At 37.4% G+C, this 57,671-nt stretch carries 62 protein-coding genes (2 of these 62 running past the window's edge); 42 read left to right on the top strand and 20 right to left on the bottom strand.

Annotated features, from left to right (window positions below; translation table 11 throughout):
* The 11 genes in view from hisG to hisIE are tightly spaced (at most 5 nt apart) and all read left to right on the top strand, a layout consistent with a single transcriptional unit that may run on beyond the window.
* On the top strand, positions 1-301 hold the final stretch of the coding sequence (hisG, locus tag AAY42_RS04080; protein WP_055392717.1) for an ATP phosphoribosyltransferase. It extends 557 nt beyond the left edge of the window; only the last 301 of its 858 coding nucleotides appear in the window; the start codon falls outside the window, past its left edge; it ends in the stop codon at positions 299-301.
* 1 nt (position 302) lies between these two features.
* Positions 303-722 (top strand): GNAT family N-acetyltransferase, encoded by a 420-nt coding sequence (locus AAY42_RS04075; protein ID WP_055392716.1) that lies wholly within the window; start codon positions 303-305, stop codon positions 720-722.
* Between the two features lie 5 nt (positions 723-727).
* Positions 728-2,011: a histidinol dehydrogenase gene (gene hisD / locus AAY42_RS04070; RefSeq protein WP_055392715.1), complete on the top strand. Its 1,284-nt coding sequence runs from the start codon at positions 728-730 to the stop codon at positions 2,009-2,011.
* Entirely contained in the window at positions 2,008-3,057 is a 1,050-nt protein-coding gene (gene hisC, locus AAY42_RS04065; RefSeq protein WP_055392714.1) for a histidinol-phosphate transaminase, read from the top strand. Before hisD ends, hisC begins: the two co-directional genes overlap by 4 nt.
* Positions 3,057-4,193, top strand: coding sequence for a bifunctional histidinol-phosphatase/imidazoleglycerol-phosphate dehydratase HisB (hisB, locus tag AAY42_RS04060; protein ID WP_055392713.1), 1,137 nt, complete (start codon positions 3,057-3,059; stop codon positions 4,191-4,193). Before hisC ends, hisB begins: the two co-directional genes overlap by 1 nt.
* Positions 4,194-4,775, top strand: a complete 582-nt coding sequence (hisH, locus tag AAY42_RS04055; protein WP_055392712.1) for an imidazole glycerol phosphate synthase subunit HisH — start codon at positions 4,194-4,196, stop codon at positions 4,773-4,775.
* Positions 4,775-5,197 carry a GNAT family N-acetyltransferase gene (locus AAY42_RS04050; RefSeq protein WP_055392711.1) on the top strand — a complete coding sequence of 141 codons (423 nt, stop codon included), beginning with the start codon at positions 4,775-4,777 and terminating at the stop codon, positions 5,195-5,197. Before hisH ends, AAY42_RS04050 begins: the two co-directional genes overlap by 1 nt.
* A 4-nt stretch (positions 5,198-5,201) precedes the next feature.
* The gene (gene hisA, locus AAY42_RS04045) at positions 5,202-5,987 is read left to right on the top strand and encodes a 1-(5-phosphoribosyl)-5-[(5-phosphoribosylamino)methylideneamino]imidazole-4-carboxamide isomerase (RefSeq protein ID WP_055392710.1); all 786 of its coding nucleotides are present in this window, start codon (positions 5,202-5,204) and stop codon (positions 5,985-5,987) included.
* Complete coding sequence (locus AAY42_RS04040; RefSeq protein ID WP_055392709.1) at positions 5,974-6,492, top strand: DinB family protein; 519 nt, start codon at positions 5,974-5,976, stop codon at positions 6,490-6,492. The genes hisA and AAY42_RS04040 overlap by 14 nt, the downstream gene beginning before the upstream one ends.
* Positions 6,493-7,248 (top strand): imidazole glycerol phosphate synthase subunit HisF, encoded by a 756-nt coding sequence (gene hisF / locus AAY42_RS04035; RefSeq protein ID WP_055392708.1) that lies wholly within the window; start codon positions 6,493-6,495, stop codon positions 7,246-7,248. It abuts the gene before it with no gap.
* A gap of 2 nt (positions 7,249-7,250) precedes the next feature.
* Entirely contained in the window at positions 7,251-7,850 is a 600-nt protein-coding gene (gene hisIE, locus AAY42_RS04030) for a bifunctional phosphoribosyl-AMP cyclohydrolase/phosphoribosyl-ATP diphosphatase HisIE (RefSeq protein ID WP_055392707.1), read from the top strand.
* A gap of 14 nt (positions 7,851-7,864) precedes the next feature.
* Here hisIE and AAY42_RS04025 read toward each other — a convergent pair whose 3' ends face one another.
* Positions 7,865-8,545 (bottom strand): hypothetical protein, encoded by a 681-nt coding sequence (locus AAY42_RS04025; RefSeq protein ID WP_055392706.1) that lies wholly within the window; start codon positions 8,543-8,545, stop codon positions 7,865-7,867.
* A 121-nt stretch (positions 8,546-8,666) separates the two neighbouring features.
* Complete coding sequence (locus AAY42_RS04020) at positions 8,667-9,476, bottom strand: DUF1853 family protein (protein ID WP_175288723.1); 810 nt, start codon at positions 9,474-9,476, stop codon at positions 8,667-8,669.
* Positions 9,477-9,553: 77 nt separating this feature from the next.
* Between AAY42_RS04020 and AAY42_RS04015 the strand changes: the two genes are divergently transcribed.
* Both AAY42_RS04015 and AAY42_RS04010 read left to right on the top strand, forming a co-directional pair.
* On the top strand, positions 9,554-10,705 hold the full coding sequence (locus AAY42_RS04015; protein WP_055392704.1) for a vWA domain-containing protein: 1,152 nt from the start codon (positions 9,554-9,556) through the stop codon (positions 10,703-10,705).
* 12 nt (positions 10,706-10,717) lie between these two features.
* Positions 10,718-12,187 (top strand): hypothetical protein, encoded by a 1,470-nt coding sequence (locus AAY42_RS04010; RefSeq protein WP_055392703.1) that lies wholly within the window; start codon positions 10,718-10,720, stop codon positions 12,185-12,187.
* Positions 12,188-12,193: 6 nt separating this feature from the next.
* On the opposite strand, the gene AAY42_RS04005 is transcribed toward AAY42_RS04010, so the two are convergent.
* Complete coding sequence (locus tag AAY42_RS04005; RefSeq protein ID WP_055392702.1) at positions 12,194-12,676, bottom strand: hypothetical protein; 483 nt, start codon at positions 12,674-12,676, stop codon at positions 12,194-12,196.
* 199 nt (positions 12,677-12,875) lie between these two features.
* On the opposite strand from AAY42_RS04005, the gene AAY42_RS04000 reads away from it, so the two are divergent.
* Together AAY42_RS04000 and AAY42_RS03995 are read left to right on the top strand one after the other, a co-directional pair.
* Entirely contained in the window at positions 12,876-13,751 is an 876-nt protein-coding gene (locus AAY42_RS04000) for an alpha/beta hydrolase (RefSeq protein ID WP_055392701.1), read from the top strand.
* Positions 13,738-14,535, top strand: coding sequence for an alpha/beta hydrolase (locus AAY42_RS03995; protein WP_055392700.1), 798 nt, complete (start codon positions 13,738-13,740; stop codon positions 14,533-14,535). Before AAY42_RS04000 ends, AAY42_RS03995 begins: the two co-directional genes overlap by 14 nt.
* A 1-nt stretch (position 14,536) precedes the next feature.
* On the opposite strand, the gene cysM is transcribed toward AAY42_RS03995, so the two are convergent.
* Both cysM and epsC read right to left on the bottom strand, forming a co-directional pair.
* Positions 14,537-15,421: a cysteine synthase CysM gene (cysM, locus tag AAY42_RS03990; protein WP_055392699.1), complete on the bottom strand. Its 885-nt coding sequence runs from the start codon at positions 15,419-15,421 to the stop codon at positions 14,537-14,539.
* Positions 15,414-16,205, bottom strand: a complete 792-nt coding sequence (gene epsC, locus AAY42_RS03985) for a serine O-acetyltransferase EpsC (RefSeq protein ID WP_055392698.1) — start codon at positions 16,203-16,205, stop codon at positions 15,414-15,416. Before epsC ends, cysM begins: the two co-directional genes overlap by 8 nt.
* A 96-nt stretch (positions 16,206-16,301) precedes the next feature.
* On the opposite strand from epsC, the gene AAY42_RS03980 reads away from it, so the two are divergent.
* Positions 16,302-16,982, top strand: coding sequence for a DUF2461 domain-containing protein (locus AAY42_RS03980; RefSeq protein WP_055397718.1), 681 nt, complete (start codon positions 16,302-16,304; stop codon positions 16,980-16,982).
* On the opposite strand, the gene AAY42_RS03975 is transcribed toward AAY42_RS03980, so the two are convergent.
* Entirely contained in the window at positions 16,974-17,381 is a 408-nt protein-coding gene (locus AAY42_RS03975; protein WP_055392697.1) for a hypothetical protein, read from the bottom strand. The genes AAY42_RS03980 and AAY42_RS03975 overlap by 9 nt on opposite strands.
* Before the next feature lie 125 nt (positions 17,382-17,506).
* Between AAY42_RS03975 and AAY42_RS03970 the strand changes: the two genes are divergently transcribed.
* A complete protein-coding gene (locus AAY42_RS03970) occupies positions 17,507-18,406 on the top strand; it encodes a DUF72 domain-containing protein (protein ID WP_055392696.1) in 900 nt (299 codons plus the stop codon).
* 197 nt (positions 18,407-18,603) lie between these two features.
* Complete coding sequence (locus AAY42_RS03965; RefSeq protein ID WP_055392695.1) at positions 18,604-19,011, top strand: acyl-CoA thioesterase; 408 nt, start codon at positions 18,604-18,606, stop codon at positions 19,009-19,011.
* Here the strand turns inward: AAY42_RS03965 and AAY42_RS03960 are convergent.
* A complete protein-coding gene (locus tag AAY42_RS03960; protein WP_055397717.1) occupies positions 19,008-20,291 on the bottom strand; it encodes a dipeptidase in 1,284 nt (427 codons plus the stop codon). The genes AAY42_RS03965 and AAY42_RS03960 overlap by 4 nt on opposite strands.
* A 126-nt stretch (positions 20,292-20,417) precedes the next feature.
* Between AAY42_RS03960 and AAY42_RS03955 the strand changes: the two genes are divergently transcribed.
* A complete protein-coding gene (locus AAY42_RS03955; protein WP_055392694.1) occupies positions 20,418-21,200 on the top strand; it encodes a hypothetical protein in 783 nt (260 codons plus the stop codon).
* 18 nt (positions 21,201-21,218) lie between these two features.
* Positions 21,219-21,581, top strand: a complete 363-nt coding sequence (locus AAY42_RS03950) for a hypothetical protein (RefSeq protein ID WP_055392693.1) — start codon at positions 21,219-21,221, stop codon at positions 21,579-21,581.
* Positions 21,582-22,037: 456 nt separating this feature from the next.
* Here AAY42_RS03950 and AAY42_RS03945 read toward each other — a convergent pair whose 3' ends face one another.
* On the bottom strand, positions 22,038-22,901 hold the full coding sequence (locus AAY42_RS03945) for a sigma-70 family RNA polymerase sigma factor (RefSeq protein ID WP_055392692.1): 864 nt from the start codon (positions 22,899-22,901) through the stop codon (positions 22,038-22,040).
* A 236-nt stretch (positions 22,902-23,137) separates the two neighbouring features.
* Between AAY42_RS03945 and AAY42_RS03940 the strand changes: the two genes are divergently transcribed.
* The gene (locus tag AAY42_RS03940) at positions 23,138-24,649 is read left to right on the top strand and encodes a DEAD/DEAH box helicase (RefSeq protein ID WP_055392691.1); all 1,512 of its coding nucleotides are present in this window, start codon (positions 23,138-23,140) and stop codon (positions 24,647-24,649) included.
* Between the two features lie 5 nt (positions 24,650-24,654).
* Positions 24,655-25,896 carry a glycosyltransferase gene (locus tag AAY42_RS03935; RefSeq protein WP_055392690.1) on the top strand — a complete coding sequence of 414 codons (1,242 nt, stop codon included), beginning with the start codon at positions 24,655-24,657 and terminating at the stop codon, positions 25,894-25,896.
* Between the two features lie 9 nt (positions 25,897-25,905).
* Here the strand turns inward: AAY42_RS03935 and bla are convergent, their stop codons facing one another.
* The 7 genes from bla to AAY42_RS03900 all read right to left on the bottom strand — a co-directional run bounded on the left by bla (position 25,906) and on the right by AAY42_RS03900 (position 33,661).
* A complete protein-coding gene (gene bla / locus AAY42_RS03930) occupies positions 25,906-26,805 on the bottom strand; it encodes a class A beta-lactamase, subclass A2 (protein WP_055392689.1) in 900 nt (299 codons plus the stop codon).
* 81 nt (positions 26,806-26,886) lie between these two features.
* Entirely contained in the window at positions 26,887-28,167 is a 1,281-nt protein-coding gene (locus AAY42_RS03925) for a serine hydrolase domain-containing protein (protein WP_222836831.1), read from the bottom strand.
* Between the two features lies 1 nt (position 28,168).
* Positions 28,169-29,620, bottom strand: coding sequence for a sialate O-acetylesterase (locus AAY42_RS03920; RefSeq protein ID WP_055392688.1), 1,452 nt, complete (start codon positions 29,618-29,620; stop codon positions 28,169-28,171).
* A 144-nt stretch (positions 29,621-29,764) separates the two neighbouring features.
* Positions 29,765-31,192, bottom strand: a complete 1,428-nt coding sequence (locus AAY42_RS03915; RefSeq protein ID WP_055392687.1) for an SDR family oxidoreductase — start codon at positions 31,190-31,192, stop codon at positions 29,765-29,767.
* A 182-nt stretch (positions 31,193-31,374) separates the two neighbouring features.
* On the bottom strand, positions 31,375-32,001 hold the full coding sequence (locus AAY42_RS03910) for a toxin-antitoxin system YwqK family antitoxin (protein WP_055392686.1): 627 nt from the start codon (positions 31,999-32,001) through the stop codon (positions 31,375-31,377).
* 100 nt (positions 32,002-32,101) lie between these two features.
* Positions 32,102-32,896, bottom strand: a complete 795-nt coding sequence (locus AAY42_RS03905) for a YHYH protein (RefSeq protein WP_055392685.1) — start codon at positions 32,894-32,896, stop codon at positions 32,102-32,104.
* 180 nt (positions 32,897-33,076) lie between these two features.
* Positions 33,077-33,661 carry a helix-turn-helix domain-containing protein gene (locus AAY42_RS03900; protein ID WP_082433318.1) on the bottom strand — a complete coding sequence of 195 codons (585 nt, stop codon included), beginning with the start codon at positions 33,659-33,661 and terminating at the stop codon, positions 33,077-33,079.
* 312 nt (positions 33,662-33,973) lie between these two features.
* On the opposite strand from AAY42_RS03900, the gene AAY42_RS03895 reads away from it, so the two are divergent.
* A complete protein-coding gene (locus AAY42_RS03895; RefSeq protein ID WP_055392684.1) occupies positions 33,974-34,816 on the top strand; it encodes a 1,4-dihydroxy-2-naphthoyl-CoA synthase in 843 nt (280 codons plus the stop codon).
* A gap of 215 nt (positions 34,817-35,031) precedes the next feature.
* Here the strand turns inward: AAY42_RS03895 and AAY42_RS03890 are convergent, their stop codons facing one another.
* Positions 35,032-36,366 (bottom strand): serine hydrolase domain-containing protein, encoded by a 1,335-nt coding sequence (locus tag AAY42_RS03890; RefSeq protein WP_055392683.1) that lies wholly within the window; start codon positions 36,364-36,366, stop codon positions 35,032-35,034.
* Between the two features lie 50 nt (positions 36,367-36,416).
* Here AAY42_RS03890 and AAY42_RS03885 point away from each other — a divergent pair, with 50 nt between their 5' ends.
* From AAY42_RS03885 to AAY42_RS03870, 4 genes are read left to right on the top strand one after another with little or no spacing between them, the layout of a single operon-like run.
* Positions 36,417-37,289, top strand: a complete 873-nt coding sequence (locus AAY42_RS03885; protein ID WP_055392682.1) for a pirin family protein — start codon at positions 36,417-36,419, stop codon at positions 37,287-37,289.
* A 48-nt stretch (positions 37,290-37,337) separates the two neighbouring features.
* The gene (locus AAY42_RS03880; RefSeq protein WP_101956436.1) at positions 37,338-37,760 is read left to right on the top strand and encodes a 3D domain-containing protein; all 423 of its coding nucleotides are present in this window, start codon (positions 37,338-37,340) and stop codon (positions 37,758-37,760) included.
* A 6-nt stretch (positions 37,761-37,766) separates the two neighbouring features.
* Positions 37,767-38,426, top strand: a complete 660-nt coding sequence (locus AAY42_RS03875; RefSeq protein ID WP_055392681.1) for a peptidoglycan recognition protein family protein — start codon at positions 37,767-37,769, stop codon at positions 38,424-38,426.
* 4 nt (positions 38,427-38,430) lie between these two features.
* The gene (locus tag AAY42_RS03870; protein WP_055392680.1) at positions 38,431-39,876 is read left to right on the top strand and encodes a M14 family zinc carboxypeptidase; all 1,446 of its coding nucleotides are present in this window, start codon (positions 38,431-38,433) and stop codon (positions 39,874-39,876) included.
* Here the strand turns inward: AAY42_RS03870 and AAY42_RS18230 are convergent.
* Both AAY42_RS18230 and AAY42_RS03865 read right to left on the bottom strand, forming a co-directional pair.
* Entirely contained in the window at positions 39,873-40,040 is a 168-nt protein-coding gene (locus AAY42_RS18230) for a hypothetical protein (RefSeq protein WP_175288722.1), read from the bottom strand. The two genes, AAY42_RS03870 and AAY42_RS18230, sit on opposite strands and share 4 nt — an antisense overlap.
* 140 nt (positions 40,041-40,180) lie before the next feature.
* Positions 40,181-41,269, bottom strand: coding sequence for a vWA domain-containing protein (locus AAY42_RS03865; protein WP_055392679.1), 1,089 nt, complete (start codon positions 41,267-41,269; stop codon positions 40,181-40,183).
* Between the two features lie 181 nt (positions 41,270-41,450).
* Between AAY42_RS03865 and AAY42_RS03860 the strand changes: the two genes are divergently transcribed.
* The 11 genes from AAY42_RS03860 to AAY42_RS03810 are packed head-to-tail and all read left to right on the top strand — an operon-like array spanning position 41,451 to position 51,851.
* Positions 41,451-41,912, top strand: coding sequence for a (2Fe-2S)-binding protein (locus tag AAY42_RS03860; protein ID WP_055392678.1), 462 nt, complete (start codon positions 41,451-41,453; stop codon positions 41,910-41,912).
* 40 nt (positions 41,913-41,952) lie between these two features.
* Positions 41,953-44,187, top strand: coding sequence for a xanthine dehydrogenase family protein molybdopterin-binding subunit (locus AAY42_RS03855; RefSeq protein ID WP_055392677.1), 2,235 nt, complete (start codon positions 41,953-41,955; stop codon positions 44,185-44,187).
* A gap of 4 nt (positions 44,188-44,191) precedes the next feature.
* Entirely contained in the window at positions 44,192-44,446 is a 255-nt protein-coding gene (locus tag AAY42_RS03850) for a MoaD/ThiS family protein (RefSeq protein WP_055392676.1), read from the top strand.
* Positions 44,447-44,491: 45 nt separating this feature from the next.
* Positions 44,492-45,478 (top strand): GTP 3',8-cyclase MoaA, encoded by a 987-nt coding sequence (gene moaA / locus AAY42_RS03845; protein ID WP_082433317.1) that lies wholly within the window; start codon positions 44,492-44,494, stop codon positions 45,476-45,478.
* Positions 45,479-45,501: 23 nt separating this feature from the next.
* The gene (locus AAY42_RS03840; RefSeq protein WP_101956435.1) at positions 45,502-46,122 is read left to right on the top strand and encodes an NTP transferase domain-containing protein; all 621 of its coding nucleotides are present in this window, start codon (positions 45,502-45,504) and stop codon (positions 46,120-46,122) included.
* Positions 46,112-47,179: a HesA/MoeB/ThiF family protein gene (locus tag AAY42_RS03835; protein WP_055392674.1), complete on the top strand. Its 1,068-nt coding sequence runs from the start codon at positions 46,112-46,114 to the stop codon at positions 47,177-47,179. The genes AAY42_RS03840 and AAY42_RS03835 overlap by 11 nt, the downstream gene beginning before the upstream one ends.
* Complete coding sequence (locus tag AAY42_RS03830; RefSeq protein ID WP_055392673.1) at positions 47,170-47,952, top strand: sulfite exporter TauE/SafE family protein; 783 nt, start codon at positions 47,170-47,172, stop codon at positions 47,950-47,952. Before AAY42_RS03835 ends, AAY42_RS03830 begins: the two co-directional genes overlap by 10 nt.
* Entirely contained in the window at positions 47,949-49,148 is a 1,200-nt protein-coding gene (locus AAY42_RS03825; protein WP_055392672.1) for a molybdopterin molybdotransferase MoeA, read from the top strand. The genes AAY42_RS03830 and AAY42_RS03825 overlap by 4 nt, the downstream gene beginning before the upstream one ends.
* Position 49,149: 1 nt before the next feature.
* Positions 49,150-50,163, top strand: a complete 1,014-nt coding sequence (locus AAY42_RS03820; RefSeq protein WP_055392671.1) for an XdhC family protein — start codon at positions 49,150-49,152, stop codon at positions 50,161-50,163.
* A gap of 3 nt (positions 50,164-50,166) precedes the next feature.
* Positions 50,167-50,766 carry a nucleotidyltransferase family protein gene (locus AAY42_RS03815; RefSeq protein WP_055392670.1) on the top strand — a complete coding sequence of 200 codons (600 nt, stop codon included), beginning with the start codon at positions 50,167-50,169 and terminating at the stop codon, positions 50,764-50,766.
* A gap of 2 nt (positions 50,767-50,768) precedes the next feature.
* Complete coding sequence (locus AAY42_RS03810; protein ID WP_055392669.1) at positions 50,769-51,851, top strand: amidohydrolase family protein; 1,083 nt, start codon at positions 50,769-50,771, stop codon at positions 51,849-51,851.
* Here AAY42_RS03810 and AAY42_RS18225 read toward each other — a convergent pair.
* Positions 51,848-52,006, bottom strand: coding sequence for a hypothetical protein (locus tag AAY42_RS18225; protein WP_175288721.1), 159 nt, complete (start codon positions 52,004-52,006; stop codon positions 51,848-51,850). The genes AAY42_RS03810 and AAY42_RS18225 overlap by 4 nt on opposite strands.
* Before the next feature lie 66 nt (positions 52,007-52,072).
* Positions 52,073-52,702: a GntR family transcriptional regulator gene (locus AAY42_RS03805; protein ID WP_055392668.1), complete on the bottom strand. Its 630-nt coding sequence runs from the start codon at positions 52,700-52,702 to the stop codon at positions 52,073-52,075.
* Between the two features lie 88 nt (positions 52,703-52,790).
* On the opposite strand from AAY42_RS03805, the gene treF reads away from it, so the two are divergent.
* The 4 genes from treF to AAY42_RS03785 form a co-directional block, all read left to right on the top strand.
* A complete protein-coding gene (gene treF / locus AAY42_RS03800; protein ID WP_175288720.1) occupies positions 52,791-54,374 on the top strand; it encodes an alpha,alpha-trehalase TreF in 1,584 nt (527 codons plus the stop codon).
* Positions 54,375-54,433: 59 nt separating this feature from the next.
* On the top strand, positions 54,434-55,510 hold the full coding sequence (locus tag AAY42_RS03795; protein ID WP_055392667.1) for a DUF2652 domain-containing protein: 1,077 nt from the start codon (positions 54,434-54,436) through the stop codon (positions 55,508-55,510).
* Between the two features lie 10 nt (positions 55,511-55,520).
* The gene (locus AAY42_RS03790; RefSeq protein WP_055392666.1) at positions 55,521-55,940 is read left to right on the top strand and encodes a hypothetical protein; all 420 of its coding nucleotides are present in this window, start codon (positions 55,521-55,523) and stop codon (positions 55,938-55,940) included.
* Between the two features lie 101 nt (positions 55,941-56,041).
* A protein-coding gene (locus tag AAY42_RS03785; RefSeq protein ID WP_055392665.1) for a WD40/YVTN/BNR-like repeat-containing protein crosses the window boundary here: on the top strand, positions 56,042-57,671 show its 5' portion. 1,613 nt of this gene lie beyond the right edge of the window; only the first 1,630 of its 3,243 coding nucleotides appear in the window; it begins with the start codon at positions 56,042-56,044; the stop codon falls past the right edge of the window.

Raw genomic sequence — 57,671 nt, 5'->3', positions numbered from 1 at the left:
TCCAAAAATTTCCCAAGAACGAAAGGAAATTCTGGAAAAACTTCAATTTAGGATAAAATCAGTTTTGCAGGCAAGACAAAATAAATATGTCTTGTTGAATGCACCTAATGATAAATTAGAGAAGATTATTGCTCTATTACCTGGAATGCGAAGTCCAACAGTTTTACCACTGGCCGAAGAAGGTTGGAGTTCAGTACATACAGTCATCAAAAAGAATACTTTCTGGGAGGTTATTGATGAGTTAAAATTGGCTGGAGCTGAGGGAATTTTAGTATGCCCAATTGAAAAAATGGTAGTGTAAAATGTATGATATAAAATTCATAGAAGAGCAAAACCAGAATGAGATTGTTCCGTTCCTCGAAAAACTGGATGCTTCTATTCCTGTTGAAGTTTTGAAAGAACGTTTAGAGAACATGTTTCAGAATGCGTATAAATGTATTGGTGTTTATCACGGTCCCAAACTTATAGGTATATCAGGTTTATGGGTATTGACAAAATACTATATTGGAAAGCATATCGAGCCAGATAACGTATATATTATAAGTGAGTATCAAGGTAAGGGAATTGGAAAACAGTTAATGGAGTGGATTTTCAATTACGGCAAATCAATAGGTTGTAACGGTTCTGAACTCAACTGCTATACAAAGAATGAATCTGGGCAAAGATTCTGGGAAAGTCAAGGATATGTAATGGTAGGATATCACTACCAAAAAAGATTCTGAAAGCTATGCAGAAAATTAAATATCCAAATAAAGAAAATTGGGAGTCGTTATTAAAACGACCTACCCAAACCGTTTCTGATATTGAAGAAACTGTTACTCGGATTTTTACGGAGATAAAAACTCGGGGGGATTCTGCGGTTAGGGATTACACCGAAAAATTTGATAAGGTCAACTTGGATTCTTTTTTAGTCACCAAAGAAGAAATTGAAAGAGCTTCCGATCAAGTTGCAGAAGAATTGAAGCAAGCTATTGCTTTAGCGAAAGGGAACATTGAAAAATTTCACGCTGCGCAAAAAACGGACAGGGTTAACTTGGAAACTATGCCAGGGGTTTCCTGTTGGCAAGAAAAAAGAGCCATTCAAAAAATTGGACTGTACATTCCAGGAGGTACAGCACCCTTGTTTTCAACAATTTTAATGTTGGCCGTTCCAGCTAAGATCGCAGGTTGCAAAGAAATCGTGCTTTGTACGCCTCCAGATGAGTTTGGAAAAATCAATCCAACAATTTTATACACTGCCAATCTTTGTGGTGTGACCCAAATCTTCAAAGTTGGGGGCATTCAGGCCATAGCGGGAATGACTTTTGGAACGGAGACCATCCCAAATGTTTACAAGATATTCGGACCGGGCAATCAATATGTAACTGTGGCAAAACAATTGGCTACCAAATATGGAATTGCCATTGATATACCCGCTGGACCTAGTGAGTTGTTGGTAGTTGCTGATGATTCAGCCGAGCCGCCATTTGTAGCTTCGGATTTATTGAGCCAGGCAGAACACGGAACGGACAGTCAAGTTATATTGGTTTCAACTTCAGAAAAACTATTGAATAGTGTGGCTTTAGAGGTTGAGAATCAAATAAAAGCACTTCCACGAAGGGCCATTGCTGAAAAAGCAATTGAAAATAGCAAACTCATTTTGGTTAAAACCGACCTGGAAGCAGTTGACTTGATTAATGAATATGGTCCAGAACACTATATTGTATGTGTTGAAAATGAAGATTTTTACATTGAAAATACAATTAATGCAGGTTCGGTTTTTATTGGAAATTATACTCCAGAAAGTGCCGGGGACTATGCTTCGGGAACCAATCATACATTGCCGACAAATGGCTATGCAAAACAGTATAGCGGTGTAAATCTTGATAGTTTCATGAAGAGCATAACATTTCAGAAAATCAGTAAGGAAGGTATATTGGGTATTGGGAATGCAATTGAGCTAATGGCAGAAGCTGAAGGGCTGGATGCACACAAAAATGCCGTTACTATTCGATTAAAAAATTTAAAATGACATCTGCTTTCAACATAGATAAATTGGTAAGGGAGACTGTAAAAGGTTTACAACCGTACTCATCGGCAAGGGATGAGTACGTTTCAGATGGGTCTAAAATGATTTTTTTGGATGCCAATGAAAATCCTTTTGAAAATGGTTTGAATCGCTATCCCGACCCACAACAACGCAGTCTAAAAACACTTTTATCAGAACAGAAACAGATTCCTGAACAAAACATTTTGTTGGGAAATGGCAGTGATGAAGTCTTGGATTTGATTTTTAGAGCCTTTTGCGAGCCAAATCAGGATAATATTATCACCCTACCGCCAACCTATGGTATGTATAAGGTATTGGCCGGAATCAATGCGATTGAGAACAGGGAAGTTTTGTTGACCTCAAATTTTGAACCAGATGTACCACAGATTTTGGAAAAGATTGACAAAAATTCCAAAATTGTTTTTATCTGTTCACCTAACAATCCGACAGGGAATGCCTTTCAAAGGAAAAATATAGAGGAACTACTGGAAAACTTTAGCGGTCTAGTTGTGATTGATGAAGCTTACATAGATTTCTCTGAAAACCAGAGTTGGATTTCTGTCTTGGACAACTATCCAAACCTGATTGTTACCCAAACCTTGTCCAAAGCCTACGGAATGGCAGGTATCCGGTTGGGAATATGCTATGCATCCGCAGAAATAATTACCATTCTCAACAAAATTAAGCCTCCATATAATGTTAATCAACTAACGCAATACCAAGCACTAAAAAGAGTATTGGATGATACATTGGTCCAGGAAGAGGTCGCACAAATTTTGAACGAACGTAAAATATTGGTCAACGCGCTAAATGAGGTGGTTTTTATTGAAAAAATCTATTCTTCAGACGCAAACTTTGTATTGGTGAAAGTAGATGATGCCAGTAAACGATACCAACAACTGCTTGATGCCAATGTAGTTGTTCGAAACAGGAGTAATCAGCCTTTATGTGAAAACACATTACGATTTACGGTTGGTACACCAGAAGAAAATAAAAAACTGATTGCTATTTTAAAAGAACTGAACTAATGGGGAAAAAAGTACTTTTTATAGATAGGGATGGAACTATCATCAAAGAAACTGTTGATGAACAGATAGATGCGTTTGATAAAATGATTTTTTATCCCAAGGCATTTACCTACTTGGGGAAGATTGCAAAGGAACTCGATTATGAACTGGTCATGATTACCAATCAAGACGGTTTGGGTACAGCTGTTTTTCCCGAGGAAACCTTTTGGCCTGTACATAATTTCATTTTAAAATCCTTCGAAAATGAGGGTGTTGTATTTGATAAAATTTTCATTGATCGAACTTTTCCAAAAGACAATGCAGATACGCGAAAGCCAGGTATCGGTTTGTTGACTGAATATTTCACGGAGGAATATGATTTAAAAAATTCATTTGTCCTTGGAGATCGGTTAACCGACATGGAGCTTGCAAAAAACTTGGGAGCAAAGGGTGTTTTCATCAATGATGAAACGAATCTGGGAACTGACGAGATTACAGTGAAACGGGGTGAACTGGATGATTTCATTGCGTTGGAGAACAATGATTGGGAAAAGATTTATGAGTTTTTGAAATTGGAATCTAGGGTCTCCGAAATCTCACGGAAAACCAATGAAACTGACATCAAAATCAAACTTAATCTTGATGGTACGGGAAAAAGCAACATAGACACGGGTCTTTCATTCTTCGACCATATGCTGGATCAGCTCGCCAGGCATGGACAAATGGATTTGGAAATAAAGGTTGATGGAGATTTAGAAGTAGATGAGCACCATACCATTGAGGATACGGCCATTGCTTTGGGAGAGTTGTTTTCCACAGTTTTGGGAAATAAATTAGGCATAGAACGCTACGGTTTCTGTTTACCCATGGATGATTGCTTGGCACAAGTTGCCATCGATTTTGGTGGCCGTAATTGGTTGGTCTGGGATGCAGATTTTAAACGTGAGAAAGTTGGGGACATGCCCACTGAAATGTTTATGCACTTTTTCAAATCATTTTCGGATGGAGCCAAGGCCAATCTCAATATAAAAGCAGAGGGGACAAACGAACATCATAAAATTGAAGCGATTTTCAAGGCATTTGCAAAGTCAATTAAAATGGCAGTAAAACGAGATGTTGAAAAGATGGTTTTGCCATCTACAAAGGGGGTTTTATAAATGAAAATAGTTATTATCAACTATGGTGCTGGAAATATTCAAAGTATCAAGTTTGCAATACAGCGCTTGGGATACGAAGCAATTTTAAGTGATACTGTGGAAGAAATCCAAAATGCAGACAAAGTGATATTTCCAGGAGTAGGGGAAGCCAGTTCTGCAATGTCAAAATTAAGATTGAGTGGCTTGGACAAAATTGTACCGCAATTAAAACAACCCGTTTTAGGGATTTGCTTGGGAATGCAATTGATGTGTAATTCCTCTGAGGAAGGCAATACGAAAGGACTTGGGATATTTGATTTAGATGTGGTGAAGTTTCCGAAATCTGTAAAGGTTCCACAAATTGGATGGAATGAAATAAGTAGTTTGAAATCGGATTTGTTTACTGCCATTCCAGAGAAATCACATATTTATTTGGTGCATAGTTATTATGCGCCTCTTGGTGATGAAACTATTGCAGAATCGGAATACGCTTTGTCTTATAGTGCCGCACTGCAAAAAGATAATTTCTATGGAACCCAATTCCATCCAGAAAAAAGCAGTGCTATTGGTGAACGTATTTTACAGAACTTTTTAGAGTTGTAATGAAGGATGCGTTTTATATATCAACGGAAAAGAGCAAACTAAATATACAAAGGGTACATCAGGAAGTTAAAGAATCGTACTGGGGAGATTATAGGACTCTAGAAATGACAAAATCTGCAGTAGAAAATTCAATATGTTTTGGGGTCTATTCTAAGACCAATGAACAAGTAGGTTTTGCTCGGGTGCTAACGGACAAAGTGGTTCTTGCCTACATAATGGATGTGCTTATTTTTGATGCATATAGAGGCAAAGGGCTTGGGAAAATGTTGATAGAATATATTTTGAATCATCCAATTATTAAAAATGTCCAAACCATTGCATTAAAAACTAAAGACGCCCATGGCATGTATGAACCGTATGGTTTTAATAGGATAGGAGATTCCGCTATGTGGATGGCAAAAGATATAGCAAAATACAACTAGAGGTATGCGAATAATTCCAGCAATAGATATTATTGAAGGTAAGTGTGTGCGATTATCCAAGGGAGATTACAGTACAAAGAAAGTGTACAATGAAAACCCTACAGAAGTTGCAAAGGAATTTGAGGGCCATGGAATCCAATTTCTGCATTTGGTTGATTTAGACGGTGCAAAATCCAAGCACATCGTCAATCATAAAATATTGGAGGGGATTGCAACAAAAACCAATCTTAAGATTGATTTTGGCGGCGGGTTAAAAACCAATGAAGACCTTCATGTTGCCTTTGAAAGTGGAGCTAGTCAAATAACAGGGGGAAGTATTGCCGTAAAGGATAAGGATACTTTTTTGGGGTGGTTGAAAACCTATGGAACCGATAAAATAATTCTTGGAGCGGATGCTAAAGATGAAAAAGTCGCTGTTTCCGGCTGGCAGGAAGAGTCCAATCAGGATTTGCTGCCTTTTATAAAATCCTATCAAAATAAAGGAATCAAATATGTGGTTTGTACGGATATCAGTAAAGATGGCATGCTGGAAGGCCCCGCATTTGAGCTCTACAAACGAATATTGGCGAAAACAAAAAAGCTAGAAACTCTTGTTACCGGAAGTGGAGTGGAGGACAAAGAGGTGATCGGGATTAATTTGATTGCTAGTGGTGGAATATCTAGTTTTGATGAACTTCCTAAATTGGCCGAGTTAGGTTGTGAGGGAACCATAATTGGTAAAGCCATTTATGAGAATAGAATCAGTTTAAAACAATTGGAACAATATATTCTAGGAAATGACCAAGGATAGCACATTTAGGAATGAATTTATTCAGAATGCCTGCTTTCGCATGGACGAAAGTTTGCGCATGGTTACTATCTGTCTGAATAAACTTGAAGAAAGCGTAATATGGAAGAAACCTAATACATCCACCAATAGCATAGGAAACTTGATTTTGCATCTCTGTGGTAATATCACACAGTATGGTATTGCATCGTTACAAGGTTTGGAAGACAATAGAAATCGAGATAAAGAATTTGAAACCTTGTCTGGGTATTCCAAAGATGAACTGTTACAAAAGCTTTCAGAAACCGTTGAAACTGCAAAGCAGAGTTTTTCCAATGCTCTAGAGGATGAGTTTACCAAGAAACGATCGGTTCAGGGTTTTGAATTTTCAGGAATAGGCAACATTGTACATGTGGTGGAACATTTTTCCTATCACACAGGACAAATAGCCTTGTGGACGAAACTATTGAACAATGCTGATTTAGGATTTTATGACGGAATAGATCTCACTGTGAAAAATGAAAATTGAATGCTTACAAAAAGAATAATCCCTTGTTTAGACATCAAAAATGGAAGAACCGTTAAAGGAATCAACTTTGTGGATTTGAGGGATGCCGGTGACCCAGTTGAACTGGCCGAGATATATGCGAGGGAAGGAGCTGATGAACTGGTTTTTTTGGACATTTCAGCTACTGAGGAAAGAAGAAAGACTTTGGCGGACTTAGTGTATCATGTAGCAGAGAAAGTAAACATTCCATTCACGGTTGGTGGTGGAATCTCATCTGTTGAAGATGTGGATATTTTGTTGCACAACGGAGCGGACAAAGTCTCTATTAACTCTTCAGCTGTAAAACGACCAGAGTTGATTGACGAACTTGTCGCTAAATTTGGTTCACAATGCATTGTTGTTGCCATTGACGCAAAACAGATAGATGGAAGCTGGAAAGTACATCTAGTGGGGGGCAAAGTTCCAACGGAAATAGATCTTTTTGAATGGGCCAAGGAAGTTGAGGAACGAGGAGCGGGAGAAATTCTTTTCACTTCTATGGATCATGATGGCACAAAGGGTGGATTTGCGAACGAAGCATTGGCAAAATTGTCCTCCCTTATTAACATTCCCGTTATAGCTTCGGGTGGTGCAGGAGCAATTTCACATTTTACAGATACTTTTACTTATGGAAAAGCCGATGCTGCTTTGGCTGCCAGTATTTTTCATTTTAAGGAAATCGAAATAACAGATTTAAAAGAAGAATTAAAAAAAGAGGGAATCCCTATTAGACTATAGCAATGAAAATAGACTTTACTAAAAATACTGACGGATTGGTGCCGGCAATAATTCAAGATGCCACGACTAAAAACGTTTTAATGTTGGGGTACATGAATCAGGAAGCCTTGGACGCAACGCAAAAGACCAAGAAAGTCACCTTTTTTAGCCGAAGTAAAAATCGGCTTTGGACAAAAGGTGAAGAAAGTGGGAACTTCCTGCACTTGGTCACTATTAAAAATGATTGTGACAATGATGCCTTGCTTATTACAGTAAACCCTGAAGGCCCAACCTGTCATACGGGAACAGATACATGTTGGTCAGAAGAAAATGTTCAAGATTATGGGTTTCTTTCTACGTTAGAGGATATTATTACATCTCGAAAAGAAGATGTGGAAAATCCTGATAGTTATGTAGCGTCCCTTTTTAAGAAAGGAATAAATAAAATAGCACAAAAGGTAGGGGAAGAGGCTGTTGAAACGGTAATAGAAGCCAAAGACAACAATGATGACCTTTTCTTGAACGAGAGCGCGGATTTACTATTTCATTATCTAATTTTATTACAAGCCAAAGGATATAAATTGACCGATATTGAAAAGGTTCTGATTGAGAGACACAACTAAAAATTTCAACTATACTATTCTTTTTCAGAAATATTCTTTTTGTAGCGATTTTTTCCCATATTAAAGATACCCACCTTTACTCCAACGCCTGTGGAAAAGCCATTTAGTCTTTTAATTGGGCTAGTGGCCAAATCTATTTTATTTGTGAAACGGTATTTAATACCTGCTTCTAATTGTATATATCTTGATAAGTTGAAAAGTGCATTTACTCCTGGTTCCATAACGAAAATAGTATTAACGTTCTCGAACTCTTTATCTATAAAGTCATCATCAAAATCATCTTCTCCTGAGGTTGTATAGCCAATCCCACCCACTCCAAGAAATAAAGGAAAAGATAAGTTAACCCTCTTTTTACTAAAAAAAATAGGTTCAAAATGCCCTCCTATATAAGCTCCTATAAGCCTGTTATCAATATCCTCAACTGTAATGAACTCTTGGTCCGATATCAAAAAGGTTGTCGCAATACCAACTTCAAACCGTTGATTGGCAACATAGGCCATTTTTAAACCAAGTCCATAGGTGGGTATATTTTTCAGTTCTCCGTAGTGTGCGTTAAGTCCTAAATAAACCCCGTGAACTACATTCTTACGATCATTAAATTCTATGTAATCTTTAGGTTCTTCCTGAGCTTTTAATAGTGAATTGTAGCATAGCAATGCAAGAAATAAAACAAATACAGTAAAGTTCTTTAGCATATATATTCAATTATAATCTAAAGACAAGCTATATTTTGAAAGGTTGCATCTAGATGAAAATATTTTATTTTTTATTTTTTTCATTGACCTTTTCCTAATGTTTCACCTATTTATTATATTTCTATGACCACCAAACCACAAATAGTTTTTCGATTTCACCATCTGGCTTTTTAAGCCAAAGCATTGGTGAGTTTTCCTTTATGATACATAAGTTTATTTCAAGTAGGGTTTCGTAATGAGTATTGTATTTTCGATTTACAGTTGGAGCAATCACCCATTCTCTTTTAAAAGGAATGTAATACCCAAACGTTTTGAATGCTTCTGAATTAAAATCCTCAAACCTAATCCACTTGCCTTGTATACAGTTCTTGTTTAAGGGACGTATTGAAACATTAGTGTCTCCATAAGGGATAAAAAGTTGTGTTTTAAAGCAAGCTTGCTGTTTAACTGTATCAGATTGTATTTTCAAATCTTGTAGTTTGCTTCTTAGCGCTTCAGCATAAAATAATGGGAATTGTTTTCCTTTTAGCTTATCCAATTTGGTGAAAAACATATCTCTCTTATTCGGTCCCATTAAGCGATGGATGGGTTCCGATATTTCAGGGTTAATAATATAGAACTTATAAGCCAATTCTATATGGTAAACCTCTTTGATTTCAGTATTTTCGAGAATAAAATCGATTTCACCAATCCTATTTTTTCCCTTATCGACTAACACATTTCTCGAAATAATTTCCCAATGTTTAGAATATGAAATCAATTGTTCAAACACATGTTCCATTTGATGACCGAGCCGTAAACTTTCATTGATGGAATTCGGTTTAAAATCTCCCAACTGGAGCTGTGGGAATTCAAACTGTTGGATACCAAATTGGGTATTTGTCCAAAGGGGAGGAGTGGAATAAAAGCCAAGACATAATTCTTTGTCCATAACTGCAAACATAAACAGAAGCGTTAAGTTTTCATTAAAGCCATCAAGGTAAAAGCAGAATGTGTTAATTTTATATAATGGCTATGAATACAAGAAAGGGATTTCGATTTACTACGTACGAAGCTCCTAATCAGACTCCGTTCGAAAAACTTTTTGAGATTTTCCAGGAACTTATTACTCATACCTCAGGCGATGTGGAGGAGGCCTTGGATTGGTTGCGGGAATTGGATAAGGAATATGAACTTACCGATGATGATTACACAATTGAAGATTTTATAGAAGATTTAAAGGCCAAAGGTTTTATCCGTGAAGAATTTGACACAGATGGCGAGCAAGGAGATGGGGAAGAAGGTGATGGAAGCGGAAGTTTGTCAATAACTGCTAAACTGGAACGTGCTTTACGTCAAAAAGCGTTAGAGCAAATCTTTGGAAAGTTAAAAAGAAGCGGTTCTGGCAATCATAAAACAGGTAAATCGGGGAGGGGAGATGAGCATACCGGAGAATTTAGGGAGTATCGTTTTGGAGATTCGTTGGAACATATTTCAATGACTGAGAGTCTCAAAAATGCCCAGATTAACCACGGACTTGATAGTTTTTCGCTAAGTGAGGAAGATTTGGTCGTTGAAGATACCCAGTACAAGGCTCAAATGAGTACTGTATTGATGATTGATATCAGCCATAGTATGATTTTATATGGGGAAGACCGTATTACCCCAGCCAAGAAAGTGGCCATGGCCCTTGCCGAATTGATTACAACTCGATACCCAAAAGACACGTTGGATATTTTGGTCTTTGGCAATGATGCTTGGCCTATTCCGATAAAGGATTTACCCTATTTAAAAGTTGGGCCCTACCATACAAATACTGTTGCAGGTCTTCAGTTGGCAATGGATATGTTAAGAAGGAAACGGAATACCAATAAGCAGATTTTTATGATTACCGATGGAAAACCTTCTTGCTTGAGGCTTCCCAATGGTGACTATTACAAAAACAGTGTTGGACTGGATGAATATATTGTGGAGAAATGTTATGCCATGGCGCAACAAGCCAGAAAGCTGCACATTCCCATAACTACCTTTATGATTGCCCAAGACCCGTATCTCATGCAATTTGTGCGGGAATTTACCCAAGCCAATAAAGGGAAAGCATTTTATACTGGGCTGAAAGGGCTTGGGGAGATGATTTTTGAAGATTACGAACAAAACAGAAGAAAAAGAATTAAAGGATAGCACTTATACACGATGAAGCTAGATTACAATAAAATAAAAACCCTTGGGCAATTAAAAGCTTCCGGGTACGAGAGTAAAGGCATTAAAGATGAATTGCGAGGGAATCTATTGGAGAAAATCGCTAACGGAGAAGAAACTTTCCATGGTGTCTGGGGTTATGAAAACTCAGTAATACCAGAGTTGGAAAGAGCTATTTTATCTAGACATAACATCAATCTACTGGGTCTTCGAGGGCAAGCCAAAACTAGGCTGGCGAGATTAATGGTTCAGTTATTGGATGAATGGATTCCTGTAGTGGAAGGTTCAGAGGTACATGATGATCCTTTTCAACCTATTTCTAGATTCGCAACACAACTTATTAAGGAAAAAAGTGATGACACTCCCATTAATTGGATTCATCGCGATGAACGATTTTATGAGAAGTTGGCCACACCCGATGTTACCGTTGCTGATTTAATAGGGGACATAGATCCAATAAAAGCGGCAAACCTAAAACTTTCGTATGCTGATGATAGGGTCATCCATTTTGGAATGATACCAAGAGCAAACCGCTGTATTTTTGTTATTAATGAACTACCAGACCTTCAAGCAAGAATTCAAGTAGCACTATTTAATATACTGCAAGAAGGAGATATACAAATCAGAGGTTTCAAATTAAGACTAGCTTTGGATCTACAATTTGTATTCACAGCAAATCCTGAAGATTACACCAATAGAGGTAGTATTGTAACTCCGCTTAAGGATCGAATAGGCTCCCAAATACTTACACATTATCCTGAGAACATAGAAATTGCAAAAAAAATAACCAAACAAGAAGCCCAATTGGAAAGTAGGCAATCGGATAACATTCATGTACCTGAAATTGCAATGGATGTTTTGGAACAGATCAGTTTTGAGGCGCGTAAAAGTGAATATGTAGATGCAAAAAGTGGTGTAAGTGCACGAATGAGCATCACTGCATTCGAGAACCTTCTGAGTACTGCAGAACGAAGAGTGATAAAATCAGGTGAAAAGAATACTACCGTCCGTTTAAGTGATTTTATGGGAATAATCCCATCCATAACCGGTAAGATTGAATTGGTTTATGAAGGAGAGCAAGAAGGAGCAGGGTCTGTGGTTGAAATATTGGTGGAGGATTCCATAAAATCATTGTTCCCAAATTATTTCCCGGAGATTTCCAAATTAGAACGTAAAGACTCCGAAACCGTCTATGATGACTTGATCCATTGGTTTTTTGATGGAGAAGGGTTTGAATTACTCGATGAAGATTCTGATAAAGACTATATGGCCAAGTTAGATTCCGTGGTTCCTTTAAATGAGCTAATGCGGGAGCATCAACCAGATGTTTCCAAAGAAGAGTCCTATTTCATGAAGGAATTGTTGCTCTGGGGACTGGTGGCCCACAAAAAACTGAGTAAACAACGGTACACACAGGGTTATCAGTTTAAAGATCTTTATGGAAGTTACATCCGTGGATTATAGTTAATACTATTGCCACATATTTAAATTGTTATTATAGTTTTCAAAATCATATTTACCCACATAATATTTCCTTTGCAAAAATAATAGTAATGTAAATACAGATAGTACGCAATACAAAACTAATGTAATTGTTCCTATAGTTTTAAACATATCCGGTATTACATGTCCCTGATATTCAGAGAGGGAATTTAAAACCATGGCGCTTTCATAAATTTTAAAAAAATAAACAATCAATACGGTATAGAGCACATATTCCAAATTTCGCATTATTGGATCAGGTAATTCATTTTCAGTTATTTTGAAGCGAAGTACATATAAATAGAGGAAATGTACCATTGCTAATGCTGGGAAAATATAATTGGCTGGTTTTAAAAAGTAAAATTTGTTAGCATAAACCCCATAAAAATTTAATAAAATCAATACCAATAGTAGCATTGAAGTAACAACACTGCTTATTTTCCAAGTAAAAATCTTAAATAGTGACTCCATAGTGGTTTGGGATATTCAAATTTTAATGTAAAGAAAAAGATTACAAATAATTTGGTTTAAATAAATCGATGAGCCGTTGATTATTTTTGGTGATTTGAAAAAAAGGCCCTTTTGTTGCTCTTTAAAGTCAATCAATTGATTCATAAATCAATAAAGAGACCTAAAAAGATTTTTTGTATTTTGGAACAAACACTTAAGAATGCAGAATTGGCTTTATATTTTACTCATTGTACTTGTAGCGTATATTGTAATAAGTGTTTTGCTTTACTTCTTACAGGATTACTTTCTCTTTAAACCAGAAAAGCTCTCGAAGGACTTTCAATTTTATTATGATAATCAGGAAATTGAGGAATATAATATTGAAACTAGGGACGGGGCTACCATAAATGGACTCCGATTTAAAGCTGAAAACCCAAAAGGAATCGTTTTTTACCTGAAAGGAAATTCCAAAAGTATAAAAGGATGGGGAAAATTTGCTGTGGACTTCACTAGGCATGGCTATGATGTTATCATGGTAGATTACCGTGGTTTTGGAAAGAGCACGGGCCGAAGAACCCAAAAAGCAGTGAAACGGGATATGCAGGTGGTCTACAATAGACTTAAGGAAAAAGTTTCTGAAAAATATATTGTTCTTTACGGTCGTTCCATGGGTTCGGGATTTGCCGCTAAACTGGCGTCAATGAACAATCCCAGAATGTTGATTTTGGATGCTCCATACTATAGCTTAAATAAAGTAGCCAAAAAATACATTCCTTTTATGCCCTTGTCATTATTGATAAAATTTCCAATGCCAACGCATAAATGGTTAAAGTATGTAAATTGTCCAATCCATATCATTCACGGAACCGATGACAAATTGATACCCTATAAAACAAGTGTGAAATTGTCTAAAATTAAACCAGAACTCACAAAATTATATACTGTAATAGGAGGGGGGCATAAAAACTTGAACACATTTGAGTCGTATCACAAAATGCTGACGGAAATTATCACCACTCGTCCCCAAAAAGTAAATTTAGAAGGGTCCAGTATCAATGTAAAACATTCATCAAAGCGCACCAATGCAAAAGCTTAAGCGATTTGGACTCTATCTAATACTATTATTATTTCTATTGATTGTTATGCTTTATTCGCTTCAAGAAAAACTTATTTTCCTGCCTACCCAGTTGCCCAACAACTATGAATACTCCTTTGCCCATGATTTTGAAGAGATTTTCCTGAATACTTCGGATGGAGCCAAACTCAATGCCATCCACTTTAAAACCGAAAGGCCAAAGGGTTTGATTTTATATTTTCATGGAAATGCAGGAGATTTATCAAGATGGGGACAGATTACATCATCATTTGTTGAATTGGGATACGACGTGCTAGTTATGGATTATCGTGGTTATGGAAAAAGTACCGGAAAGCTCAGTGAAGAAGCTCTCTACACAGACGCGCATTTGTTTTATTCACACGCATTGAAAACCTATACAGAAGAAAATATCATAATTTATGGCCGTTCATTGGGAGCAAGCATAGCCACTCATTTGGCATCTAACACAAATCCAGCAAAACTCATTCTAGAGACTCCGTTTTATAGTTTATTGGATGTGGCCCAAGATCGTTTTCCTTTTTTTCCTATAAAACATGTTTTAAAATATGAAATGAGTTCCTATAAATACATTAAAACTGTAAATGCACCAATCAGAATTTTTCATGGCACTGTTGATAACGTTGTGGCCTATGAATCTGGCCTGAAACTCTTTGAGGCTATTCCAAATTCAGATAAAAAAATGTACACTATTGAAAATGGAAACCATAATGATTTAAATGATTTTGAAGTGTACCGCAAAGGAATAGAATTGGAGTTAGACTAAATCAGTCAAACAAATCTGAAGATAGGTACCGGTCTCCTCTGTCACATAATATGGAAACGATGGTGCCACCTTGTAAAGAACTGGCCAAGCGTAACGCTACTGTTGCAGCTCCTCCACTGCTCATACCAGAAAAGATTCCTTCTTCTTTGGCCAATCTCTTCGCCATTTGCCGTGCTTCCTCCTGACTTACTTCCATAACCGTATCCACTTTACTTGGGTCAAAGATTTTTGGTAAGTATTCTTCAGGCCATTTTCGAATTCCTGGAATTCTAGAGTCGTCCGTTGGTTGCACTCCAACAATTTGAATAGCCGGGTTCTGCTCTTTCAGAAATGTGGAGGTCCCCATGATGGTTCCGGTTGTGCCCATACTGGAAACGAAATGGGTAACACCACCCTCAGTATCCTTCCAGATTTCAGGTCCTGTAGTTTTGTAATGCGCCATCCAATTATCGTTATTTGCAAACTGATTCAAGGTTTGATAGCCTTCATCCCTAACCTTTGACTCTGCATAATCCCGGGCGCCCTCAATACCAACATCCGAAGATGTCAACGTAACTTTTGCACCATAGGCCCGCATCGTTTGTACACGTTCCTTTGTAGAATTCTCAGGCATTACCAACTCCATGTCCAATCCATAGATTCCGGCAATCATGGCAAGTGCTATCCCTGTGTTACCACTTGTAGCTTCAATTAGTTTGGATTTTTTGGTAATCTCACCTCGCTCCAAACCACTTTTAATCATATTAAGTGCCGGCCGATCCTTAACACTACCACCTGGGTTATGTCCTTCCAATTTGAAGAGGAGCTTCACATTGGGATTGGTGTTCAGCACTTTGGATTCCACCAGAGGCGTGTTTCCAATTAGATTAAGAATGGTCTTAGGCATTTGAAACTGTTTTTATTTTTATCTCGGGCGTATGGAAAACAGTTGAGTTTGCAGGTACCGAAGCGGTGAGCCAAGCATTTCCACCAATAATCGAATTTTCACCTATTACCGTTTCTCCACCCAAAATGGTAGCGTTGGCATAGATGGTCACATTGGACATTATGGTAGGATGTCTCTTTGTTTTCTGAAGGTTCTTGGCAACATACAACGCTCCTAAGGTAACACCTTGATAAAGTTTTACATTATCATGAATTATGGCGGTCTCGCCAATGACTACTCCCGTAGCGTGATCTATAAAAAATGATTTCCCTATTTGTGCGCCCGGGTTAATATCAACACCAGTTTGTCTATGGGCATACTCCGTCATCAAGCGAGGTACCAACGGAAAGCCTTGAATATAAAGTTCATGGGCCAATCTATAGATTGCAATCGCATAAAACCCTGGATACGCCATATAGATTTCCTGGATGGACAAAGAAGCTGGATCGCAATTGAGAATGGCATCAGCATCCAAATTCAGCTTTTCCAAAACGCTTGGCAAACAGGCCACATAATTGTTCCAGACTTTTGAACAGGGTTTTTCCAAATCCCAACAAGCTAAATCAACAAGGAGTTTAAATTTTTCTTCTAGAACTTCCAAGTTCTCTGCAACAGGAGTATTCACATCGAACAACGTATAAAAAAGTGTATTGGTGAAATTTTCTGTTTCTTGTTTTAGCCTATAGTCTAAATAGGGTTGTTTTTTGTGCCTATTCAGTTCTTCAATAACTTTTTGCTTATCCATCCAATAAAAAATAAAGTTTAAAAATAGCTAAATGATTACCACTCAGTAATGGAAATCGCTAACTTTAGCTTAAAAATAACACAACATTTCAGTCCTGTGAATAATTCAACAATTACAAAAGACGCATTCAATTTCCTTAAGGAACTGGCAAAAAACAATAACAAAGAATGGTTTTTAGAAAACAAAACCACCTTTAAAAAGCATGAATCCGATGTTAAATCCTTTTATGAAAATATTCAAGAACGTTTAAATACTCATGACGAAATTGAAAAAATGAAGATATTCCGGATTTATAGGGATGTACGTTTCTCAAAGGACAAAACGCCCTATAAAACCCATTTTGCCGGTTCATTCTCTAGATTGGGATCACGTCTACGTGGGGGATATTATCTTAGGATAAAACCAGGGGAGACTTTTGTTGCAACAGGATTTTGGGAACCAAATAAAGAAGATCTGTTCCGGATACGTAAGGAGTTGGAAATGGATGCATCGGAATTCCGTGGTATTATCAATAAAAAATTGTTTAAAGATATTTGGGGAGAATTGCAGGGTGACGGTGTAAAAACGGCGCCAAAAGGTTTTGATAAGGAGCATCAGAATATTGATTTGATCAAGAAAAAACAGTTCATCTTCGTCAGAAACTTTACTGACAAAGAAGTGCTATCAAATTCCTTTAGTGAAGAGGTGGACAAATCTTTTAAGGCCATTAGACCCTATTTTGACTTGATGAGCGATATTTTAACGACCAATCTTAACGGAGAGTCCATTTTAGACTAGCAGTTCATTTTCCAATAACTGCACTTGATCTTTCAAGCGCTCAATAACCATGTTCATCATTCTTTTGTTCAAAGCAGAAGAGTTCATGGTATAGGTTTGATATTCTTCAAGGGTAAATTGACCTATGACCATGCCTTTTAAGGAGTTTCTGAATTTAATATCCTTTTGGATTGCACGTTCAATATACTCCAATCTTTTTTCTAAGGACAGCTCATAAAAGGCACCTTTATGCTTGTGGGTATAGTTTTTAAAAGCTTCGAGCAATAGGAAATTTTGAAGTTTGATTACTGGACGTAAAGTCTGGTTTTGAAAACGTTCATCTGTACCCATGTTTTCATGTAATTGAGCTTTACTAATCTCCGGACGAATGCCCAAAAGATTCTCGGATCTTGAATCCATGTTGTAGTTTTTATAAAATTACACAATCGGAAACTGTGCAAATTTTAAGGAACCAATAGTTTTTAACGATGTTATGAACAGGCATGATTTATTCATAACTTCGTCTTTATACTAAAACTCAATCCATGAAGTTTGGAAAGGTAGAACAACCAGAGCTTATTGATTTCACAATCTCTGAGGATCATCCAGACACTCAGGTTCTCCTGTCAAAACAAAATAAAACCGGTAGTCCCAACATATTTATTGGATGCGCCAAATGGAACCGACAGGATTTAAAGAATTTTTACCCCAGGGGCACCAAAGATGAGTTGGTCTATTATTCATCCCAATTTAATAGTATTGAGCTTAATGCTACCTTTTATAGAATATTTCCTGCGGAACAGTACCAAAAATGGTATGATAAAACTCCTGAAGGATTTAAGTTCTTTCCAAAAATGACCAATGAGGTAAGTCATTTACGCAGGCTCAATGATAAGGTTTACGAAGTGGCCGATCGCTATCTGGAAGTTACTTCACTCTTAAAAGATAAGTTGGGCACTATTTTTTTGCAAATGCACAATAACTTTAATCCCAAAAATTGGGATAGAGTAGTACAGTTTGTGGAATATTGGCCAAAAGAATTTCCATTGGCCATGGAATTTAGGCATACAGATTGGTTTAATGACCCAAAAGTTGCGCAAGAGTTGTATCATTTACTGGAAGAAAATAACATCACCAATGTCTTGGTAGATACTGCTGGTAGACGGGATATTATGCATATGCGATTGACAACCAATGAAGCATTTATACGTTATGTAGGCGCAAACCATGAATCTGATTATAACAGGCTTGACGATTGGATTGATAGGCTATCCAGTTGGAAAGCTTCTGGACTGAAAAATATACATTTCTTTGTTCATCAGAATTTGGAATTGGAGTCTCCTTTGTTGTCGGCCTATTTTATAGAGAAACTCAATCAAAAATTTGGAACTGATTTAACCATTCCCCAAACAACTTTAAGTCCTCAAAAGGGCTTGTTTGAGTAACATTATGGGGCTTTAAAATTTTATGATTAGTTGAGGGATTTCATCAAATTAAAAGCTGAAAATTATAAAATTTTTACTCTCCTGACACAAAATATTTCAATTTCATAATTAAAGAAAAAACGAAAGAATATTAAGAAAAGCTCTATTGTTTTAGGCTAACTTTGCTTTGAATTTAACTGTAAATACGTTTTTTTAAAATGAGATTTCATACTAGAAAATGGGTAAAACCAGAGGACCTGAATGCCAATGAAACTTTATTTGGAGGCACATTACTTGCTTGGATAGATGAGGAAGCAGCGCTTTATAGCATTATACAATTGGAGAGCAAAAAGGTTGTTACCAAGTATATGTCGGAAATCAACTTTATGAGCACGGCAAAAAAAGGTGATATCGTGGAAATTGGGATAGAAGTAATCAAATTTGGGCATACTTCAATATCATTGAACTGTGAGGTACGGAACAAAATGACTCATGAGAGTATTGTGACCGTTGATAATATCATCATGGTAAATTTAGATGATAATGGAAATCCCAAGGCACACGGTAAGGTCAAAGTGGAATATGTGAAAGATAGATTGGCTAAACGGGAAAAGGAAGAGTCCTAATCCATGGTGGCTGCTATAGCCTGCACCTTATCCAATACGCGAAGTAAATTTCCGCCCCAAAGTTTGGTGATTTCTTCCTCGGTATACCCTCTTTTGACCAGTTCTAGGGTAACATTAAAGGTTTCAGAAGCATCAGACCAACCTTCAATACCGCCGCCGCCATCAAAGTCTGAGCTAATCCCTACATGTTCTATTCCAATGAGTTTGACCAAATAATCAATATGATCAACAAAATCCGATACATTGACAGCTGGCGGAGCTTCTTCTAGCGTAGCTGCCAGCTCATTGCCCATTTTTTTAACCTTCGGATAGTTTTCCATAAACTCAGCCTTTTGTTCGTCCGTCAAGGAAGAAAATTGAGAACGGTCATACCAATTTATTCCCAAGGAATCAGCAATCTTTTGATGAACAGACTTCATATAAGTAGCTCTTGTTTCATGTTTTTCCGTGTTTAAATAGGAACTGAATGCAACGGTTTGGACAACTCCTCCATTTTCTTTTAACAATAAAAGTTGCTCATCGTCCAAATTCCTACTATGGTCACATAATGCTCTTGCTGATGAATGAGACGCGATTATTGGTGCTTTGGAATGAGCTATCATCTGCTTCATGGATTCTTTTGAAGGATGCGAAACATCTATCATTATTCCCAATCTATTCATCTCTTTTACAGCTTTTTTCCCTAAATCACTTAAACCATTGTGTAGCCATACACTATCTTTTTCCCCAGTATTGGAATCGCAAAACTGACTATGTCCATTATGGGATAGTGAAATATAGCGAGCCCCACGGTTATAATATTCTTCAAATTTTGATAAATCTTCACCAATTGGATATGCATTTTCCACACCGATCATTGCCACTTTTTTACCAGAGGCACTAATACGCCTAACATCATCAGAGGTAAGTGCCACTTCTATTTTATCAGGGGCATAGGTATCACATAACCTATGGATAGCTTCAAATTTGGAAATAGCATTCTCAGATGCTTTGGCATATCCTTCTGCAGTCAGTGAGTCTTGGCCAGTGTATACGATCAACCAAACTGCATCAAGGCCACCCTGAATCATTTTGGGCAAATTCACTTGGGTATTCAAGTTTTGAGTGTAATTAATGGAATCAGTAAAGTTTAAAACATTGATATCATCATGGGTATCAATAGTAATTACTTTTTCATGTATCTGTTTTGCTTTTTCTTCCAAAGTTTCAGTTTTTTTAGAGTTCTTTTCGGCACAGGAAATTAAGATCACAATGCTATATAATGCGTAGAAATATCTCATAACATATTGTTTATACATACAAATAAAGCATTTTGACAACAAAATGTAGACAGTACGGAACAATAAGTTGTATTCCCACAACTAAATCTACATTTTTAAGAAAATGTATAATCAATTACTGAGAATTTGGGAACACGAGAGTTATTGACGTATTTGGAAAAATTGGAAATTGGACTGAGTAACTTTTCTTATGAAGAATTGGGAACGGTAGAAGCGGGAAAACTAAAAAGGTCTTTTGATACTTTTAAAAACGGCTTGGAGGATAGGGTTTTTGGTGTTTCAGAAATGAAACAACTTGACGTAATCTATGAGCAAATAGGTATTCAAGGGGCAATGAAGCCATCCCTTGAGGATAAAACGCTTACTGATACTGAACTGCTACTGTCTTTAATCAATTCCCTTGAAGATACACCTTTGACCAAAAAACAAGACAAAATTGTAAAGACATTAAAAGAAACCGGTCAAAGACTGGCTATGAAAGATTCAAACCCCATCAAAAGTAACATGCCCCTAAAGACCTTACAAATAGAAAAGAACCTAGAATCACTTTTGGCAACCCATAAAGTCGATTTGACACCAGTATTGAAAGAATGTGCTGGAGAAATGGAATTATTGGAAGAGCTTATAAGACTCTACAAACAAAACATTGTTGAGTTTATCGGTAGCTTAAAAATTAATTTAAACATAGAGAATTTTCGTGGAGTGGAGTTTGCTTGCCAAAAGATACAACCTTGTCTGCGTATGATGAAAACTGTGAGTCTGTTAGAAATAACAAAACAAATAATTGCAGTTTGTAAATCGGACAATGACAGTAAGTACCTAAACTTTTTGTACGATCAATTTTTGGTTGAATACCCAAAGGTTGAAGAGCTTGTAGATTTTGAAGTAGAGGTCCTCCGGAACATCTAATCCTAAAACCAAATAGCAATGAAAGATAGTAACCTACCTGACTATTACCAAAGTATCTTTCAACAATTGTTTGAACACGCTTCAGACTTGGAGTGTAAACTTATTCTATTGGATGAAATCTTGGAAGTGGGAGATCAAAAAGAAATCCCCATGCTTAAAAAGATAATAAATAGTAAGGAAGATCCTATTTTACGGAATAAGGCAGCAAAAATTAAACAGAAACTTTTGGAAAAATTAGAGGCTTTACCGGTAGAAGATGAAAAACTGCCCATCAGTCTTTGTTTTTTATATGATGAGTTTGATATTAGTCCTCCAGATGAACAACTAGATCCAGAAATCGGTTTTGGTATTTCTATTGAAATTCTAGCCCATGAGGAGTAAGCGATTCACCTCAAAATAACCTTCAAAAAGCACTATTTTCTATAAAATCAAATTATAATAGTTTCACAACCTAAATAGGGAATTTCACCACAATTTATTGTTCTCAGATAATCTTTCTATTAGGTTTACGTTATAACAATAACCCAAATAATAAATTAACCAATAGTATGTTGTACGATACCTACGGAGAAGAGTACCTGGTATTCCTTCAAGAACTAAATGAAATTTTGAGCTTAAACGAGTTGGCCGAATTAGATTATTTATAGTCACAAACCCAAATCTTTTATCCCATGAAAAATCAAAACCAAGAAAATACAGCCTATTTAAATTTTATCCAAGATTTGAATAACATGTTGACCGATGTCAACATTAATCAGCTGAACTACCCCAGCTAACATATTTACTGCATAAAAAAAGGATGGATTTAACATCCTCTTTTCTATAGATTAGGGTTTCCTAGCCCAAGTAAGATTTTAGAATCTTACTCTTAGAAGTATGTCGCAATTTTCGTATTGCCTTTTCCCTTATTTGCCTCACACGTTCCCGTGTTAAATCAAAAGTACTTCCTATTTCTTCCAATGTCATGGATTGTTGATCACCAATTCCATAATATAAACGAACTACATCTGCTTCACGCGGAGACAATGTTTCCAAAGCCCTGTTAATTTCTGTATTTAAGGATTGATGCATTAAATCCTTGTCCGGTTTGGGAGATTCACTTGAATTCAACACATCGTACAAACTCGAAGTTTCTCCTTCACGCAATGGCGCATCCATAGATACATGTCTTCCAGTATTTTTGAGCGATTGTTTAACCTCAGTAACCGTCATGTCCAATTCCTTGGCAATTTCCTCAGGCGAAGGTGGTCTTTCATGTGCCTGCTCTAAATAGGAGAATGTCTTTTTTATTTTGTTGATAGAACCAATCTTGTTCAGAGGAAGACGTACAACCCTAGACTGTTCCGCCAATGCTTGAAGAATGGATTGTCTAATCCACCACACAGCATAGGAAATAAACTTGAACCCACGGGTTTCATCAAATCTTTGGGCTGCTTTTACCAATCCAACATTACCTTCATTAATAAGATCAGGTAATTTTAAGCCTTGATTCTGGTACTGTTTGGCAACAGATACCACAAACCTTAAATTGGCATTGGTCAATTTTTCTAGGGCCAAGCGGTCGCCTGTTCGTATGCGTTGAGCCAACTCTACCTCTTCCTGTGCGGTTATCAAATCTATTTTACTAATATCTTGAAGGTATTTATCAAGCGATTTGGATTCTCTATTAGTAACCTGTTTGATTATTTTAAGTTGCCTCATGGATGTCTATGGTTTCTTATTAGTTAAAGACTACATTATACATCATAAAAGACTATTTTCCAAACAACAATTGTTATTGTTATCAAAATGTTATGAGTAAGAACCCATTTAAACCAAAACTTGAACAATTGTTGATAGTATCTTGATAGAATTGGTGAAATTATATTTAGTCGCGGCCTAAAAAACTCCTAATTTTGTAAGGTTTGATAGTTTGGAACATTTAATCCATTTTTCCTTTGGAGGTAGAGAAAGTAGTTAATAGAAAAACATTATATGATTATCAGCTTGAAGATTTAAAGCAGATATTCAAACACATAAATGAATTGCCCAAGGGCAGCAATATCTTATACCAGTTACCAACTGGAGGTGGAAAAACAGTGGTTTTTTCTGAAATTACCCGAAAGTACATCAAGGACACTGGTAAAAAGGTCATGGTGCTTACCCATAGAATTGAGTTGAGCAGACAGACTTCCAAGATGCTACATGGGTTTGGAGTGGCCAACAAAATCATTAATAGTGAGGTAAAAGAGCTACAGGACCAAGATGATTATATGTGTTTTGTAGCCATGGTGGAAACCCTGAACAATAGGTTACAGGAAGAAAAAGTTACCATAAACAACATTGGCCTTGTGATTATAGATGAGGCCCACTACAATTCCTTTAGAAAACTATTCAAGTATTTTGAAGATTCTACGATTTTGGGAGTTACGGCAACACCGTTAAGTTCCAACATAAAGCTACCCATGAAAGATCATTACAAGCATTTGATCATAGGGGAGTCCATTAAATCTTTAATAGAGAAGCGATTTTTGGCAAAAGCCAATCTATATAATTATGATGTAAGCCTAAAAACCCTAAAACTTGGTATAAATGGCGATTATACCGTGAAATCTTCAGATGAATTTTACGGTAACCATAGCATGTTGGGCAAACTTGTAACGGCCTATGAAGAAATAGCAAAAGGCACCAAAACATTGATTTTCAACAATGGTATAAATACATCACTTTATGTGTATGAAACCTTTAAAAAGGCAGGGTATAATGTAAGGCATTTAGATAATAAAAATACAGCTAATGAACGAAGGGAGATTTTGGACTGGTTTGCAAAAACACCAGACGCCATATTAACTTCGGTAAGTATATTGACTACAGGTTTTGACGAACCAACGGTGCAATCCATTATTTTGAATAGAGCCACCCGCTCCCTTACCCTATATTTTCAAATGATTGGTAGAGGGTCTAGAATTTTGCCCAATAAAGACGAGTTCACCGTAATAGATATGGGAAACAATATCGCACGGTTTGGACCATGGAATGCTCCTGTGGATTGGCAGGAAATCTTTCACTTTCCAGATTTTTATCTAGAAAACATCAAGAATGATGAGGATATAGAAAAGGAATTTATCTATGAAATGCCCGAAGAACTTAAGGCAAAGTTCAGCAAATCGGATAATATCACATTTGATATTAAGGCAGAATACAAGCGAATTTTTGCCCAAGGGAAAAAATCGAAATTGGTATTGGAAATGAGTATTGAGCAACATGCACAGATTTGTGTAGAAAACAGTGAGGATGTTTTTGATGCCCGCATCCTCGCCAAGGAACTCAAAGAAGAAATTGCCTATAGAGTACGTCAATATTCCTATTGCATCATGAACAACACCAAGAACTACAAGGAATGGTTGGAAGAGGATTATGAGCGAAAATTACGCTCCAATATTTCCAAAAAGTTTGCGGCACTACTATAGCCAAAATGAAAAAGGCTCTTTTTATCGGATATGTCTGGCCAGAACCTAACACAACAGCTGCTGGTCACCGTATGCTTCAGTTGTTGAATGCCTTTAAAAAGTTTGGATATCAAGTAGTTTTCAGCTCAACAGCCGTGAAATCTCAATACAGTTACAATTTGGATTCAATAGATGTTGAATTCATGACCATAAAACTAAATCACTCTAGTTTTGATGTATTTGTACAAGAGCTGAATCCAGATATTGTGGTTTTTGACCGCTATATGATGGAAGAGCAATTTGGGTGGCGTGTAGCCGAATTTGCACCACAAGCACTTCGGGTTTTAAACACCGAAGATTTACATTCCCTGAGAAAAGTTAGAGAAGAATGTTATAAACAAGGGGAGGAGTTCACTTTAAAAAAATGGAAGAACCATTCCATGACGCTACGTGAAATGACAAGCATATACCGTTCTGACCTTTCTTTACTTATTTCAACCTATGAAATGGAAATTTTACAAAGTGAGTTGGGAATTTCCAAACATATGCTATTGCATCTTCCTTTTATGTTGGATGAAATTTCCAATAAAGAAGTCAATACCTGGCCAAACTTTGAAGAACGAAAAGACTTTTTATGTGCCGGAAATGGCAAACATACCCCTAATGTAGATTCTATTATAACACTTAAAAGACATATTTGGCCTTTGATTAAAAATAGACTCCCTGAGGCTAACCTAAATATTTATGGAGCTTATCTTCCACAACAAATTCTAGAAATGAATAACCCAAAAGAAGGTTTTCATGTGATGGGTTGGGCTGAAGATTTAGCATCTAAATTAAAAAGCACGCGAGTAGTGTTAGCTCCTTTACAGTTTGGAGCTGGAATTAAAGGAAAATTGATTGATGCCATGAAAAATGGAACCCCAAGTGTCACCACGTCTACAGGTACAGAAGGTATGCACGGGAATTCATCTTGGGGCGGTATAATTTGTGATGATTGGGAAGTATTTGCTAAGGCATCGGTTCAACTTTATGAAAATAAGGAGAAGTGGGGGCAAGCTCAGTTCAGTGGAATAGCTATTATTAATAAATACTACAGCAAGGCTATTCGCATCAAGAAGCTGGAAGAAAAACTAAAACACATACAATCAAATCTAACAGAATACCGAGAACAGAATTTTATTGGTAGGTTACTGCAACAGCAAACAATGGCAAGTACCAAGTATATGGCCAAATGGATTGAAGAAAAAAATAGGGGACAGGCTTAAGCTTGACTTTTATTTGTGATTAAAATAGTCCCAGCTTAGTTTAGCAATATCCGCAATTATTTTTTCATTTACTTTACTATCTTCTTTTGAATCACTCACCAAAACACTTAAATAAAAATAGGTGCCGTTGGGTAAAAAAACTATTCCCACATCATTTTGGGCTCCAGTTAAGCCATCCTTGTTTTTTCCAGAATGACCCGTCTTGTGGGCAATAACTGTATTTTTAGGCAAATGCCCCCTGATACAGTTTGCTCCCGTCCACGAACTCTTCATTGTCTTCCAGATAAAAGCATGGCTTTCTTTTGATAATTGACCATTAGCATTTTCAAAGAAAACTTTCAGGGCTTTATTTGAAGCTTTTGCGGTGGTCCAGTTTTCATATTGAAGGTCCCAATTAGCTTGCTGAATCTCTTCATCATACCTAACCGCCACATTGGATATGCCAGAATTATGTAAAAAGTCTTCAACGGTTTTTGGCCCTCCTACAAGCTTGAATAACAAGTCGCAGCCAACATTATCACTGGAAGCAACGGTGTATTCGATTATTTCTGCCAATGTCAAATCAGTACCCTCTGTATATTTTTCACGTATTGGGCTCCAAAGATTGTTGTCCAAATCCTTTTTAGTTAGTGTTATCTTTTCTTCAAGAGAAAGTTTCTCTTTATCAACCTGGTCTAATACAGCCAAAGCCAAATGGTATTTATAAACACTTTGCATTGGTAGATGGACATTGCCATTTATTGTGACCGTGTCTTTGGGGTTTTGTCCCGAAATCGCAACTCCGACAGTAGCATCTTTATCTTGAAGTATTTCATAGATTTCTCGTTTTAAAGTCTGGATTGATTGTCCCTTTGAATGACTGAAAATCAGAATAAAGAATAGAATTAAAGGGAATAGTTTGTTGCACATATTTATCTACAAAGGTGTTTTTGAATTCTCTTCCTAAATTTAGGTTAGATTATTGTAGTTGACAAAAGCCCTTTATAACTATTATACATCTGATAGATTATAAGGAACATAGTTTTCCCATTTCCAAGGTGTATAAATGTCACCAATGGCTACCTCTAACAGCTCTTTAAATATACTTTCGGCATTATCACTATTGGACATTATGAGTATTGCCATTTCCTGTTCAGGAAAAAGTATGGTGTAATGCTGAAACCCCTCACCATGACCTTCTTTAAAAACCCCAGGTCCAAAAGGGGATTGCAAACGACCCCACCCTAAAGCATAACTTAATTGAATACTGTCATATTCTGTTGTTTTTTCCAAAGAAAGTGGCCCAAATTGTGCTTTGGTCCGAATCCTAAAACTTGGATAAAATAGGATGTCCGTTATTTCTGATTTCTTCTTGTATAACTCCAAAAGATGCTTTGCAAACAAAGTGTAATCAATTAAATTGGTTTCCATGGAACCTGCGGCCTGGGCTTTGTCTCTTTTATCCTTTTTAATGACTTTTTGTTTGTTTGTGTGCCCATTGCAATATTTATCCGTAAAGCGTTCTTGCCACAGATAACTTGTATTGCGCATTTCTAGTGGTTTAAAAATTTTTTCTTGGGCAAGATCTTCAAGACCTCTTCCTGTAATATGTTCTACAACATATTGTAAAAGCATCATTCCTTCACCAGAATAAAAGCATTCTGTACCGGGCTCAAAAAATATTTTAAGCTTGTTGTCATTCTCAAAATTTCCAGGCCTGTCTATCCACCGCCAATTCTGGAATCCCGTGGTATGGGACATACACATTCTCGCCGTAATACTTTTGTATCGTTTATCATGCTTTAAATCTTGAAAACCTCGCCATTTATCTCCTGATTTCAATTGATACAAAGGAAAATCTAAATAGTCCTGAAGCGGCTTGTCCAAATCCAATACTCCTTCCTTCGCTAAATTGGCCACCAAATATCCAAAGACAGCTTTGCTCAAAGATGCTCCATAAAAGGAGTGATTAGTTTTTAGAGGCGTTCTGTCATCAAAATTAGCATAGCCAAATGCTTCTCTATAAATGTTTTGGTTGTTGTTGAAAATAGAAATGGTAAGACCTGTTACCGAAGCGGAATCCATCAAGATCTGAATCTTTTCGTTCAGTTTTGAAGTTTCAATTTTGGTGCTGTCAATTCTATAAATAATCGGTCTTGTTTCATCTTTGAGGACCATCCCGTCCTGTTTCAATTTTTGATTACTTAATTCTTCCTTTTCTACTTTTGAAATGCAAGATGTGGCCATGCTCAAAACCAAGCATCCGACTATGTAAAGTGATTTTTGTTTCATTTTAATCCTTGGCTTGTGTAGCATTATTCCAATTATCCGTTCTAAATGAAGAGGCGGGTAAAAGATTGACATCAAAGAGGGTACCTTTTATCCAATTGCGCCATGCATAGCGCACAGCAACAGGGTTTTTTACTTTTTCACTACGTACAAATACGTCCTGTCTTTTAATAATTTCCGCCTTTGCCGGATAAAACACCCTATTTTCTCCGGCAATTTCAAATCCTTCAAGTCCATTATACGAATATATTCCGGTCTCCGCATTTTTAAATTTTAAAATAGCACCGCCATCCTTTACTTCCAGCGAATCAAAAACCGGAAATGCACAATCAATTGAAGTATATCCATAAGTTTGGTTAAGTGCGTTGAACAACAGTCTGTCCGCCACTTCTTTTTTTCTGGCTGGATGAATACAGAATTCCTCCCCAACATCCATGGTAGTGGCCATTCCAGAATTTGGAATATCTTCCAAAGCCTGAAGCTGAGCCTCTCGTAAAAAAGCAGTGTTTTCAGGCTTTTGATATGCATCTGGATTATTATAGAAATAGGGAGCTATTTGTACATAATAAAAAGGGAAATCCCCAATTTGCCATTTAGCACGCCAATCTTTTACAAGTGCGGGCATAAATTCCCTATATGCGTCCGGTTTACCACGATTTGATTCCCCTTGATACCACAGTGTACCTTTAATAGTGTATGGAATCAAGGGGTTAATCATTGCATTATACAATACAGTTGGAACAGATTGTTGTTTTCGGTCATTAAATGTATCCAAATCTATTTTTTTATAGGTACTCATCATATCCATACTCATCCATGACTCAATAGGTGTACCTCCCCACGATGTGTGAATCAGTCCTACCGGTACATCCAAAATTTCCTGTAATTGTTGTCCAAAAAAATAGGCTATGGCGCTAAAATCCAAAACATTTTTAGGGGAAGCCATTTGCCAAGGTCTATGTTCCCCAACATTTTTTAGGGGTGTTTTCGAGGTTGCCCTTTCAACAGTAAATAATCGTAGATTTGGGTTTCTGGATTTAGTAACGGCCAGAGAAGCACCAAAAGTGGGTTGACCTGTATAACCTTTGAACGATTGCGACATATTGGATTGCCCTGAACATAGCCAAACCTCACCAAATACTATATTTTCCAATGTTATATCTGAACTATTGCTTTTAATGTTGACGATTTGAGAAGCTTTTGTGTTGGTGGTTTTTACGCTAACAGCCCAATTTCCATCGTTATCGGCAGTTAATCGCAATGGCTCTTGCAACCATGACGGTTTAATGGTTATTTTTTCTCCTGCATCTGCCCATCCCCAAAGTTGTACTGTTGTATTGCGTTGCAAAACCATGTTGGAGGATACAATTGCCGGGAGTTTAACTTCCGCTTGTATGGGTTGAATAAATAATAGACCAAAAGCTAGCGCTGTGCCAATTAAAAGGGTTCTTCTCATTTTTTGAATGTTGTTGGTAACTGGTATTTTTTCTCACTATATGTACCCAACGAAGTTCGATGAATTTCTGTTGAATTCAAAAAGTATGTCATTTGGGTGATAATGATATACATAGTGAAATGTATTGATTTAGTTGGATGAAGCTTAGTTCTTGTCTTTTTTACATAGTTCTCGTAATAATCCATTAAAAATAAAACCGTGGAATAAATAAACGCCATACCAATACATTCTACCAGCTAGACCCAAGGGTCTAAATGTTGCTGTTTGGACTAATGTATCTTCCACAATCTTAAATTCCAACCATGCCTCTCCTGGAAGTTTCATTTCCGCAAAAAGCAACAATCTCCCTTCATGTTTATTTACATACAAAACACGCCAGAAATCCAGAGAATCACCCACTGATATTGAAGTTCTATTTGTCCGTCCCCTTCTTATACCAACCCCACCAAAAATTTTATCTAAAAACCCACGAAATCGCCAAAGCCAATTTCCATAGTACCATCCCGTTTCACCTCCTATACTCCAAATTTTGGTAATGGTAGTTTCACGGTCTTCAAATTGTTTGCTTCGCTGATCTTTAAAACAACCAAACTCGGGAACTTGAATAAAATCAGAAACATTAATTCTCATTTCACTACTGGAATATGAGTCTTTCCAGCTAGAAACAATATCATTTGCCTTAACTTTTTCAAAAGCTCTTAATAAAGCTTCTTTGTATGAAATAGGTGTTAGTTTTAAGATTTGGTTTATTTCATTATTTCTACATATTACCTCAACCTTCATGCTGTCTACAAGAGAGCTAGCTAATTTATAAGATGTTGAAGTAACGAAATACAGCCAGTATGAAGAAAGTCTTGGACTCATAACTGGAACCGTAAATATCGTTCTTCGCAGATTTCGAACATTAGCAAATTCCAACAGCATGTCCTTGTAGGTTAGGATGTCATCAGAACCAATATCAAAATTCTTGTTATATGTTTTCTGATGTAAAATACTCTTAGTAAGAATCTTAAGAACATCTGATATTGCAATGGGTTGGCATTTGGTAAGTAGCCATTTTGGTGCTATCATGATAGGAAGTTTCTCAACCAGATCACGAATAATCTCAAAGGATGCACTCCCAGAACCAACAATTATTCCCGCTCTAAAAGTAGTCAGTTTATAAGTTCCTTTTCCCAATTCGTCTTCCACTGTTTTTCTGGAAAGAAGATGCTTTGACAAATTGGATTCATTGACAATACCGCTTAAATAAATAACCTGCTGAACGGATAATTTTGAAAGTGTTTCTTGAAAGTTTTTGGCACACTTTTCTTCTAATAACATATAATCAGCAGATGTAGACATTGAATGAACCAGATAATAGGCAATATCAATATCATCAGGGATTTTTGAAAGTGTGGAAATATCAATTAAATCGACTTCAATAATAGAAATGCTTGATTTTAGTGATTCTGGAGGGTTAAACCTAGATTTGTCCCTTACGCAGCATACAATATGATGTCCCATATTGACCAATATGGGAAGTATCCGCTTGCCAATGTAACCTGTGGCTCCAGTTAACAGTATTTTCATTTAATACATATCATAATAGTACCAAGATATGCTTTAATTCACTTTGTAATGGTTTTTATTGTTTTTCAACTTCCATAAAAACAGGATAGATGCAAAAAAGGGCAGGACAATTAGTTTCTTACGACCAGAAAATAGCTCTTGAGTTAAGTGAATTTAGCAATCTTGTCAAGTGAAAAAGGCTACTATTTCTTTTTATATTGAACGTTTTCATCCTCTAGGGAATAACAGAGTTTTGCTTTTTTCATTCCAAAAATTCTTCCTTCCCGAGCTTCATAATTGGCATATAGGGCACCGTTCTTCCTGAATGCCTGCTGCATGCCCTCTTCTTTTCCCCTGTTCATGTTCATTTTTTTGAAGAGCTCACCGGTTGTATACCATTTTGTTTGCTCACCATGTGGCCAACCCGCATCATAATTGTAATGCGCAACTAGGATATGTGTAGAATCCTGGGACCATATTTTTTTCTCTCCATGTAATTTTCCTTTGTGATATGTAGAAACGTCCTTAAAATGTCCGTCTGAATACCATCGTATATATTCATTCTGTTTTTTTCCGTTTAAGACCCCGAATTTTTCCCTCAAGCTCTTGTCTGGATAATAGCTAACGACAAACCCCGAATAGGGGGTGCCGTTAAATGTCCATGTAGATATTTTATTGTCATATTCCAACGCTGATTTTTGCACCAAGGTATCTGGCACCTCCGTCAAGGCATCGGAAGTACTATTATTTTCAATTGATTTTTCTTTTTGTTCGGAGCACCCAATAACCAGAAGACCTAAACCCAAAAGGGACCAAAAAAACAATTTCATTTTAATAATAACTTTAATTCCGGCAATTAATTTTAAAAAACCATCTGACCGACAAAATAGTCAGAATGGTTTCTTTTTATGCTATAATCTTCTTGTGGCACTACATGATTGTATTAGGAGTACCCTGTAGTTCACCGGCAAAAAGGGCAATGACACTCCCAAAATAAAATTCGTTTATGATGTGGTAATGATAGACTTCCACTCCGTCGCTATGCGGGGTCACTCCAAAATGTCCACCCGATTCATCCAGATCGGTAGGGTAAGACCCATCCGCTTCCTTTCTTCCATACAATAAAAACCCATCTGCCATAATGCCCACCAATTTCTCATCATCAAAGGAAAGTATAGTGTTTTCAGGCACATCGGAAGACTCTATATGATAGTGATAGCCAGAAGGACCGTTGTGTGCCCCTGCATAATCAAAGGTTTCCACAATTTGTTCCTCAATAGGTTGATTGTTTCCTTCCTGATCATTAAAGATAGGTGCCCCCGTTACAGCAATTCCAATGGCGCCTAATCCCGTAGCGGTGCCGGAATTGGCCAGTTCCGGTGCGGAAGAAACAGTTAGGGAATAGCTACGGGCACGTTCTTCCATAAAACCAGGAGTTAAACGTGTAGCCACTACGGGATCGATATATAGAGGGTTGTCCACTTCCCAGTACGGGGAAGTATGGTTGGGAATTCCATTGGATTCAATGGTGATCTCATCACCGTCAAATGAAACGGTCACCCCGTCCGGATTAAACTCATCGAATGCCGATAATGGTGTGCTTACGGCATCGGACGAATCATCTGTATCATCTGTATCATCTGTGTTTTCTGAATCACTACTGCAGGATGTAATAAAAGTAATCGCTCCAAAAAGAAGCAAATGCATAAATTTTAGGGACTTCATTTTCATATTTTTTTATTTAAAAGATCGTTATCCATAGTTAGATGCTTTTCTACTCAACTTCTTGCGGTTGTCTTTGATTTTTTTACATATTCAAAAGATTAACCTGATTTTTTTACTATTTTTTTGTAAAAAGATGAAGCGATTTTCAAGTTACAAACTGTCAGTAGTGGAGGGCATATCCTATTTAAAAATTCTGATAGCTGGAACATATTTGGCGTTTCTCTCTTTTGAAATCCTAATGCTATTGTAAATAATCATAATGACATTAAAAAGGTATAATAGTATAATGGGAATATAAATTTTTAAGACACTGGTAGGTGTTACATGTTTCATTATTCCACTGATTGCTCCTGACAACAACAAAATCCAATACGAGAATAGGAAAATGCACCATGTTATCTCAAAATTTAAAATTGACTTCCCAAGCTCGTTCACATGTTTTAGCTTATCCTTTTTTAGAATCCAAAAAACCAATGGAATAATTATACCTAAAATTGGAAAGAATAAAAATCCGAGAGCAGACAAGCTCATTATGGTCAAATAGCCCTTGCCCTCATACATTTGCCAGTCGATTATCTCATCTGGTGTGGTATTCAAAGCTAATGCCAATCTTTTTAAGGAATCGCCCCGAGGAGCAGTTTCGTTATTCTCAATACGTTGAATTGTTCTTAAACTCAATCCAGAATTTTCAGCCAATAATTCCTGGCTCATTCCTTTTTGATTCCTTATTTTTTTTACCCGTTGTGACAGATTCAAATTTTTCATTTTATTCTAACTTGTTTTAAGCAAAGGTAATTTGGGTTAAGAAGTATCATTGCGTCCTTAATATGTCATTTTTACGTCATCTTTGTCAGGGTAAAGTGAACATCGTTAAATTGAACAACCATTATACTGATGATTCAGCTATTTATAAAGAAGTTCACTGAATTTTCCTTCAAAAAAAGAACCCTGCGGTTTTGTTCTATTTTTCAAGAACCGAAACCTGTCATCCCGAAAATAATAAAAAGATTTCCCCAATATCTATCTGTAATCCCTAAAACTAAATTCCGTTATTTTGTAATTCTATAAAGTAGCAACATGAAATCACCCAATTGGCAGACTGCAATTGAATTTGAAGATATCACCTATAAAAAGTGTGACGGGGTTGCCCGTATCGCTTTTAACCGTCCAAATGTTCGCAACGCGTTTCGGCCAAAAACTACCAGCGAACTCTACAAAGCGTTCTATGATGCTCAGGAAGACACCTCAATAGGTGTAGTATTGCTTTCCGCTGAAGGACCTTCAACCAAGGACGGAGTATATTCCTTTTGTAGTGGTGGAGACCAGAAGGCTAGGGGACAACAAGGTTATGTGGGCGAGGATGGGATGCATCGCCTTAATATTTTGGAAGTCCAGCGTTTGATACGATTCATGCCCAAAGTGGTCATTGCTGTGGTACCGGGTTGGGCAGTTGGAGGAGGGCATAGCCTGCATGTGGTCTGCGATATGAGCTTAGCAAGTAAGGAACACGCCATCTTTAAACAAACCGATGCAGATGTTACCAGCTTTGATGGTGGCTATGGTTCTGCTTATTTAGCCAAAATGGTGGGGCAGAAAAAAGCCCGGGAGATTTTCTTTTTAGGTCGAAATTATTCAGCACAGGAAGCTTATGAAATGGGAATGGTAAATGCTGTAATCCCACATAATGAGTTAGAAGCTACTGCATACCAATGGGCCCAAGAGGTATTGGAAAAATCACCTACTTCCATTAAAATGCTAAAATTTGCCATGAACCTAACAGATGATGGAATGGTGGGGCAACAGGTTTTTGCAGGTGAAGCTACACGTTTGGCTTATATGACCGATGAAGCCAAAGAGGGGCGGAATGCGTTTTTGGAAAAACGAAAGCCCAACTTTGGAAAAAATAAATGGATTCCTTAATTCAACAACCTGTATTCCAATGACTTGTTTAAACTAAAAAGAGCCTTGCCGTTTAGGACAAGACTCTTTTACGAGAACACTATATGAAAATGAAAAAATTTACTTTCGTTATTATTACATTGTAAAAGTAGCACCAGTGTTCCCGTAAATGAAATTATTGTTGTGAAGGGGCATTTTATTGTGGTAAGCCCGATATTTTGGCATATAATATCGATTTACTGCACGGATTTCACCACTTCTGATAAGAATCCGTTAATATCAAAATCTGGTTCTTTTGCCAATCCTGTGCGTACAACAACCAAATCTTTTGAGGGAATTACAAATACATATTGACCCTGATAGCCATTGCACGAAAATAAATCTTTTGGAACATCGGGAAATCTCCCTTGGGCGTTGAGCCAAAAATGCGCACCATAAGTGCCATCTGATCCTTGCGTGGGCTTTGTAATATAATCAATCCAACGCTCATCAAAAAGTTGTTCCCCGTTCCAATTACCCTTATCCAAATGCAACTGTCCAAAGCGTGCCCAATCTCGGGTATTGGCGAATGCATAAGAAGATGCTACGTAATTTCCTTCCATATCTGCTTCCAAAACCATGGAATACATTCCTATTTTATCAATCAAATCCGAATATGGAAAATCCAGATATTCCTGATGTGTTCTAAACTGCTGCCTTAAAATCCCAGAAAGTAAATTAGTAGTACCTGAAGAATAATTCCATACCTCCGTCGGTTTTGCAATTGCGTTTTTGTTTTTCTGCGCCAAGGTCATATCGCTATCCAAATACAGCATTTTGGTTGCGTCGGATATTTTGGTATAATCTTCTTCCCATTCCAAACCGCTTTGCATGCGCAACAAATGATTTAAAGTGATGTCTTTTCGGTCATCTCCTTGCCATTCAGCAATTGGAGCTGGCCAATCCATTCCCAACTTACCTTGGCCTTCTAAAATACCAAAACAGGTAGCTAATACGCTTTTAGTCATGGACCATCCCAAAATAGGGGTGTCTTTGGTAAACCCATCAATATATTTCTCTGCAACTAAATGTCCTTTGTACAGAACCAAAGCAGTACGTGTTTTTTGTACTTCGGGATTGCCAAAAGCTACTGCTATTGCCTTGTTCAATTGGTCCATATCCAATTCCGGAAAAACGGTGTCTTTGGGTTTGGCTTGACCATAAGGATACGAAATAGTATCCAATGGTCGATTCCTATTTGGCTTTAAGGTAAACTTATTGGGGTTATATTCATCATTTATAAGAACTGCCCCTAGTCCTTCTCTATATAGAGCCTCACGTTCCATGAAACCGTAAACAGAAGAAGAAGCCAATTTGGTTTCATTGTTGATAGTTGTGTTCGCCAATTTAATCACCGGAACATTATTATCATTTTGAGCAATTGACTCTACTGACCTATCTGCAACAAAAACACTGGAAGCCATATTTTTAGCTGCATACCCAGCGATGATGTTCAGTTTATTATAATTTAGGTAAACAATCACACCAATAATAAGAAGCAATAGGGCCAAAGTACGTTTAAGGAGTTTCATAGATTAAGATTTGTTGTAACTTTCTAAGACTAAATATAAACATTTACATTATGTCAAATTTAGGGATGATTATAGAAGAGCGAAGTCGGGATATTGGTGATTTTCTTGTTGGTCGGTTGATACCCTTTCGTAAAAAAAGAATGATAGGTCCTTTTATTTTTATAGATCATATGGGGCCTACAACACTTGGTCCAAATAAATACATGAATGTGGACCAACACCCGCATATTGGATTGTCTACCCTAACTTTTATGTTGGAAGGGGAGATTCTACATGAAGATAGTTTAGGAACCCATCAGCGAATTAGCCCTGGCTCCGTTAATTGGATGACTGCAGGCAAAGGAGTTTCCCATACGGAGCGAACACCAGAAGATCTGTGCAATGGGAATATATTTACAGCACATGGGTATCAAATCTGGGTAGCTCTTCCTAAAAAATTGGAAGATATGAATCCTGAATTTCATCATATTTCCGGAAATGATTTGCCTAAATGGAAGGATGGAGATGCAAATTTTACCTTGGTAGCTGGAGAGGGCTATGGAAAAAAGTCTCCTGTACCTACATTTTCCCCTCTTTTTATGGTTGAAATAAAAAACACATCATCATATCAACTCAATGTCCATGGAAACTTAAAAGGAGAAGTAGGAATTTGTATTGTTGAGGGTGGCATTGTCGCTTGCGAAGAAGAAATAACGAAGGGCAACATTGTAATATCAAAAGTTGAGGATACCTGCAAGATTGAATTAAAACCAAATTCACATTTGTTGCTGTTTGGCGGCGAGCCTTTTCCTGAAGAGCGCCATATTTACTGGAATTTTGTTTCTACGAGCAAGAAAAAAATTGAAGATGCCAAAAATACATGGGTAAATAAGACCTTTCCAATGATGGAAAATGATACTACCTACGTTCGTCTTCCTGAATAAGCCTTTCAGAGATTATCTATCTTTAAAATCAAATCTTAATAATACAAATTGAAGAGATTTTTTATTTGTTTTTTAATATTGGTTGCCTGTAAAGAGGAATCCAAAACCTCCGAAAAACCAAAATGGGATTGGAAAGCTATCGAGGTTACGGCATCAGCCTATAATTCGGTTCCTTGGCAAACCAAAAGTATAAATCCAGACATTGCTGCCTGGGGTGACACCTTAAAACCAGGAATGAATGCCATTGCGGTATCCAGGGATTTGTTGAAAATGGGATTAGCACACAATACCATGGTGAAAATTGACACTTTCCCCGATACCTTCTATGTAAAAGATAAAATGAACCAGAAATGGAAAAACAGGATTGATATCTATATGGGGCTGGACATTAAAAAAGCAAGACAGTGGGGTAAAAAGAAGTTACAAATCTGCTATGCAATCCCCATAGACACTATATTTACTTCCAAATAAATATGCATGAAAAAATTTGGGCTCGTACTTTTGGTTTTGGGTACATTATCATCTTGTAAAATTCAAAGGGAATTGGTGGACAGGCCCATTAATTTTGATGAAGAACGAACAACGCTTACCAAAGAGTACCTTTTACAGCGTTATAACCTGGAACAGGAAACACCTGAAATTGTTCCAAAAATGATTGTATTGCACTGGACGGCTATCCCCACCTTGCAAAAATCCTTTGAGGCATTTGAAAAATCTACCTTGCCCAATTGGCGACCAGATATTAATAGTGTAAGTGGTTTAAATGTTTCATCTCAATTTTTGGTTGACCAAGACGGTACCATTTATCAATTAATGCCAGAAACTACCATGGCACGACATGTAATAGGCCTGAATCATTGCGCTATTGGGATTGAGAATGTGGGAGGAACAAAAGAAACCCCATTGACCCGAAAACAACTCAAAGCAAACATTTTTCTGGTTGACTATCTGGCTACAAAATATAGTATCGAGTATGTAATCGGTCATTATGAATATACCCTATTTGAAGGCCATCCGTTGTGGTTGGAAGTAGATGATGGATATCGGACGGAAAAAACAGATCCCGGAGTAGATTTCATGAAAAAAGTACGAGAAGCCACAAAAAGATTTAATTTTAAACCTGTTCCATCAAAATAAGAACATGAACAAGAAAATAGTAGTATTCCTTATCGGGTGTTTTAGCGTAACAGTACATTCCCAAGAAGTCATAACAACAAAATTATACGAAACCTACGAAGAGTTTAAAGAGCCTTCGTTGGATAAGAGACGTATTAAATATCATCAAATTCAACCTTTGATTGCTCGGTTCGATGCTAACTCTAAATATGAGGTACAAAAAGTGGGCAAATCCATAGAAGGACGTGATTTGAGCCTAATTAGCATAGGATCAGGTGATGTTGATATTTTTCTGTGGTCACAAATGCATGGAAACGAACCAACAGCAACCCAGGCAATTTTTGATATTCTCAATTTTTTTGATGCTCCAAGTTTCCAAAAGGAAAAATCTGAAATTTTGGCAAAAGTCAAGCTTCATTTTCTACCCATGCTCAATCCCGATGGTGCAGAGGTGTACCAAAGACGAAATACTCTTGGAATAGATATCAACAGGGATGCACTAAGACTTCAATCCCCAGAAGGAAGAACGTTAAAGCGGGTAAGGGATAGTTTGGATGCAGAATTTGGATTTAATCTACATGATCAAAGTACATATTACAATGCCGAGTTGACTGATAAACCTGCGACTATCTCATATTTGGCGCCTCCAGTTGACTATGAACGAAGTATTAACGAGGTTAGGTCCAACGCAATGAAGGTTATCGTGTATATGAACAAAATCATTCAAAGCTATGCTCCTGGTCAGGTTGGGCGTTATAGTGACGACTTTGAACCACGTGCTTTTGGGGACAATATCCAAAAGTGGGGGACAAGTACCATACTCATTGAGTCCGGTGGATATACCAATGACGTTGAGAAACAGGAAATCCGTAAATTAAATTACGTTTCAATTCTCTCTGCAATTTACACTATTGCCAATGGCAGTTTTAATACCATTTCAATCGACGATTACGAGAAAATCCCAAAAAATGATAGAAAACTATTCGATTTAAAAATTGAAAATGTCACGTATGAGTTGTTAGGAAAGGACTATGTTATGGACTTTGGCATCTATCGTCAAGAAGTGGATGATGAAATGCACAATTCCTTTTACAACAAAAGTATTATTGTAGATCAAGGCGATTTATCAACTTTTTATGGATATGAAACATTTGACGCTTCGGGTTATAAAATTGTGCCTCCAAAAATAGCCGAGAGCTATGATTCTCAAAACCCGATGGCATCATTAAAGGAGGGGATTGCTTTTGTCAAAGGCTCGCTACCAGAAACAGGGTTCTTTATTAATCAGCCCGTTCATCCTGTAAGTCAGAATTATGAGTTAAATGATTTTAACCTACAACCGGGTGTAAATCCAACTTTCTTTTTACAAAAAGATGGAGTGCTGACCCATGCGGTCATCAATGGCTTTCTAATCGATTTATCGCAACCCTTGGAAAAGCAAAATTTTAGGAATGCACTGATTTATCGTTAATAGCCGAATTGAATATTCATTTGAGGACCATAACATAATAACAATACCAACATTGTTACGAGGGTGCCTACAATTGAAGCAAACAAGGAAAGCACTATACCTTTAAATCCATTTGAAAATGGGCCTATGGCACTGTTCTGAATTATTTCTTTTACCACATCCATAACATTTGTTTTGGGTTAAACTTTGGTCTATTGTTTAGGATGTAATTAGTTGTTGTCTTTAATTTTAAAACAACTATCGGGCCAAAAACCCTACTAGATAGGTTTTGGAAAAAAGAAAGGATTCAATGATTTAAGCCATTTTATTCGCATCCGCCTGTAAAGCCGTTGGCATTGAACTCGGTTTGTACCGCTCCCAATAAACCACCATCCGACAGTTGAATCACCAAGTTATTGTCACCGCTTCCATCTCGTTTTGGTGTGCAATATTCAAACAGGTAAAAACTATTGGCCTGTTCAGAAACTCGTTGCGAAATCTGATTAAAAGTTGTTTCCAATTCCTCCTTGTTACCAGCAAAAACACTAGCTGTTTTTCCTATTTGTTCCAGTACTTCGGTATCTATTTCAGCACCAAGTCCAATAGTGAAATACGAAATATTTCGATTTGCATCATCAACTGCATTTAAGGCTGCTTGTTCTGTATATCTTGAAGCTTGATCCGTGCCATCTGTAAACAGTACTACCGAGGCCGCTCCAATAACCGATGCTTGATTGTTAGCTGCAATTAGACCCTCGGCAATGCTTGTTGATTTAATTACAGCTCCATACAAATCTGTTGATGGGTCATTGCTAATATCAGCTGTAATACCATCAATAGCTGCGGTAAGTTCCGTTGCTGAAGATGTGAGGTCGTTAAGTTTATGTAATTCATCCTCTCCATCAAACCAATAAATGGCCATTTTAAAAGATTCTGTTTCAGGTGTAGGTATTACATTGTTTATGAAACTGGTTGAAGCTGTTTTAAGTTCTCCCAGACTACTTTGCAAAACACTGTTACTCAAATCGAGTACCAACAATGTATTAGTGCTGAATACTTGTGAATTTGATGAAATTCTAGCAAGCGATTCTGACGAGGAAATGGTATTAAAACAGTCATCGTTCCTTCCTTGCTCATAAATAGTAAACTGATCTGCAGTAAGTCCAGAAACTGGATTCCCCAAAAGGTCAGATACTTTAAAAAGGATAGATATCTTGCCAGGCAAGGTGGTAAATTGGTCTTGAATGGAAAGCAATAACTCGTTATCATCAAAGCCTAGACAATCGTCCGCTTCCTTACCTTCTCCCAATTCTCCTTGGTTGATATCAAAACTTACATCATCATCCGCGTTTCCGCATGAAGAAATGGCTACAATAAAAGCTGTGAAAACTAAGCGTTTCAAGAAATTTTTCATTTTAAATAGTTTCGGTTCTGATTGCAGAACGCTCATTTTGCTTGAAAATTATTCAATGCTTCAACAATAGATTTAAAGAAAAGTTAAAAAAAAATGGTTCCTGTTAAAAAAAAAGCAACGAGCTTAAATTTTGGTAACTTCAACAAGAAAACTATTCAAAACTCATTCAAATCAAAAAACAATGCCAACGTATCAAATTAATGTAAATGGGGAATCCAGAACAGTTGATGTAACTGAGGATACCCCCGTATTATGGGTGCTTAGAGATCATTTAGATCTAGTGGGCACAAAGTATGGTTGTGGAATTGGACAATGTGGCGCATGCACCATTCATGTTGATGGAACTGCAATGCGAAGTTGCTCATTAACACTATCCCAAATTGATGGGAAATCCATAACAACTATTGAAGGACTTTCCGAAGATGGAACACATCCCGTTCAAAAAGCATGGAAAGAAGTGGATGTTCCCCAATGCGGGTACTGTCAAGCAGGCCAGATAATGACGGCCTCAGCATTTTTGGAGAGTAACGAAAATCCGTCTGAAGATGATGTAAAGAACGCCATGCACGGCAACATTTGCCGTTGTGCTTCTTATACACGCATCCACAAAGCTGTAATGATTGCTGCAGAAAATATGGATTAAACACCATATTAAGAATTTCTTTCATCAAAAAACTAACAAAATGTCTACAAACAACTCAATAACATTCAGCAGAAGAGCGTTTTTGCGCAGTTCCTCCTTAGCAGGAGGGGGTATGCTGATTGGCTTTAACTTATTCCAGGCGTGCAAACCCAAAGTAATAGCAGAACCTGCTATCGACCTATCCACCTTATCATTCAATGATTTTAATGCTTTCATTAAAATTGCTGAAAATGGTGCAGTAACCATTTTTTCACCAAACCCAGAGATTGGCCAAGGCGTAAAAACTTCCATGCCAATGATCATTGCTGAAGAACTTGATGTTGCATGGAAAGATGTATATGTGGAACAAGGGATTTTGGATACTAAAAACTATACAAGACAGGTTGCCGGTGGTAGTCAATCAATCCGACATGGATGGGACGCTCTCCGCGAAACAGGAGCAAAGGCCAAGCAAATGCTTGTAAGTGCAGCCGCTACGCGATGGGGAGTTGACCCATCAGAATGTATGGTTAGTGAAGGTGTAATTACTAATGCTGCTGGAGAAACCTTGGGCTATGGAGACGTTGTAAAAGATGCCGCTCTTTTAGAAGTTCCAGAAGAAGTCACTTTAAAGGAACCTAAGGACTATAAAATTATAGGAACAAACATTGCCAATGTCGATATCGATAAAATTACCACAGGCAAACCTCTTTTTGGCCTAGATTATAAGGTGGATGGAATGGTATATGCTGCTGTTGTGCGTCCACCGGCATTTGGGCAAAAACTTACTTCTTATGATGATACTGAGGCAAGAGCGATGCCCGGTGTTCTGGGTGTTATAAATATAGGAGAGAAGGTAAGAGCCATGTTGGAAGAAGACCCTGGTTTTGAAAGTAAAATATCCAGTAGTGATAAAATTGTTGTAATTGCCGAGACTACGTGGCAAGCTTTAAATGCGAAAAAAGCTATAAAGGCAGAGTGGGAAAACGACCTTTTTATGGAGAGTACAGAGAACCACGATCAGATGTTGAACGGTTTTTTGAAAGGCACCCAATTTGAAACAAAGCGAAAAGATGGGGATGTTAAAAAGGCTTTTGCAGAGGCAGATAAGGTTCTTGAACGGACTTATGAATCTCCTTTTTTACCCCATAACTGTATGGAACCCATGAATTTCTTTGCCAATGTAACAGATGAAAAAATACATTTGGCAGGCCCTATCCAGACCCCAGCTTGGAAGGCTGGTCTTGTCTCTAAAATGTTGGGAAGGCCAGAAGAGGATATCCACCTGGAAATGACAAGAATGGGCGGTGGGTTTGGTCGCAGATTGTATGGGGATTTTGTTCTGGAAGCTGTTGAAATTTCGGATGCCATCAAGAAACCTGTAAAAATGATTTGTACCAGAGAAGATGATGTGGCGTTGGGAATCTATAGACCAGCAACCAAATATCGTATAAAAGCGTCCATAAAAGATGGTAAAATTACTGGTTATCATCTCAAAGAGGCGGCTATTAATAGCAATATGTATGGGCTTATTCCCAATTTCTTTCCAGCGGGAGCCATAGAGAATTATCAGGTTGATGTGGTCAATTATAAAAGTAATATTACTACAGGTGCATGGAGAGCTCCCTATACAAATTTCTTGGCGTATGCAGAACAGAGTTTCTTTGACGAATTGGCGGAATTGATGGAGGTTGACAAAATTCAGATGCGGCTGGATTTGCTGGACAAGGTTAACCCTGATGAGGATGAACGAATCCAATATTCTCCGGACAGGATGAAAGAAGTCATTAAGACAGCCGTTGAAAAATCAGGATGGGGAACCAAACCCAATCATGTTTATCAAGGGTTTGTGAATTACTATTGCCATAACACCCACGTTGCCGAAGTTGCAGATGTTGAAATTGAGAATGGTGAGCCCGTAGTTAAAAAAATCACTTGTGTTGTGGATTGTGGTATCGTAGTGAATCCACTGGGAGCATTGAACCAGATTGAAGGTGGTGTTATCGATGGTGTTGGCCATGCCATGTATGGGGAATTACAATTTGATGCTGGGAAGCCAATGGCACATAACTTTGACAGGTATCGCTTGATTCGTATGAAGGAAGCTCCCATTGTAGAAACACATTTCATAAAAAATGAATTTTCACCAACAGGTCTGGGAGAACCTACTTTACCTCCAGCGGGTGGCGCCATTGCCAATGCGCTCAAAGCAGCAACGGGCAATAGACTTTACAAACAACCCTTCACTAAAACACCAGAACTTTTAAAAGTACCTAGTAAAGAAATTATAGGTTGATTTTATGACGATATTATTGTTTGGAATTACAAAAGATATAGTGGGTAGTTCAACTTTGTCCGTACCCACTTCAAGTATAACAGGTAGAAAAACACCTAAAACCGTAAAGGAATTAAAACAATTCTTGGGAGATACCTATCCTGAGCTAAATAAATTGTCATCATTGGCAATTGCGGTCAACAATGATTATGCAGAAGATGACAAAACCATAAACTCCTATGATGAAATAGCATTGATTCCTCCCGTTAGTGGAGGATAATAGTTCCATAAATAGTATCTTTCGGTTGCATTGGAGAACAAATATATGTTGGTAGACAATCACAATAGAAAAATAAATTACTTAAGGCTTGCAGTAACTGATAGATGCAACCTGCGTTGCAATTATTGTATGCCTTCCGAGGGCATTGATTTTGTAAAGAACGATAAGCTTTTATCTATTGCAGAGCTCACTAAGGTGAGCAAGATATTGGTAGGCCAAGGAATTAATAAAATTAGGATTACGGGTGGGGAACCCTTTGTGCGAAAAGATTTGATGGTTTTGCTCAGGGAACTGACCAAAATGCAAGGTCTTGATGACATTTCCGTAACCACCAATGCAACCTTGATAGGACCATATATCACAGAATTAAAAGAGCTTGGTATTACTAATGTGAATGTTAGCCTGGACTCTATAAACAGGGAGACGTTTGAACGCATTACCAGGCGAAATCAATTTGATACGGTACACAATAATCTAATTCGATTAATTTCGGAAGGGTTTAATGTACGTATCAATTTTATTGTTTTGGATGGTCAAAATGAACAAGATATTCTTCCCACGCTAGAGGTAATGAAGCATTACAATGTTTCTGTTCGGTTTCTTGAGGAAATGCCTTTTAACGGGGGCTCCAAAAATTTCAATTCAATCAAGTGGAACCATAAGGCAATTCTAGAACACATTGCCAACAAATATCCAAATTTCAAAAAGTTAGAGTCGCCTCCCACATCTACGTCTGTGAACTATAAAATTACTGGACATAAGGGAACATTTGGGATTATTCCATCCTTCAGCAGAACTTTTTGCGGAAGCTGCAATAGACTGAGAGTAACTGCAACCGGCGATGTAATTACATGCCTATATGGAAAACCAAAAGCAAATCTTAGAAGTCTCATTCGCTCAGGTTCGGCAGAAACAGATTTAAAGAAGACTATTTTGGAAGCTGTTGGAAATAGAGCAAAAACAGGCTTTGAAGCACAAAACGAGCATTCAAAAACTATTTTTGATAACTCAATGACTTCCATTGGTGGTTAATTTTAGTAGTAACGATACTTGGTATGAAAAAAATGAAGGGAAATGACGTTCCCAACTTATATGGTTTGGTCTTGGCAGGAGGAAAGAGTACTCGAATGGGATCGGACAAGGGATTGATCAAGTACCATTCTATTCCTCAACAGGAATACTTGTACAAACTCTTGGAGCACCTTTGCGACAAGGTTTTTCTTGGCATTCGGGATGAACAACGACTAAGCCTTAATAATGGGTTTAATGTAATTGTAGATCAAAATGAATATAGAGGACCCTTTAATGGAATCTTAAGCGCGCACAAAACTTATCCCAAAGTTGCATGGCTGGTATTGGCTTGCGACTTACCATTAATTGATTTACAGGCTTTAAAAAATTTGACGGTAAAAAGAAACCCCAGTAAATTGGCAACATCATATGCTACAAGGGAGACCAATTTACCAGAACCATTGATTACAATTTGGGAACCCGAGGGATTAAAATTGGCTACTTCCCATATGCAAACTTCCGAAAGTACATGTCCAAGAAAGTTTTTGATTAACTCGGATGTTGAGTTGGTGAATCCACAACATGATGAAGTATTGTACAATGCCAATTCCATTTCCGATTACGAATTCATAAAATCTAAATTAGAAACAACCAATGAATTCTAGGTATATAAGACAAACCAGCCTAAAGGACTTTGGTCCAGATGGGCAATCAAAACTTTTTAAAGCCAAAGTTTTGGTTGTAGGTCTTGGTGGTTTGGGGTTGCCTGTTCTTCAATACCTAAATGCAATGGGAGTTGGTACATTAGGCCTTATGGACCAAGATGTCATTGAGTTGCACAATTTACAAAGACAGGTCCTATACTCAGAAAAAGACCTTGGAAGATTGAAGTTGGATGTGGTACTTGAAAAACTAACGGCTCAAAACTCCCAAACCGCTTTTAAAACATACGATACCTTTTTGACCAAAGAAAATGTGCTAGAAACTATTGCAGCATATGACTTAATAGTTGATGCAACGGATAATTTCCCTACACGCTATCTCATCAACGATGCTTGTGTTATATTGAACAAGCCATTTGTTTATGGTGCCCTGCATGCTTTTGAAGGACATATAAGTGTATTTAATTACCAAGACGGCCCCACCTATCGCTGTTTATATCCAGAAATACCAACTATTGATGAGGTACCAAATTGTAACGAAAATGGAGTGCTTGGCGTAATACCAGGGATTATTGGAACTATGCAGGCTTTAGAAGCGGTAAAAGTATTAACCGGTGTGGGCGAAGTACTTTCAGGTAAACTCATGATATTCAATGGACTAAACCAGCATGTCAGTAAAATTAATTTCAAGGTAAATCCAGCTTATAAGAAAATAACAAAGCTTCAAGATTTTTACGAAACCGTAGATTGCGATATAGTTCCTTCCATCAGTGCAAAAACCTTTCTGTCATATAGAGAATCAGGTAAAGAATTTACTTTGATTGATGTTAGAACCCAGGAAGAATTCAATCAAAACCATTTAAACAAAGCTGTAAATATTCCTTTGGATAATCTAGATGTGTTTGAACACCAAATTGATTTGAACAATGAGGTTTATATTATTTGTCAATCAGGAAAAAGAAGTGAATTGGCTCTAAAACAACTCCAAACCAAGCACCCGGACTTGACTTTTTATCATATTTTAGGAGGTATGAATAAAATGATGACCTTATGCCCTTAGCCTCTGGCGAATTAATTTTATTGTTTTTTTCCTTTTTTATTGTAGCAGTCTTGTACTCAGCAGTTGGATTTGGTGGTGGTTCAAGCTATTTGGCAATTTTAACATTGGTTTTTACTAGTTTTTTTGCAATTCGAAGTACTGCACTTTTATGTAATCTAACCGTCGTTTTGGGAAGTTGTTTTTTGTTTTATAAGAGCGGGCACTTATCAATCAAAAAATTCCTCCCATTTATTGTCACGAGTATTCCCTTTGCTTTTCTTGGAGCTTCGTTCCAATTAAAAGAACACGTTTTCTTTATTATTTTGGGTAGTTCTTTGATTATTTCGGCACTGGCTCTTTCGTATCAAACCTTAAACCTAAAATCACAGGTTAGTGTTAAAAAATACCCTAATTACGTTTCATACATGCTTGGTGGTTGTATAGGATTACTTTCTGGCCTTGTGGGTATTGGTGGCGGTATTTTCTTGGCTCCGGTACTTAATCATATGAAATGGGATAAACCAATTGTTATAGCTGCTTTGGCAAGTTTCTTTATTCTTGTTAATTCCGTTTCTGGCATTGGAGGTTTATTCGTAAGCAATTCTTTTGAAGTCTTTTGGGCTGAAGTCATATGGCTTTTAGTTGCGGTAATATTAGGTGGCCAACTGGGAGTAAGGTTGAGTATTGGAAAACTATCCTCAAAACGCATTAAATTGCTTACTGCACTTCTAGTGCTATTTGTTGGGATACGCGTATTATTAAAAAATGGATTACAGCTAACTATATTTTCATGATTTCTTTTAAGGAAGCATTTCAAAAAGTTCTGGACAACACACAAGATTACGGAAACGAATATGTTGCCCTAGACCAATCCAATAACAGAATCTTAGCTGAAATCATTTTGGCGGATAGGGATTTCCCCCCATTTGATAGGGCCACCAAAGATGGAATTGCTATCAGCTTTGATGGCGTCATATCTTCAGACCATACTTTTAAAGCTTCCGGAATTGCACCTGCGGGTAGTCCACAGCAAGTTTTACAAAATAATTCTGAATGTATTGAAGTCATGACAGGTGCTATGGTTCCTAAGAATGCGGATACTGTTGTAATGTATGAACATGTTTCCCAAGATAATGGGACTTTTTTGCTGCTCAAACCAGTTACCAAAGGTCAGAATATTCATTATCAAGGTAGTGATGTTGCAAAGGGTGAAGAACTTCTTAAACCATGTATTCAAATAACAGCTTCGGAAATAGGAGTCTTGGCAACCGTTGGGAAATCTGAAGTTTTAGTGAAAAAACTACCAAAAATAGCAGTAATAGCAACGGGCAATGAATTGGTAGAAATAGATGAAAAACCACTTCCTTATCAGATTAGGAAATCAAATTCCCTTACATTAAAAGGATTACTGATTGAAGAAAAAATTACTGCAGATTTGTATCATTTAGTTGATGAACCCGATCTTTTAAAAGAGAAAGTAAAAACTCTTATCGATGATTATGACATTTTGCTTTTAAGCGGTGGGGTTTCCAAAGGTAAATTTGATTTTTTACCTGAAGTTTTTGATACGTTGGGAGTGGAGAAAATATTTCATAAGGTATTGCAGCGCCCAGGGAAACCGTTTTGGTTTGGAAAGCATAGGTCTAGTCGTACAACTATATTTTCCTTTCCAGGTAACCCTGTATCCACCTTTGCCAACTACCATATTTACTTTAAACCATGGCTTAACAAAACTTTGGGATTAAGTACATCAAAATTTGGTGTATTTTTAAATGAACCAATCACAAACAAAACGGATTTAACGCTTTTTATAGGTGTTACTATTAGTATCAATAAGGGCGAGTTGTTTGCAAAAACATTGACAACCACCGGTTCCGGAGATCTTGTTGGACTTTCTAAAATTGATGGTTTTATTCAATTGGACCCAAATCAAACAGTTGGGAGCGACAACGAATTGGTTTCTTTCACACCTACACGAAGGATGATTTAGTATGACACATGAACTAAAAACAATTATTCAACAATATCAGAAGAGACAAGAACAAGGTCAATCGGCTGTATTGGCAACTGTTGTAGCCTTGGATGGATCGTCATACCGTAGGCCTGGAGTTCGTATGCTAATTTTTGGAAATGGAGACATGGTTGGAGCCGTTAGCGGTGGATGTGTTGAAAAAGAAGTGCTAAGACAAGCATCATCTGTATTCTCGAGCAATGTATCAAAAATAATGGTTTATGACGGCAGGTATCGTTTAGGGTGTGAAGGTGTTCTTTACATTCTATTGGAAGCTTTTAGGCCCGATGAAATTCTGTTGACACAATTCTGGGAAACCATTGATACCAGAGAGTCTTTTTTCATAGAATCATTTTATAAGAAGGAACATAGTGAAAGTAGGGATTATCATTCTGTTTTTAATTTGAATGATACTTCCTTTTATATAAATAATGAGACACCTAAAAAGGTTACCAATGAAGTAACACGTTTTAAGCAAGAAATGCATCCCAGTTTCCAATTGATAATTATTGGAGGTGAGCATGATGCAGTTCAACTATGTAAATATGCTTCGTTAACGGGATGGGAAGTTACAGTGGTTGTAAATCCAAGGGAAGAAAAGACCGAAAATGACTTTCCTGGCATAAAAACATTGCTGTCTGTTGAACCAGATGCTTTTAAACCTAAATTGGATGAACAAACAGCTGTTTTAGTAATGACGCATAGTTTTTCAAAAGACTTACAGTTCTTGATTGCTCTTAAGGAAGAAAAAGGAGCTTATATAGGGCTCTTGGGACCACAAAAACGGCGGGAAAAACTATTTGACGAGCTCTTGGAAAGATATCCCGATATCTCTGAGTACTATTTAGAACAGATTCACGGACCTGCAGGAATTGACATTGGTGCTGAAACGCCTCAAGAAATTGCTGTTTCAGTACTATCAGAGATTTTAGCTGTGGTCAACAAAAAAGAACCCGCGCTTTTAAAAGATAAAGTCGGTAAGATTCATGTTTAGTTAATGACAGAAGGAATTTCAATTCTCATATTGGCTGCAGGAGCATCCACAAGAATGCAAGAAAACATTAAACAGCTGCTTCCGTGGAAAAATACCACCTTGTTGGGTAATGCCATTGAACAGGCTCAAAAAATTACCGACTCCATAGTGGTGATTTTAGGTTCAAATGCAGAAAAGATTAAAAAAGTGGTCCCAAAAACTGTCAAAACCTTGAAGAACCCAAATTGGGAGCAAGGCATGGGTAGTTCCATTTCATGCGGAGCCAAACATGTTTTAGAAATGCACCAAGATACTTCCGGTATTCTACTAATGCTTGCAGATCAGCCCTTGATAGATGTGGAATTCTTAAATACCATAATTTCAACATTTAGGGGACGTAAAAAAAGAATAGTTGCTACCGACTATGGCGAAAAACTAGGGGTTCCAGCAATCTTTGACCATACTTTGTTGATCGAGCTATCAGAATTAAAAAAAGATTTCGGTGCAAGACACTTAATTATCAAACATAAAAGTGAGGCATTTGGGGTTGTTCCAGATGGTAAGGAAGTAGATATCGATACACAAAAAGAATACAATCAACTACTTGATTTATATAATACCTAACTATGAAAACCTATATTATCACTTTAATTACATTTCTGTTTATCAACTTTGGTTTTTCCCAAGAGATGGGTTTTGAAGAATACAATCCAAAATCCACTTTAGTTGTCCCAGAAAACCCGGTAAACAAGGCTAAGTTTACCTTTATAGACGTCCACAGCCATCAGTTTAGAATGGCCACGCAAGATTTATCAACCTTAGTTAAGGATATGGATGAAATGAATATGGGGGTTATGGTTAATCTTAGTGGAGGCTCTGGTGAGGGATTGCGGGCAATGCTAAAAAATGTGAACGATAATTATCCCAATCGATTTGTAGTTTTTGCCAATGTGGATTTTGACGGTGTGGGAAATTCCAATTGGGGTGAATTGGCCGCTGCACAGTTGGAATTGGATATAAAAAGTGGAGCTAAAGGCTTGAAGGTATATAAAAGCTTGGGGCTTAGAAACAAGGACATAAACGGAAACAGGATTGCCATAGATGACCCCAGATTGGATCCCATATGGGAAAAATGCGGTGAACTGGGAATTCCGGTATTGATCCATGCTGCTGATCCAAAATCATTTTGGGACCCTATGGACAGCGAGAACGAGCGTTGGCTAGAATTAAAGACAAGACCAAGAAGAAAACGTTCCGCGACCAATCCTGCGCCATGGCAACAAATTATTGATGAACAACACCGAATGTTCAAAAAACATCCAAAAACAAAGTTCATTAACGCACATATGGGTTGGTATGCCAATAATTTAGATAGGCTAGGGGAGTTATTGGATGAGATTCCGAATATGTCAGTGGGTATTGGTGCAATAATTGCTGAATTGGGCCGACAACCACGACGCGCCAATGAGTTTTTTGTAAAGTATCAAGATAGAATCCTGTTTGGAAAAGATAGCTGGAAACCTGAAGAGTTTCCTACTTATTTCAGAGTATTGGAAACTGCTGATGAGTATTTTCCATACTACAAAAAGTATCATGCTTTTTGGGCTATGTACGGATTGGATTTACCGGACGAGGTGCTAAGAAAAGTATATTATAAAAATGCCATCAATCTTATCCCTGGATTGGATAGGTCACTTTTTGAATACTAAGCAGGAGAGGATTCGTTGATTTCAGTATTTTCTAAGGATTTTAATTCAGGCTCACCCAAATCTTGGAATATTCCACAGGAAATCTGCTTTTTAACCAAAGATTTGGATTTCTTACGCTTTACCAAGGTTTCAATTTCTTTATTCAAAAATTCCATTAGGAAGTATTTTAAATAATAACGAAATCTCCATCTGTTTATTTTGATTTAACATAAAGTTGGCCTTCATATATTCATTTGAGCCCCTATATATTCTGAAACCATCATCCAATTCATTTTAAGAATAAGTGTGGCCGTAGGAATATTATCTTCTTTTATAGCTTCGATTATAGCATCGTTTTGATTATCCACTTTTTCATAAAAAGATACATCTTGTCCAAATCCCTGTTCATAAAAAAGTATTCGAGCTTTAAGGTCATCCAAAATTTGCAATAGAATGGTATTGGCACACTTTGCAACCAACAAATCATGGAACCCGAACCTAGCGTCCAATCTAGTGGCATGGGAACTGGCTTGCTTTAATTTGAGTTGTTGCAATGTTAAGAATTCAACATCATCTTCTGAAAAGGAAGAGCTTTCCAATGCCATTATCTCCAGTTGTGCAATGGTATTGTACAGGTTCTTGGCTTCCGTTTTAGTAAGTTTGGCGACAACAAAGCCCCTATTTGGAATAGCATTTATTATTCTTGCTTGTTCCAATTGACTTAAAGCCTCACGGATTGGGGTAACACTAATTCCTATTTTTCTGGATAGCGCTGCAAGGTTAATGGTTTTCCCAACCTCTAATTCACCTTTTTCGATTTGCTCCAACAAATGGGTTTTTACTCGATTTCGTAAAACGTGGGCATTATCCATGAACTAAATATACAAATCGTATATGATTTTAAGGATTTTCATTTAGCGTATTACTCTTATATTTAGCTTAGTTTAAATTTATAATGAAATGAAAGTCTGGTTTTTTAGTTTATTCTTGTTTTTATCCGTTCTGGGCTGTAAAGAGACCATCCAACCCATAGAACCAGTAAATTTTTATGAATCCCAACTTTTCACGGATGTCCAGCTTGCTGGTATTTTTAAAGATTCAAAAACTTTTGTGGATTTGGTCCCAAAGAAAGATGCATCCACACTAGAAGCAAAATATCTTTTGGAGAGGGAGAAAGAAGGTTTTGAACTAAAGGCATTTGTCCTAAATAATTTTGAAGATAGATCCATGAAGGCCTTGGAGTTTGAAACCGACACGTCTAGAACCATGTACGAGCATATAACCTATATGTGGGATAACCTGACAAGAGGTCCTGATGATGTTATACCACACTCTTCCAGAATAGCGCTACCTCATAAATATGTTGTGCCAGGAGGACGCTTTCAGGAAATCTATTATTGGGATAGCTATTTTACTTTAGAAGGGCTTCTGGCTGACGATAGATATGATTTAGCCAAAAATATGGTTGATAATTTTGCTTTTCTGATAGATTCGATAGGCTTTATACCCAATGGCACCCGAAATTATTATAAAACAAGGTCCCAGCCACCATTTTTTTCACTGATGGTAGATGCCATATCGAGAAATGATGAAAAAATACTTGAATCCTATCTACCACAATTAATCAAAGAGTATGATTTCTGGATGAATGATGAAGAGAATTCGAATTTGGAAGAAATCAATCGTCATGTTCTTAGAATTGAACAAAACACCCTGTTAAATCGGTATTGGGATAGCGGGTCCACACCAAGACCGGAAGCCTACAAAGAAGATTTACATTTGGCCACTGAATTGGAAACGGATTCCCTCAAGAAACAATTATACACCAATCTAAGGTCTGCTGCGGCATCGGGATGGGATTTTAGCTCAAGGTGGTATGGTGAAAATGATTCTTTTGGTAGTACGGAAACTACTTCAATATTGCCAATTGATCTAAACTGTCTCCTATACTTTATGGAAAACAAAATTGCAGAAGGCTATTTTATTCAAGGAGACCAGTCCAATGGAAAACTTTTTAATGACAAGGCAGTCAAAAGGGGAGAAGCCATTCAAAAATATTTCTGGAATCCACAGAGTGGCCTATTCCATGACTTTAATTTCATGAAAAAGACAATAACACCGGAACTAACATTGGCAGGCACCTTCCCTTTGTATTTTAAATTGGCCACAAATGAACAAGCTGAACAGGTTAAAGACGTAATAATGACCCATTTTTTAAAAGAAGGAGGGCTGGTTACCACCCTGAATCACTCAGATCAACAATGGGACGCTCCAAATGGCTGGGCTCCCTTACAGTGGATTGCTGTGAAAGGGCTTTTCAATTATGGCTATGAAAAAGAGGCCGTTGAAGTAATGAATCGATGGCTGGCTCTTAATGAAAAAGTGTACAAGAACACAGGGAAAATGATGGAAAAGTATAATGTGGAGGATTTATCTTTATTATCCGGAGGAGGAGAGTATGAAACTCAAGATGGATTTGGGTGGACAAATGGTGTGGCTGTAGGCTTCAAGAAAATTCTTCAAGAAATGGAGAACGATCAGTAAACTGTATTGTAAGTTAGGTCCATACAAAGTGACCAATATCATACAACTTCAATCAAAAAATGTCAAAATCCCTTTTATTTATTCCGGATATTTCTGGATATACCAAGTTTATTCAGACCACCGAGGTGGAACATAGTCAGCATGTAATCTCCGAACTACTGGAGGTTTTGGTTAATGCCAATACCGTAGAATTAAAACTGGCGGAAATTGAGGGAGATGCCCTTTTCTTTTACAAAGAGAATGAAATTCCATCCCAAGAAAACCTATTGGCACAAATCGAATCCATGTTTACTGCATTTTACAGTCATCTTAAAATGTTGGAAAAGAATCGTATTTGCCCTTGTAATGCATGTGCCACCGCTCCAAATCTTCAACTAAAAGTTATTGCCCATTGTGGCAACCTTCAACACATTGAGGTACAGGGAAACCGAAAACCTTTTGGTGAGCAGGTAATAGAGGCTCATAGGTTATTAAAGAATTCTGTTGATAGTGATAACTATGCTTTGATTAGTAGGTCATTGGCTATCGATATTCAATTATCTCCATATTACTCCAGTAAAATATATAGGTTCAGACAAGGTTCGGATATCTATGATGGGAGTGAGGTAAGCTATATATATTCATTAATTGATCCTGCGGAGCTTAAACTACGCGCATTTGATAAGCCTAACAATGTTTATTTTGACAAATCACCAGAAATACATTTAAAGAAAGAATTCCCGGTGTCCGCAGAACAACTTATGGAGTACGTAACAAACTACGCCTACCGATATGAATGGACGGAAGGAATAGACCGATTGGAATATAATGAAAATGAGGTCACTAGATCCGGTACAGAACATATCTGTGTGGTCAATGGAAAGCATTTAAACTTTACCACGGCCACAAAAGAGGTGAAGCCTGGAAGTCTAATTTATGGCGAATACACTACAAGTCCTCCACCTGTTGATGAATTTTATCAATTCTACATTTTCACGCCTACATCGGAAAATAGTTGTGAGTTAGAAGTTGAAATATATTGGACGGCAAAGTCTCCACTAAAAAAAATGATCATTTTTTTAGTTGCGAAAAGAGCAATTAAGAAAAATGTGACCGAGGCTATAGATAAGCTGTTGACTTTTGTAAAAAAACACTAATTTTAGTTTTATGCCATCTACATCGGGGTATTCTGGAACACCACTGGCAAAAAAGCTTGGAATAAAGGAAGGATTTTCCATGCTACTTTATCATTCACCTGAACACTATTTCAATCTATTTGCTGATTTACCCGAAAATCTTTCGATTCATAAGACACTTATAGATAAAGAATTTGATTTTGTCCATGTGTTTTGCACATCAATTCAGGAACTTGAAGAGATTGCTGAGAAACATAAAAACTGTTTAAAACAGAATGGGATGCTTTGGGTGTCCTGGCCTAAAGGCAGTTCAAGCATAAAGACTGATTTAAAACGAGAACCAGTGCGGGAACACCTATTGTCAATTGGACTGGTAGACACCAAAGTAGCAGCTATTGACGAAGATTGGAGCGGTTTAAAGTTTGTATATAGACTAAAGGACAGAACTTGAATCTATTTTTTTGTCGAAGTATTTTATTTTCACATTTCTTTTAGATTTCCGCCTGTTCCTTTTGGCTATATTACGGTGCTAATTCAATCAAAAACCTTCAAATGAAATTCTTCTCAAAAATTTGTTCCGGACTATTATTTTTTTTCATTTTTCAATTATCATCCCAAAAATCGGATTCTACCACTTTTAAAGGTTTGGAATTCAGAAGTATTGGTCCAGCCATGACCTCTGGTCGTATTGCCGATATTGCCATCCATCCAAAAAATGAGAGTATATGGTATGTTGCCGTGGGTTCAGGTGGTGTATGGAAAACTGTTAATGCTGGAACCACATGGAAACCTATTTTTGATTCACAGTCCACCTATTCAATTGGATGCATTACCATAGACCCAAATAATTCCAATACTATTTGGGTTGGTTCAGGAGAAAATGTGGGAGGAAGACATGCCGGTTTTGGTGATGGAATATATGTAAGTCATGATGAAGGAAAGACTTGGAAAAATATGGGACTTGAAGCCTCGGAACATATCTCCAAAATTATGGTGCACCCAGAAAATTCAAACATTATTTGGGTTGCTGCACAAGGGCCATTATGGAGTAAGGGAGGAGAGCGAGGTTTTTATAAATCGGTTGACGGTGGAAAGACCTGGAAAAGAACTCTGGGCAACAGTGAATGGACAGGCGTTACAGATATTGTTATGGATTACTCAAATCCAGATATTCTTTATGCAGCCACTTGGGATAGACACAGAACAGTAGCGGCCTATATGGGCGGTGGTCCCGGTTCAGGAATTCATAAAAGTACAAATGGTGGGGAAACATGGACTAAACTAACTATTGGAATCCCAAAATCCAATTTGGGTAAAATTGGGCTTGCCATCTCTCCGTTCAATAACGAGACCATTTATGCCGCTATTGAATTGGACCGAAAAAAGGGCGGGGTATTTATTTCAAAAAACCAAGGTGCTTCATGGACGAAACAATCTGACGCTGTTTCCGGAGGAACTGGCCCACATTATTATCAGGAGCTCTATGCCTCTCCACATCAAGAAGGAAAACTGTACTTAATGAGCAACTATGTGCAAATTTCTAATGATCATGGAAAGCATTTTGAAACCATGAACGAGGATAAAAAACATGTGGACAGCCATGCCATGGCCTTTAAAAAATCAGACCCAAATTATGTGCTTTTTGGCACTGATGGAGGACTATATGAATCGTATGACCTCACCAAAACATGGAATTACTTTAGTAACCTCCCCATTACCCAATATTATAAGGTTGCCGTAGACGATACAGAGCCGTTTTATAATATATATGGAGGCACACAGGACAATGGTTCCCATGGTGGACCATCGCGAACTAGAAGCAAAGCTGGGATTTTAAATTCGGATTGGTGGAAAACATTGGGCGCGGATGGGCATCAATCAGCAATTGAGCCAGGAAACCCAGATATCACCTATGGAGAATTTCAACAGGGATGGCTATGGAGAATTGATCAAACAACGGGAGAAACCGTTTTTATTCAACCACAACCCTCAGCAGGGGAGCCCTATGAACGTTTTAATTGGGATGCACCGATTTTAGTTAGCCCACACAATCCCCAACGTTTATACTTTGCATCATATCGCGTATGGAAATCTGAAAATAGGGGAGATGATTGGACGGCAATTTCCAATGATTTAACCAGAAATGAAGAACGATTGACATTGCCAATCCTGGGAAGACAAC

It is taken from the genome of Flagellimonas eckloniae, from assembly GCF_001413955.1.
GTDB lineage: Bacteria > Bacteroidota > Bacteroidia > Flavobacteriales > Flavobacteriaceae > Flagellimonas > Flagellimonas eckloniae.
This window is presented reverse-complemented; position numbering and strand designations above follow the sequence as displayed.

Bases quoted from the DNA above. Each gene is read 5' to 3' on its own strand.
- AAY42_RS03975 (WP_055392697.1), bottom strand. From the start codon at position 17,381: ATGGATTCAAGATCCGAGAATCTTTTGGGCATTCGTCCGGAGATTAGT.
- hisH (WP_055392712.1), top strand. From the start codon at position 4,194: ATGAAAATAGTTATTATCAACTATGGTGCTGGAAATATTCAAAGTATC.
- AAY42_RS03995 (WP_055392700.1), top strand. From the start codon at position 13,738: ATGCAAAAGCTTAAGCGATTTGGACTCTATCTAATACTATTATTATTT.
- epsC (WP_055392698.1), bottom strand. From the start codon at position 16,205: ATGGATAAGCAAAAAGTTATTGAAGAACTGAATAGGCACAAAAAACAA.
- hisB (WP_055392713.1), top strand. From the start codon at position 3,057: ATGGGGAAAAAAGTACTTTTTATAGATAGGGATGGAACTATCATCAAA.
- AAY42_RS03945 (WP_055392692.1), bottom strand. From the start codon at position 22,901: ATGAGGCAACTTAAAATAATCAAACAGGTTACTAATAGAGAATCCAAA.
- AAY42_RS03865 (WP_055392679.1), bottom strand. From the start codon at position 41,269: ATGAAAAATTTCTTGAAACGCTTAGTTTTCACAGCTTTTATTGTAGCC.
- AAY42_RS03875 (WP_055392681.1), top strand. From the start codon at position 37,767: ATGAAAAAATTTGGGCTCGTACTTTTGGTTTTGGGTACATTATCATCT.
- AAY42_RS03895 (WP_055392684.1), top strand. From the start codon at position 33,974: ATGAAATCACCCAATTGGCAGACTGCAATTGAATTTGAAGATATCACC.
- AAY42_RS03805 (WP_055392668.1), bottom strand. From the start codon at position 52,702: ATGGATAATGCCCACGTTTTACGAAATCGAGTAAAAACCCATTTGTTG.
- AAY42_RS04025 (WP_055392706.1), bottom strand. From the start codon at position 8,545: ATGCTAAAGAACTTTACTGTATTTGTTTTATTTCTTGCATTGCTATGC.
- AAY42_RS03860 (WP_055392678.1), top strand. From the start codon at position 41,451: ATGCCAACGTATCAAATTAATGTAAATGGGGAATCCAGAACAGTTGAT.
- AAY42_RS03905 (WP_055392685.1), bottom strand. From the start codon at position 32,896: ATGAAGTCCCTAAAATTTATGCATTTGCTTCTTTTTGGAGCGATTACT.
- AAY42_RS03885 (WP_055392682.1), top strand. From the start codon at position 36,417: ATGTCAAATTTAGGGATGATTATAGAAGAGCGAAGTCGGGATATTGGT.
- AAY42_RS03795 (WP_055392667.1), top strand. From the start codon at position 54,434: ATGTCAAAATCCCTTTTATTTATTCCGGATATTTCTGGATATACCAAG.
- hisC (WP_055392714.1), top strand. From the start codon at position 2,008: ATGACATCTGCTTTCAACATAGATAAATTGGTAAGGGAGACTGTAAAA.
- AAY42_RS04050 (WP_055392711.1), top strand. From the start codon at position 4,775: ATGAAGGATGCGTTTTATATATCAACGGAAAAGAGCAAACTAAATATA.
- cysM (WP_055392699.1), bottom strand. From the start codon at position 15,421: ATGCCTAAGACCATTCTTAATCTAATTGGAAACACGCCTCTGGTGGAA.
- AAY42_RS03910 (WP_055392686.1), bottom strand. From the start codon at position 32,001: ATGAAATTGTTTTTTTGGTCCCTTTTGGGTTTAGGTCTTCTGGTTATT.
- AAY42_RS03830 (WP_055392673.1), top strand. From the start codon at position 47,170: ATGCCCTTAGCCTCTGGCGAATTAATTTTATTGTTTTTTTCCTTTTTT.
- hisIE (WP_055392707.1), top strand. From the start codon at position 7,251: ATGAAAATAGACTTTACTAAAAATACTGACGGATTGGTGCCGGCAATA.
- AAY42_RS03925 (WP_222836831.1), bottom strand. From the start codon at position 28,167: ATGAAACAAAAATCACTTTACATAGTCGGATGCTTGGTTTTGAGCATG.
- AAY42_RS03950 (WP_055392693.1), top strand. From the start codon at position 21,219: ATGAAAGATAGTAACCTACCTGACTATTACCAAAGTATCTTTCAACAA.
- AAY42_RS18225 (WP_175288721.1), bottom strand. From the start codon at position 52,006: ATGGAATTTTTGAATAAAGAAATTGAAACCTTGGTAAAGCGTAAGAAA.
- AAY42_RS03825 (WP_055392672.1), top strand. From the start codon at position 47,949: ATGATTTCTTTTAAGGAAGCATTTCAAAAAGTTCTGGACAACACACAA.
- AAY42_RS03960 (WP_055397717.1), bottom strand. From the start codon at position 20,291: ATGAGATATTTCTACGCATTATATAGCATTGTGATCTTAATTTCCTGT.
- AAY42_RS04015 (WP_055392704.1), top strand. From the start codon at position 9,554: ATGGCTATGAATACAAGAAAGGGATTTCGATTTACTACGTACGAAGCT.
- AAY42_RS18230 (WP_175288722.1), bottom strand. From the start codon at position 40,040: ATGGATGTGGTAAAAGAAATAATTCAGAACAGTGCCATAGGCCCATTT.
- AAY42_RS04005 (WP_055392702.1), bottom strand. From the start codon at position 12,676: ATGGAGTCACTATTTAAGATTTTTACTTGGAAAATAAGCAGTGTTGTT.
- hisD (WP_055392715.1), top strand. From the start codon at position 728: ATGCAGAAAATTAAATATCCAAATAAAGAAAATTGGGAGTCGTTATTA.
- AAY42_RS03855 (WP_055392677.1), top strand. From the start codon at position 41,953: ATGTCTACAAACAACTCAATAACATTCAGCAGAAGAGCGTTTTTGCGC.
- AAY42_RS04040 (WP_055392709.1), top strand. From the start codon at position 5,974: ATGACCAAGGATAGCACATTTAGGAATGAATTTATTCAGAATGCCTGC.
- AAY42_RS03790 (WP_055392666.1), top strand. From the start codon at position 55,521: ATGCCATCTACATCGGGGTATTCTGGAACACCACTGGCAAAAAAGCTT.
- AAY42_RS03970 (WP_055392696.1), top strand. From the start codon at position 17,507: ATGAAGTTTGGAAAGGTAGAACAACCAGAGCTTATTGATTTCACAATC.
- AAY42_RS03965 (WP_055392695.1), top strand. From the start codon at position 18,604: ATGAGATTTCATACTAGAAAATGGGTAAAACCAGAGGACCTGAATGCC.
- AAY42_RS03870 (WP_055392680.1), top strand. From the start codon at position 38,431: ATGAACAAGAAAATAGTAGTATTCCTTATCGGGTGTTTTAGCGTAACA.
- AAY42_RS03815 (WP_055392670.1), top strand. From the start codon at position 50,167: ATGACAGAAGGAATTTCAATTCTCATATTGGCTGCAGGAGCATCCACA.
- AAY42_RS03810 (WP_055392669.1), top strand. From the start codon at position 50,769: ATGAAAACCTATATTATCACTTTAATTACATTTCTGTTTATCAACTTT.
- AAY42_RS03835 (WP_055392674.1), top strand. From the start codon at position 46,112: ATGAATTCTAGGTATATAAGACAAACCAGCCTAAAGGACTTTGGTCCA.
- moaA (WP_082433317.1), top strand. From the start codon at position 44,492: ATGTTGGTAGACAATCACAATAGAAAAATAAATTACTTAAGGCTTGCA.
- treF (WP_175288720.1), top strand. From the start codon at position 52,791: ATGAAAGTCTGGTTTTTTAGTTTATTCTTGTTTTTATCCGTTCTGGGC.
- AAY42_RS03900 (WP_082433318.1), bottom strand. From the start codon at position 33,661: ATGAAAAATTTGAATCTGTCACAACGGGTAAAAAAAATAAGGAATCAA.
- AAY42_RS04020 (WP_175288723.1), bottom strand. From the start codon at position 9,476: ATGGACAAAGAATTATGTCTTGGCTTTTATTCCACTCCTCCCCTTTGG.
- AAY42_RS04075 (WP_055392716.1), top strand. From the start codon at position 303: ATGTATGATATAAAATTCATAGAAGAGCAAAACCAGAATGAGATTGTT.
- AAY42_RS03920 (WP_055392688.1), bottom strand. From the start codon at position 29,620: ATGAGAAGAACCCTTTTAATTGGCACAGCGCTAGCTTTTGGTCTATTA.
- hisA (WP_055392710.1), top strand. From the start codon at position 5,202: ATGCGAATAATTCCAGCAATAGATATTATTGAAGGTAAGTGTGTGCGA.
- AAY42_RS03840 (WP_101956435.1), top strand. From the start codon at position 45,502: ATGAAAAAAATGAAGGGAAATGACGTTCCCAACTTATATGGTTTGGTC.
- bla (WP_055392689.1), bottom strand. From the start codon at position 26,805: ATGTGCAACAAACTATTCCCTTTAATTCTATTCTTTATTCTGATTTTC.
- AAY42_RS03850 (WP_055392676.1), top strand. From the start codon at position 44,192: ATGACGATATTATTGTTTGGAATTACAAAAGATATAGTGGGTAGTTCA.
- AAY42_RS03820 (WP_055392671.1), top strand. From the start codon at position 49,150: ATGACACATGAACTAAAAACAATTATTCAACAATATCAGAAGAGACAA.
- AAY42_RS03890 (WP_055392683.1), bottom strand. From the start codon at position 36,366: ATGAAACTCCTTAAACGTACTTTGGCCCTATTGCTTCTTATTATTGGT.
- AAY42_RS04010 (WP_055392703.1), top strand. From the start codon at position 10,718: ATGAAGCTAGATTACAATAAAATAAAAACCCTTGGGCAATTAAAAGCT.
- AAY42_RS04000 (WP_055392701.1), top strand. From the start codon at position 12,876: ATGCAGAATTGGCTTTATATTTTACTCATTGTACTTGTAGCGTATATT.
- hisF (WP_055392708.1), top strand. From the start codon at position 6,493: ATGCTTACAAAAAGAATAATCCCTTGTTTAGACATCAAAAATGGAAGA.
- AAY42_RS03935 (WP_055392690.1), top strand. From the start codon at position 24,655: ATGAAAAAGGCTCTTTTTATCGGATATGTCTGGCCAGAACCTAACACA.
- AAY42_RS03915 (WP_055392687.1), bottom strand. From the start codon at position 31,192: ATGAAAATACTGTTAACTGGAGCCACAGGTTACATTGGCAAGCGGATA.